Annotated in this window: 45 protein-coding genes; 31 read left to right on the top strand and 14 right to left on the bottom strand. The window is 71.7% G+C overall.

The window, feature by feature from the left end; all coding sequences use genetic code 11:
• Nucleotides 1-458 precede the first annotated feature (458 nt).
• Together GEV07_21515 and GEV07_21510 are read left to right on the top strand one after the other, a co-directional pair.
• On the top strand, nt 459-914 hold the full coding sequence (locus GEV07_21515) for a cupin domain-containing protein (protein MQA05194.1): 456 nt from the start codon (nt 459-461) through the stop codon (nt 912-914).
• A gap of 64 nt (nt 915-978) precedes the next feature.
• Nucleotides 979-2154 carry a PDZ domain-containing protein gene (locus tag GEV07_21510; GenBank protein ID MQA05193.1) on the top strand — a complete coding sequence of 392 codons (1176 nt, stop codon included), beginning with the start codon at nt 979-981 and terminating at the stop codon, nt 2152-2154.
• A gap of 65 nt (nt 2155-2219) precedes the next feature.
• Here the strand turns inward: GEV07_21510 and GEV07_21505 are convergent, their stop codons facing one another.
• Entirely contained in the window at nt 2220-2942 is a 723-nt protein-coding gene (locus GEV07_21505; protein MQA05192.1) for a helix-turn-helix domain-containing protein, read from the bottom strand.
• Nucleotides 2943-3029: 87 nt separating this feature from the next.
• Here GEV07_21505 and leuC point away from each other — a divergent pair, with 87 nt between their 5' ends.
• The 3 genes from leuC to GEV07_21490 all read left to right on the top strand — a co-directional run bounded on the left by leuC (nt 3030) and on the right by GEV07_21490 (nt 5676).
• The gene (leuC, locus tag GEV07_21500) at nt 3030-4433 is read left to right on the top strand and encodes a 3-isopropylmalate dehydratase large subunit (GenBank protein MQA05191.1); all 1404 of its coding nucleotides are present in this window, start codon (nt 3030-3032) and stop codon (nt 4431-4433) included.
• A gap of 2 nt (nt 4434-4435) precedes the next feature.
• Complete coding sequence (gene leuD, locus GEV07_21495; protein MQA05190.1) at nt 4436-5023, top strand: 3-isopropylmalate dehydratase small subunit; 588 nt, start codon at nt 4436-4438, stop codon at nt 5021-5023.
• A gap of 170 nt (nt 5024-5193) precedes the next feature.
• A complete protein-coding gene (locus tag GEV07_21490; protein MQA05189.1) occupies nt 5194-5676 on the top strand; it encodes an HU family DNA-binding protein in 483 nt (160 codons plus the stop codon).
• A 68-nt stretch (nt 5677-5744) separates the two neighbouring features.
• Here GEV07_21490 and GEV07_21485 read toward each other — a convergent pair whose 3' ends face one another.
• Complete coding sequence (locus tag GEV07_21485) at nt 5745-5987, bottom strand: hypothetical protein (protein ID MQA05188.1); 243 nt, start codon at nt 5985-5987, stop codon at nt 5745-5747.
• Nucleotides 5988-6027: 40 nt separating this feature from the next.
• Nucleotides 6028-6777 carry a 2-phospho-L-lactate guanylyltransferase gene (cofC, locus tag GEV07_21480; GenBank protein ID MQA05187.1) on the bottom strand — a complete coding sequence of 250 codons (750 nt, stop codon included), beginning with the start codon at nt 6775-6777 and terminating at the stop codon, nt 6028-6030.
• Between cofC and GEV07_21475 the strand changes: the two genes are divergently transcribed.
• Together GEV07_21475 and GEV07_21470 are read left to right on the top strand one after the other, a co-directional pair.
• Entirely contained in the window at nt 6394-7476 is a 1083-nt protein-coding gene (locus GEV07_21475) for a hypothetical protein (protein ID MQA05186.1), read from the top strand. The two genes, cofC and GEV07_21475, sit on opposite strands and share 384 nt — an antisense overlap.
• Entirely contained in the window at nt 7473-8477 is a 1005-nt protein-coding gene (locus GEV07_21470) for an NAD(P)H-dependent glycerol-3-phosphate dehydrogenase (protein ID MQA05185.1), read from the top strand. Before GEV07_21475 ends, GEV07_21470 begins: the two co-directional genes overlap by 4 nt.
• Before the next feature lie 3 nt (nt 8478-8480).
• On the opposite strand, the gene GEV07_21465 is transcribed toward GEV07_21470, so the two are convergent.
• Entirely contained in the window at nt 8481-9848 is a 1368-nt protein-coding gene (locus GEV07_21465) for a hypothetical protein (protein MQA05184.1), read from the bottom strand.
• 174 nt (nt 9849-10022) lie between these two features.
• Here GEV07_21465 and GEV07_21460 point away from each other — a divergent pair, with 174 nt between their 5' ends.
• Nucleotides 10023-11279, top strand: coding sequence for a glycosyltransferase (locus GEV07_21460; GenBank protein ID MQA05183.1), 1257 nt, complete (start codon nt 10023-10025; stop codon nt 11277-11279).
• Nucleotides 11280-11282: 3 nt separating this feature from the next.
• Here GEV07_21460 and GEV07_21455 read toward each other — a convergent pair whose 3' ends face one another.
• Nucleotides 11283-12410, bottom strand: coding sequence for an aminotransferase class I/II-fold pyridoxal phosphate-dependent enzyme (locus GEV07_21455; GenBank protein ID MQA05182.1), 1128 nt, complete (start codon nt 12408-12410; stop codon nt 11283-11285).
• Nucleotides 12411-12462: 52 nt separating this feature from the next.
• Between GEV07_21455 and GEV07_21450 the strand changes: the two genes are divergently transcribed.
• On the top strand, nt 12463-13581 hold the full coding sequence (locus tag GEV07_21450; GenBank protein MQA05181.1) for a D-alanine--D-alanine ligase: 1119 nt from the start codon (nt 12463-12465) through the stop codon (nt 13579-13581).
• On the opposite strand, the gene GEV07_21445 is transcribed toward GEV07_21450, so the two are convergent.
• Nucleotides 13578-14588, bottom strand: a complete 1011-nt coding sequence (locus tag GEV07_21445; protein ID MQA05180.1) for a hypothetical protein — start codon at nt 14586-14588, stop codon at nt 13578-13580. The two genes, GEV07_21450 and GEV07_21445, sit on opposite strands and share 4 nt — an antisense overlap.
• A gap of 112 nt (nt 14589-14700) precedes the next feature.
• On the opposite strand from GEV07_21445, the gene GEV07_21440 reads away from it, so the two are divergent.
• Nucleotides 14701-15477, top strand: a complete 777-nt coding sequence (locus GEV07_21440) for an enoyl-CoA hydratase (protein MQA05179.1) — start codon at nt 14701-14703, stop codon at nt 15475-15477.
• 12 nt (nt 15478-15489) lie between these two features.
• Here the strand turns inward: GEV07_21440 and GEV07_21435 are convergent, their stop codons facing one another.
• Both GEV07_21435 and GEV07_21430 read right to left on the bottom strand, forming a co-directional pair.
• A complete protein-coding gene (locus GEV07_21435) occupies nt 15490-15951 on the bottom strand; it encodes a DUF3515 family protein (GenBank protein ID MQA05178.1) in 462 nt (153 codons plus the stop codon).
• Nucleotides 15952-15974: 23 nt separating this feature from the next.
• Nucleotides 15975-16208: an Lrp/AsnC family transcriptional regulator gene (locus tag GEV07_21430; GenBank protein MQA05177.1), complete on the bottom strand. Its 234-nt coding sequence runs from the start codon at nt 16206-16208 to the stop codon at nt 15975-15977.
• Between the two features lie 131 nt (nt 16209-16339).
• On the opposite strand from GEV07_21430, the gene GEV07_21425 reads away from it, so the two are divergent.
• A complete protein-coding gene (locus GEV07_21425) occupies nt 16340-17275 on the top strand; it encodes a thiamine-phosphate kinase (GenBank protein ID MQA05176.1) in 936 nt (311 codons plus the stop codon).
• Nucleotides 17276-17361: 86 nt separating this feature from the next.
• Here GEV07_21425 and rpmB read toward each other — a convergent pair whose 3' ends face one another.
• Nucleotides 17362-17547 (bottom strand): 50S ribosomal protein L28, encoded by a 186-nt coding sequence (gene rpmB, locus GEV07_21420; GenBank protein ID MQA05175.1) that lies wholly within the window; start codon nt 17545-17547, stop codon nt 17362-17364.
• Between the two features lie 143 nt (nt 17548-17690).
• A complete protein-coding gene (locus GEV07_21415) occupies nt 17691-18722 on the bottom strand; it encodes a 1-aminocyclopropane-1-carboxylate deaminase (protein MQA05174.1) in 1032 nt (343 codons plus the stop codon).
• Nucleotides 18723-18820: 98 nt separating this feature from the next.
• Between GEV07_21415 and GEV07_21410 the strand changes: the two genes are divergently transcribed.
• Together GEV07_21410 and recG are read left to right on the top strand one after the other, a co-directional pair.
• Nucleotides 18821-20269, top strand: coding sequence for a DAK2 domain-containing protein (locus tag GEV07_21410; GenBank protein MQA05173.1), 1449 nt, complete (start codon nt 18821-18823; stop codon nt 20267-20269).
• A gap of 77 nt (nt 20270-20346) precedes the next feature.
• On the top strand, nt 20347-22542 hold the full coding sequence (recG, locus tag GEV07_21405; GenBank protein MQA05172.1) for an ATP-dependent DNA helicase RecG: 2196 nt from the start codon (nt 20347-20349) through the stop codon (nt 22540-22542).
• A 9-nt stretch (nt 22543-22551) separates the two neighbouring features.
• Here recG and GEV07_21400 read toward each other — a convergent pair whose 3' ends face one another.
• Nucleotides 22552-23376: a dienelactone hydrolase family protein gene (locus tag GEV07_21400; protein MQA05171.1), complete on the bottom strand. Its 825-nt coding sequence runs from the start codon at nt 23374-23376 to the stop codon at nt 22552-22554.
• Here GEV07_21400 and rsmD point away from each other — a divergent pair.
• From rsmD to ftsY, 14 genes are all read left to right on the top strand, one after another.
• Nucleotides 23336-23908 (top strand): 16S rRNA (guanine(966)-N(2))-methyltransferase RsmD, encoded by a 573-nt coding sequence (gene rsmD / locus GEV07_21395; protein ID MQA05170.1) that lies wholly within the window; start codon nt 23336-23338, stop codon nt 23906-23908. The two genes, GEV07_21400 and rsmD, sit on opposite strands and share 41 nt — an antisense overlap.
• A gap of 12 nt (nt 23909-23920) precedes the next feature.
• Nucleotides 23921-24400, top strand: coding sequence for a pantetheine-phosphate adenylyltransferase (gene coaD, locus GEV07_21390; GenBank protein ID MQA05169.1), 480 nt, complete (start codon nt 23921-23923; stop codon nt 24398-24400).
• A 28-nt stretch (nt 24401-24428) separates the two neighbouring features.
• Entirely contained in the window at nt 24429-24920 is a 492-nt protein-coding gene (locus GEV07_21385; protein MQA05168.1) for a hypothetical protein, read from the top strand.
• Between the two features lie 174 nt (nt 24921-25094).
• Complete coding sequence (locus GEV07_21380) at nt 25095-25367, top strand: hypothetical protein (GenBank protein ID MQA05167.1); 273 nt, start codon at nt 25095-25097, stop codon at nt 25365-25367.
• 121 nt (nt 25368-25488) lie between these two features.
• On the top strand, nt 25489-26073 hold the full coding sequence (locus tag GEV07_21375) for a DUF177 domain-containing protein (GenBank protein ID MQA05166.1): 585 nt from the start codon (nt 25489-25491) through the stop codon (nt 26071-26073).
• A gap of 1 nt (nt 26074) precedes the next feature.
• Complete coding sequence (rpmF, locus tag GEV07_21370) at nt 26075-26263, top strand: 50S ribosomal protein L32 (protein MQA05165.1); 189 nt, start codon at nt 26075-26077, stop codon at nt 26261-26263.
• Nucleotides 26220-26666 carry a hypothetical protein gene (locus GEV07_21365; GenBank protein MQA05164.1) on the top strand — a complete coding sequence of 149 codons (447 nt, stop codon included), beginning with the start codon at nt 26220-26222 and terminating at the stop codon, nt 26664-26666. Before rpmF ends, GEV07_21365 begins: the two co-directional genes overlap by 44 nt.
• Nucleotides 26660-27382 carry a ribonuclease III gene (locus tag GEV07_21360; GenBank protein ID MQA05163.1) on the top strand — a complete coding sequence of 241 codons (723 nt, stop codon included), beginning with the start codon at nt 26660-26662 and terminating at the stop codon, nt 27380-27382. The genes GEV07_21365 and GEV07_21360 overlap by 7 nt, the downstream gene beginning before the upstream one ends.
• A 6-nt stretch (nt 27383-27388) precedes the next feature.
• Nucleotides 27389-28252 carry a bifunctional DNA-formamidopyrimidine glycosylase/DNA-(apurinic or apyrimidinic site) lyase gene (mutM, locus tag GEV07_21355; protein MQA05162.1) on the top strand — a complete coding sequence of 288 codons (864 nt, stop codon included), beginning with the start codon at nt 27389-27391 and terminating at the stop codon, nt 28250-28252.
• 156 nt (nt 28253-28408) lie between these two features.
• Nucleotides 28409-28609, top strand: a complete 201-nt coding sequence (locus tag GEV07_21350) for a hypothetical protein (protein ID MQA05161.1) — start codon at nt 28409-28411, stop codon at nt 28607-28609.
• Between the two features lie 229 nt (nt 28610-28838).
• The gene (smc, locus tag GEV07_21345) at nt 28839-32387 is read left to right on the top strand and encodes a chromosome segregation protein SMC (GenBank protein MQA05160.1); all 3549 of its coding nucleotides are present in this window, start codon (nt 28839-28841) and stop codon (nt 32385-32387) included.
• Nucleotides 32388-32390: 3 nt separating this feature from the next.
• Nucleotides 32391-33005, top strand: coding sequence for an HAD-IA family hydrolase (locus GEV07_21340; protein MQA05159.1), 615 nt, complete (start codon nt 32391-32393; stop codon nt 33003-33005).
• A gap of 152 nt (nt 33006-33157) precedes the next feature.
• Entirely contained in the window at nt 33158-33685 is a 528-nt protein-coding gene (locus tag GEV07_21335) for a hypothetical protein (protein ID MQA05158.1), read from the top strand.
• Between the two features lie 68 nt (nt 33686-33753).
• On the top strand, nt 33754-34908 hold the full coding sequence (ftsY, locus tag GEV07_21330) for a signal recognition particle-docking protein FtsY (protein MQA05157.1): 1155 nt from the start codon (nt 33754-33756) through the stop codon (nt 34906-34908).
• 333 nt (nt 34909-35241) lie between these two features.
• On the opposite strand, the gene GEV07_21325 is transcribed toward ftsY, so the two are convergent.
• Together GEV07_21325 and GEV07_21320 are read right to left on the bottom strand one after the other, a co-directional pair.
• Nucleotides 35242-36561, bottom strand: coding sequence for an MFS transporter (locus GEV07_21325; protein ID MQA05156.1), 1320 nt, complete (start codon nt 36559-36561; stop codon nt 35242-35244).
• Nucleotides 36500-36871: a hypothetical protein gene (locus GEV07_21320; GenBank protein MQA05155.1), complete on the bottom strand. Its 372-nt coding sequence runs from the start codon at nt 36869-36871 to the stop codon at nt 36500-36502. Before GEV07_21320 ends, GEV07_21325 begins: the two co-directional genes overlap by 62 nt.
• Nucleotides 36872-37016: 145 nt before the next feature.
• Here GEV07_21320 and GEV07_21315 point away from each other — a divergent pair, with 145 nt between their 5' ends.
• The 4 genes from GEV07_21315 (at nt 37017) to GEV07_21300 (ending at nt 41351) form a co-directional block, all read left to right on the top strand.
• Nucleotides 37017-37703: a MerR family transcriptional regulator gene (locus tag GEV07_21315; GenBank protein MQA05154.1), complete on the top strand. Its 687-nt coding sequence runs from the start codon at nt 37017-37019 to the stop codon at nt 37701-37703.
• Nucleotides 37700-39922: a VWA domain-containing protein gene (locus GEV07_21310; protein MQA05153.1), complete on the top strand. Its 2223-nt coding sequence runs from the start codon at nt 37700-37702 to the stop codon at nt 39920-39922. Before GEV07_21315 ends, GEV07_21310 begins: the two co-directional genes overlap by 4 nt.
• Before the next feature lie 156 nt (nt 39923-40078).
• Nucleotides 40079-40492, top strand: coding sequence for a MarR family transcriptional regulator (locus GEV07_21305; protein MQA05152.1), 414 nt, complete (start codon nt 40079-40081; stop codon nt 40490-40492).
• Complete coding sequence (locus tag GEV07_21300; GenBank protein ID MQA05151.1) at nt 40467-41351, top strand: hypothetical protein; 885 nt, start codon at nt 40467-40469, stop codon at nt 41349-41351. Before GEV07_21305 ends, GEV07_21300 begins: the two co-directional genes overlap by 26 nt.
• On the opposite strand, the gene GEV07_21295 is transcribed toward GEV07_21300, so the two are convergent.
• Nucleotides 41269-41392 (bottom strand): IS110 family transposase (locus GEV07_21295; protein MQA05150.1); only part of this gene is annotated, 124 nt, incomplete at its 5' end. The genes GEV07_21300 and GEV07_21295 overlap by 83 nt on opposite strands.

The raw sequence follows: 41392 nt of genomic DNA, 5'->3' as shown, positions 1-41392 counted from the left end.
GTCGTGCTGGAACCGAGCCCCCGTAGGCCCCCACGTTCCCTGGTCGGGCTGGAACCGAGCCCCCGTAGGCCCCCACGTTCCCTGGTCGGGCTGGAACCGAGCCCCCGTAGGCCCCCACGTTCCCTGGTCGGGCTGGAACCGCGTTCGCTGGCTCGATGGAACCGGTGGACCGGCAAGATCGACAAAGCTCGCGACATGACCGCTCAGTGGCGAGGAGCCGTAGTGCCCAAGAAGCCGAACCGAGGCCCGAACGCACAGACCGTCGGCACGCCGGACGGGCGAACACGCGAGGAGATTCCGGAGGGCCAGCGCCCCAAGGGGAAGCAGCAGCAACGCGGTGACCGGCGCGGTTCGCGCGACAACGGGGCCGGTCGCGGGTAACCCTCCGCGCGTCGCCGGGGGTTGCGGTATGCGCAGCGAGGCGGGACAGTGGATGCCCGGCAGACTGAGGGGGCCTCGTGTCGTACTCGGACGGCTTCGGCGGTGGCTTCGAGACCATCCCCGCCCGCGGGTTCGTGGTCGCAGCGGGGCAGGGCAGCGCGCTGCCGGGTGCCGGCGGCGAGGTGCTGGCGTCGGCCGCGGACACCGGTGGCCTGTTCAGCCTGATCCGCAGCCACACACCCGCCGGGGACGTGGTGCCGCTGCACGTCCACAGCGGTACGGACGAGTGCTTCTTCGTGCTCGAGGGGCGCTACGACATCGTCTGCGGTGACGACAGCTTCCACGCGGAGCCGGGCTCGTTCGTCTACCTGCCGCGCGGTGTGCCGCACCGCTACACTGTCGGCGAGAGCCCGGCGGTCAAGCTGATCCTGTCCGTGCCCGGCGGCATCGAGAGCTACTTCACCGACATGGGCTCAGGTGCCGACGCCGAGGAGCTGACCCACAGGCACGGCGTGACCTTCCTCGCCGGCTGAGTTCTGCGCGTCCGTTCACGAAGCTTTCAGCGGTTCTCCAGGCTGGCGGCTCACGCTGGGCGGCATGAGTACACCGACACCGTTCCCACCGCCGCAGTACCACGAGCCACCACCGCCACCGCCGCCACCGCCGCCGGCGCAGCCGAAGCGTCGGGGCGCGCTCGCGTTCGTCGCGATCGCCGCCGTCGCCGGCCTGGTCGGCGGCGGCGTGGGCGCCGGCACCGTGTACCTGGTCGACCCGGGCACGCAGGCGGTCGTCAGCGGGCTCCCGGGCAAGGACGACGACGCGCAGGCACCGACCGGCGACGCGACGAAGGCCGCCGAGCGGGTGCTGCCGAGCGTGGTCTCGATCACCGCGAGCGGCGGCACGAGCGCAAGCGAGGGGTCGGGCTTCGTGATCAGCTCTACCGGTCACATCCTCACCAACAACCACGTCGTGGCGGGCGCTGAGCAGGGCGGCGAGCTCACCGTGACGCTGCGGTCGGGGAAGCAAGTCGCGGCGAAGGTCGTCGGCACCGACCCGACGACCGACCTCGCGGTGATCAAGGTCGACGGCGTGGAGAACCTGAAGCCGGTGGCACTCGGCGACTCCACGTCGCTTGCGGTCGGCGCACCGGTCGTCGCGATCGGCTCGCCGCTGCGGCTGTCCGGCACCGTCACGTCGGGCATCGTGAGCGCGCTCGACCGACCGGTGCGTACCAGCGGGTCAGGCGACAGCCCGTTCGGCGGCGTGGAGCGCGACAGTGCCGTGCTGGACGCCATCCAGACCGACGCGGCCGTCAACCCGGGGAACTCGGGCGGGCCGCTGGTGGACGGCAACGGACGTGTCGTCGGCATCAACTCGGCGATCGCCACCGTCGGCGGCGACCAGGCGTCCAGCCAGTCGGGGAACATCGGCGTCGGCTTCGCCATTCCGATCGGCGAGGCGTGGCCGATCGCCAAGGAGCTGATGGCCGACGGCACTGCGAGCCACGCACAGCTCGGCGTGCAGGTGTCGGACGCCCAGGAGGGCGACGCCGCAGGCGGTCACATCGCGACGGTCGCCGACGGTGGCGCGGCCGAGAAGGCGGGGCTGCGTGCCGGCGACGTGGTCACGAAGGTGGGCGAGCGCAGGATCGACAGCGCGGACGCGTTGATCGCGGCGATCCGTGCCCACCGGCCGGGCGACGAGGTGACCATCACCTACCGCAGGGGCGGCGACATGCACACAGCAACCGTCACCCTCGACAGCGACGACTGACCGCCTGACGCACCACGCGAAGGAGCGCTCCCCGGGGGGAAGCGCTCCTTCGCGGGGCCCGGCGGTCAGTTGCCGCCGCGGCGCAGCACCTCGGTGACCCGGTCGGCGGCGCGTACGACGGCTTCCGCGTAGAGCCGGCCGGGGGCGCGGCCGAGCCGGTCGATCGGCCCGGAGACGGAGATCGCGGCCACCACGCGGTTTCCCGGCCCGCGGACGGGCGCCGAGACGCTCGTGACACCGCGCTCGCGCTCGCCGACGCTCTGCGCCCAGCCCCTGCGGCGCACCTGGGCCAGCGATGTCGCGGTGAACTTCGCGTTGCGCAGCCCCCGGTGCAGGCGCTCGGGTTCCTCCCAGGCGAGCAGGATCTGCGCCGCCGACCCGGCGGTCATCGGGAGCGCACTGCCGACCGGCACCACGTCGCGCAGCCCGCCGCTGAGCCGTTCCGCGGACGCGACGCAGACGCGGCTGTCGCCCTGCCGGCGGAACAGTTGCGTGCTCTCGCCGGTCTGGTCGCGCAGTTGCGCGAGAATGGGTCCAGCCGTGGCCAACAGCCGGTCCTCACCGGCCGCCGTGGCGAGCTCGCCGAGGCGGGGCCCGAGGACGAACCGTCCCTGCGCGTCTCTGGTGACGAGGCGGTGGTGCTCGAGTGCCACGGCGAGCCGGTGAGCAGTGGGACGGGCCAGACCCGTCGAGGCGACGAGGGAGGCAAGCGACGACGGTCCGCTCTCCAGAGCGGAAAGAATGCGTACGGCTTTGTCGAGAACGCCGACACCGCTAGAGTTGTCCATGTCTCGATACTTCCATCTCATGATCCGAGACACAAGACTTACAAGTCACACCCCGATGTGACAAGCGTCAAACCAAGGAGCGCAGTGATGGGCCGTACATTAGCGGAGAAGGTCTGGGACGCGCATGTCGTCCGGCAAGCCGACAATGAGCCGGATCTGCTCTACATCGACCTCCACCTGATCCACGAAGTGACGAGCCCGCAGGCCTTCGACGGGCTTCGGCTCGCGGACCGTACGGTGCGCCGTCCCGACCTCACCATCGCCACCGAGGACCACAACGTCCCGACCACCGACCTCGGCCTGCCGATCGCCGACCCGGTCTCGCGCACCCAGGTCGAGACACTGCGTAAGAACTGCGCCGAGTTCGGGGTCCGGCTGTACCCGATGGGTGACGCCGCGCAGGGCATCGTGCACGTGATCGGCCCGCAGCTGGGGCTCACCCAGCCGGGCACGACGGTCGTCTGCGGTGACAGCCACACGGCAACGCACGGGGCGTTCGGCGCCATCGCGTTCGGCATCGGCACCAGCGAGGTCGAGCACGTACTCGCGACGCAGACGCTCTCGCAGGCGAAGCCGAAGATGATGGCCGTGAACGCGACCGGCGAACTGCCGTACGGGAGCACGGCGAAGGACCTCGTGCTGGCGCTGATCGCTCAGGTCGGCACGGGGCACGGCCAGGGGCACATCGTCGAGTACCGCGGCGAGGCCTTCAGGAAGCTGTCCATGGAAGGCCGCATGACGGTCTGCAACATGTCCATCGAGTGGGGCGCGAAGGCCGGCATGATCGCGCCCGACGAGACGACGTTCGCGTACGTCGAGGGCCGCGAGAGTGCCCCGAAGGGCGCGGAGTGGGAGAAGGCGCTCGACTACTGGCGTTCGCTGCCCAGCGACCCGGACGCGGTCTTCGACACCGAGGTGCACCTGGACGCGTCCGAGGTGCAGCCGTTCGTCACCTGGGGCACGAACCCCGGCCAGGGCGCGCCGCTTTCTGCGTCGGTGCCCGACCCGGACTCGTTCGACGACCCGGGCGCGCGGGTGTCGGCGCAGAAGGCGCTGGAGTACATGGACCTGCGTCCGGGAATGGCGCTGCGCGACGTCAACGTGAACACGGTGTTCGTCGGTTCCTGCACCAACGGCCGGATCGAGGACCTGCGGGCCGCTGCGGACGTCATCCGCGGTCGGCGGGTGTCTTCGGACGTCCGGATGCTCGTCGTGCCCGGCTCGGTCGCCGTGCGGGCACAGGCGGAGCAGGAGGGACTGGACAAGGTGTTCAGCGACGCCGGGGCGGAGTGGCGCGGCGCCGGCTGCTCGATGTGCCTGGGCATGAACCCGGACCAGCTTGCGCCCGGCGAGCGCAGTGCGTCGACGTCGAACAGGAACTTCGAGGGACGCCAGGGGCGCGGCGGGCGCACGCACCTGGTCTCGCCGCCCGTCGCGGCCGCAACCGCGATCACCGGCCACCTCAGCTCACCGGCGGACCTGGAGGTATGACGATGGAACCGTTCACCACACTCACCAGCCGCGCGGTGCCGCTGCGGCGCAGCAACGTCGACACCGACCAGATCATCCCGGCGTCGTATCTGAAGCGCGTGACCCGTACCGGCTTCGAGGACGGGCTGTTCGCCTCCTGGCGGCAGGACCCGTCGTTCGTGCTGAACGACGAGCGCTACGCAGGCGCCCAGATCCTGGTCGCCGGCCCGGACTTCGGCATCGGCTCGTCGCGTGAGCACGCGGTGTGGGCGCTGCAGAACTACGGCTTCCGGGTCGTGATCGCGCCGCGGTTCGCCGACATCTTCCGCGGCAACTCCGCGAAGAACGGCCTGCTCGTGGTGCCGTTGGCGGCAGAGAGCGTGGAGCAGTTGCAGCAGCTCGCCGAGGACGACCCGACGACCGAGGTCACGGTGGATCTGACGAACAACAAGATCCTCGCACCCGGCGTCGAGGCGGCAATCGAGATCGACGAGTACACGCGCTGGCGGCTGCTCGAAGGGCTCGACGACATCGCTCTGACGCTGCGAAACGTGGACGATGTGACCGCTTTCGAGGAGAAGCGGGCGAGCTGGTTGCCTGTCACCGGCTGACGTTCTCGGGCCCGAAGTAGCCTCTGTGGGGCCCGCAGAGGACGGAAACCGTTGCGACACAAGAAAAAAGTGTCGCTCGGTCGTTGTGTCTTGGCCATTTGCGCCTTAGTCTCGCCGCGAGTCGGGTCGGTAATGACCCGGCGATTAAGTGTCTGCACGGAGGGGAAGTAGTGAACAAGGCACAACTGGTCGAGAAGCTCACCGTCCACTTCGATGGGAACAAGCGGCAGGCGGGTCAGGCACTCGAGTCCGTCCTCGACACGATCACCCTTGCGGTTGCCAAGGGCGAGAAGGTCTCGATCACCGGATTCGGCGTCTTCGAGAAGGTCGTGCGTGGTGCGCGCACCGCGCGTAACCCGCGGACCGGCGAGAAGGTGCGGGTGAAGAAGACCTCGGCTCCGAAGTTCCGGCCTGGTGCGGACTTCAAGGCTTACGTCTCTGGTGCGAAGAAGCCGGCCAAGAAGGCGGCTGCGTCCACGAAGAAGACTGCGGCCAAGAAGTCGACCGCCGCCAAGAAGACCACCGCCAAGAAGGCGGCGCCGGCGAAGAAGACCGCTGCCAAGAAGGCTGCACCGGCGAAGAAGGCCGCCGCCAAGAAGACGACGGCCAAGAAGACGACTGCCAAGAAGGCTGCGGCGAAGAGGTCGCGCTAGCACGGCGTCATCAAGGCCGAAGGCGGCCGTACGCTCGATGCGTGCGGCCGCCTTCGTCGTGTCCTGACCTAGCTACGTTCCCATGGCGGTACGGGCAGCGGGGGCAGGTCGAAGGTCGCCAGCGTGATGATCGTCACCCGGCCGTGCTTCGTCTCGTCGGTGGTGCGCAGCCGGACCCGTTGTCCTAGCCGCAGATGGCGTAGGCCGCCCGCGTCGAAGGCGTTCGCGTCGAAGGCGAGCTCGGTGCCGTCGTCGAGGTAGACCGCACCGGTGCGGGTCTCCGGGTCGAAGGTCTTCACCGTTGCCTGCATGGCTTCGTCCCTCCCTGCGCCGAACGCCGTGCGCCAGACGTTACTCGATACGAAGCTCGCGCAGCAGGTCGCGGGTGTGCGCGCCGACGCCGAGCTGCACCGCGGCGAGCAGGTCCGCGCCGGTGTCGACGTCGCGCCGCACCGACGCTGCGTCCGGCAGCCCTAGTTCCACAGCGCCTGCCCGGCGGTGCTCGCGCGCCGAGTGCTCGCCGAAGAGCGGGTCGAACGCGGTGTCCGCGGTGGTCGTGTACAACGTGGTCCCGGTGCTTGCCATGTCGGGCAGGAACGCGACCGGGTGTTGTGCGGCCTCACCGAGCACCGCCGACAACGGCTCCGGCCGCAGCGCCGGCAGGTCGGCGGAGAGCGCACCGACCGCCGTTGCGTACCCGCGTGCCGCCGACGCACCGTGGCGCAGCGCCGGGTTGAGGCCGGCGTCCGGCTCGTCGCCGACGACGACGGCGCCGAGCCGGCCGAGCAGCTCGGCCGCCCTCGGGTCGTCGGTGACGGCGATCACGGTTGCGACGGCGGGCGCGCTGAGCGCGGCCTGCACGGTGTCCGCCGCCATCGCGAGCGCAAGGTCGCTGCGGCGGTCACGAGCGACGTCGGCCAGCCGCGACTTCGCGACCGGCAACGGCTTCACGGGTACGACCAGTGCCCACGAGGCCACGAGCTGATCCTCTCGTCCAGTGTCTTCGTTGGCCAGTATGCCCACAACCGGCTGCCGGCTGATGGGCTGCTCGACACGACGGAAGACGCAGGACAGACTGTGCCGGTGTCCAGTGCAGAACATCGCGGCCCGTTGCGGCGGTTCGCCGCGGCCGTCGTCGTGCCGCCGTCGAGCGCTCTGACGCGCCGGGTGTGGTTGGGGCACGAGCACATCCCGTCCACGGGCGGCGTCGTGATCGCCTGCAACCACCTGTCCGAGGCGGACCCCGTGGTGATCGCCCACTACCTCTACGGCGCCGGGCGCTTCCCTTGCTTCCTCGCCAAGGACGGTGTGTTCAAGGCGCCGGTGATCGGCTGGCTGCTGCGCCGGCTGGGCCAGATCCCCGTGTACCGGAACTCCCGCCGTTCGGTGGAGGCACTCCGGGCGGCGATCGACGCCGCACGCGCCGGCGCCTGCGTCGTGGTGTACCCCGAGGCCACCATCACCGCGGATCCCGACCTGTGGCCGATGGCGGGGAAGAGCGGTGCCGTACGGATCGCGCTCGAGGCGGACGTTCCGCTGGTGCCGCTCGCCAACTGGGGCGCACAGGCGATGCTGCCGTACCACCGCGCGCCGCGTCCGTTCCCGCCGAAGCGGGTGCGGGTGCTCGCGGGGGAGCCGCTGGACCTGACCGCGTACCGCGGCAGGAGCGCCGACCCGGCGGCCATGACGGAGGCCACCGAAGTCGTGATGCGGCGGATCGCCGACCTGGTGGGCGAGCTGCGCGGCGAGCGGCCGCCTGCCGTGCTGCACGACGGAGGACGAAGGGAAGCTGGGCAGTGACGCGGATCGCGGTGTTCGGTAGTGGTTCGTGGGGGACGACGTTCGCGCAGGTGCTCTGTGACGCCGGTGGCGACGTACGGCTGTGGGGCCGCAGGGCCGAGATCGTGGAAGCGATCAACGCCACCAGGGAGAACCCCGCACACCTGCCAGGGCGGCGGCTGCCGGAGAGCCTCTACGCGACGACCGACGTCGCCGAGGCGTCCGAAGGGGCGGAGATCGTGGTCTTCGCGGTGCCGTCGCAGAGCTTCCGCGAGAACCTGACGAAGTGGGCGGCGGTGCTCGACCCCGGTGCCGTGCTCGTGAGCCTGATGAAGGGTATCGAGCTGGGCTCGTGCAAGCGGATGAGCGAGGTCATCGGCGAGATGACCGGTGCCGCGGCCGACCAGGTGGTCATCGTCAGCGGACCCAACCTGGCGAAGGAGATCGCCGCGCGGCAGCCCGCCGCGACGGTCGTCGCGAGCTCGGCCGCCGCGACCGCGCAACGGGTGCAGGACGCCTGCCACACCGGGTACTTCCGCGCGTACACCGGCACCGACGTGGTGGGCGCCGAGCTGTGCGGCGCGACGAAGAACGTCATCGCGCTTGCCGTCGGCATCTCCATCGGAATGGGGTTCGGGGACAACACCACGTCGATGCTCACCACCCGCGGGCTCGCCGAGAACGTCCGGCTCGGCGTCGCGCTCGGCGCGGACATCCAGACGTTCGCCGGCCTGGCCGGCCTCGGCGACCTGGTCGCAACCTGTGGCTCACCGCTGTCGCGCAACCGCACGTTCGGAGAACGGCTCGGCAGGGGCGAGTCGCTGGCCGAGGTGCTCGCCGACACCCGCGAGGTGGCCGAGGGCGTGAAGTCGTGCCAGTCGGTGCTCGAGCTGGCGACCCGCAGCGGCGTGGAGATGCCGATCACCCAGACCGTCGTCGACGTCGTACACGGCGACGTGGACCCGCCGGACGCCGTGCGCAACCTGATGGGCCGCAGCGCAAAGCCGGAGTGGTACGGCTGACCGTCAGCGCTGCCTCCTGGCGGTCAGCCACGAGGTGACGCCGAGCGCGCCGCCCAACGGCAGCAGGACGATCGCGGGCAGCTGGTAGCGCCAGGAGAACTCGACGAATGCGGGCGTGAGGATCAGCCCGAGCCCGGCCACGGTCACTGCCAGCGCGGCCGGACTGCGTACGGCGCGGCGGCGGACGAGGCCTGCGAGCAGCCCGCAGCCGGCCGCCACCGCGAGCAGTGGGCCCCTGGTGTACATCACGGCCTGGTAGTCGCGGAGGAAGCCGCCGAGGGCAGTGTTCACCCGCGGCTGCTCGCTGTCGTAGTGCGCGGCCGCGTGGTACGGGTTGCCCTGCGCGTACACCGGGTACCTGAGCTGGAACCGCCAGCGTTCCAGCGGTACGTCGCCTGGCGCGGTCGTGCGTACCGGGGCGAAGCCCTTGGCGAAGTCGACCGTGACCGCCTGAGCGAACGCGACGGGTTGGTTCACGATCACCGTACGCGCGAACGTCCGCAGCGCGGCGTTCGCCGCCGCGCCCGTCAGGCCCGTCTGGTTCGCCGGTGACGAGTCGGCGTGGATGTAGTGGTCCTCCCCGCGCCGGTGCTCGGGTGGCTCGCTCGGGCACAGCTCCCGGATCCGGCGCGGTTCGCCGGCCAGCTGGGTGCAGTCGGCGAACGGCGCCACCCGTCCGTACAGCACTTTGCCCTGGTACGGGTTCGGCTCCGGGCCGCCGGCGGCGGTCAGGTACCAGGCGCCGTACACCACCAACGGCAGCGCGAACGTGGCCACCACCGCGCCGGCCGTGGTCAGTCGGCGCCGGAGGTCCTGGCCCACCAGCAGCGCGTAACCGAGCACCACGCCGATGAGCAGCAGCCCGACCGGCCGGACGGTCACCGCGAGGCCGAGCAGCAGGCCGACCGCCGCCGCGGCGGTGGGGTGCGGCTCCCGCCGCCACAGCAAGGTGGCGAACGCGGCCAGGACCAGCGCCTGGAACAGCGTGTCGGTCATGATGTTCTGCTCGATCTGCAGCTGGTAGCCGTCGAGCAGGATCGGTGCCGCCGCCAGTGTCGCCAGCCACCGCGGCGCCTGCCGGCGGAGGAGCAGCGCGTAGATCAGTGCTCCCATGGCTACGCCGAGTAGGTGCTGCACCGTGGTGATGAGAGACAAGTCACGCAGTGGCAGCAGCCAGCCAAGCAGGAGCGCGCTGTAGCCGATCGGCCTGGCCCGGCTCGGGTCCGGGTCACTGTCCGCGGCGGTGGCCAGGTAGCTGAACGAGTCGATGTACAGGATGGCCGGCTCGTATGCGACCTGCACGAGGACGCGGAGCACGCTGCCGCCAAGGGCGACGGCGAGGAAGATCCAGTGCCGACGGGTGAACGCCACCGACACCGAAAAGCAGTGCCGCCACTTTACCGTTTGCATACCTGCTGTCGCCCAGATCGCTTACTGGCCGCCGGTACGCTGGAAAGTGCGACGGTGTCACGGTGCATCCCGACGAAAATACCGTCGCTGCCCCGACGCGCAAACTACGGCACCACGGTGAGGTGACACACCGCGATGCGGATAACGGTTGTCGCGATCGGCTCCCGAGGCGACGTCGAGCCGCTGGTCGCACTTGCCGGCGCGCTCGACCGCGCCGGCCATCGGGTGCGGATCGGCACGGCGCCCGACTTCGCCGGCATGGTGGAGGGCGCCGGGCTCGACTTCGTGCGCGTCGGGCCGTCCGCGCGCGAGGTGCTGAGCGACTCCGAGGGTCGCAAGATGATCAGCGGTGCCGGCGGTGTGGGTGCGCAGGCGATCCGGCTGCGCCGGCTGCTCGAACCCGTCGCCGAGGGGCTGGCGAACGATCTGTGCAACGCGGTCGACGACGCCGAGGCGCTGCTCTTCACGCCGCTGGTGAACGTGGGCGACGTCACGGAGCAGCTCGGGGTGCCGAGCATGCTGGTGTCGCTGTGGCCGAAGAACCGCACGAGCGCGTTCCCCGCGGTCGGGTTCCCCGAGGCACCGCTGCTCGGCGGGCCGTACAACCGGCTCACCCACGTGTTGCTCGAACAGCTGGCCTGGCGACCGTTCCAGCGGCAGGGCAACCGGATCAGGCACACGTTCGGGCAGCTACCGCTGCGCTGGAACACCCCGCTCGGCTACGCGCACAAGCGGCGCCAGTCCGTGTTGTACGGGTTCAGCGAGTCGGTCGTGCCGCGGCCGCCGGACTGGGGTCCGTGGTTGCACATGGCCGGCTACTGGTTCAACGAGCCGGCGCCGAGCTGGTCGCCGCCGGCGGACCTGGTGCGGTTCCTCGACGCGGGCGAACCGCCGGTCGTGATCACGTTCGGCAGCATGGCGTCCTGGGACCCGACCCGGCTGGCGCGGGTGGCGAGCGAGGCGCTCGCGCGCAGCGGCAGGCGGGGCGTGCTCGTCGGCGGCTTCGACCGCGCCGAGCTGGACGACGACCGGATCTGCTACGTGCCGGAGATCCCGTACCACTGGCTGCTGCCCAGGGCGGCGGCCGTCGTGCACCACGGCGGCGCGGGCACCACCGCGGCGACGCTGCGCGCAGGCGTGCCGAGCGTGATCGTGCCGTTCTTCGGCGACCAGCCGTTCTGGGCCCGCCGGGTGGTGGAGCTCGGCGCGGGGACGAAACCGATCCGTGGGCTGTCCGCGGCGAAGCTCACCGCGGCGATCCGGCAGGCGACGTCCGACCCGGGGATCGCCGCCAACGCGGCACGCGTGGGCCGGCGGCTGCGTGCCGAGGACGGTCTCTCGCACGCGGTGAACGTGGTCGAACGCCACTTCGAGCAGTTCGCGTACTCCTGACCGTCAGGTCGCTACCGCGTCCAGGGCCTGGGCGAGGTCGGCCCACAGGTCGTCGACGTTCTCCACGCCGACGGACAGCCGCAGCAGGCCCTCGGGGATGGTCGTCGGCTCGCCCGGCCAGCGCCGCCGCCGCTCCAGCGTCGACTCCACGCCGCCGAGGCTGGTGGAGTTGACCCACAGCCTGAGGTGCTTGCACATGGCGTCGGCGGTCTCCGCGTCCGCGAGCTCGATGCAGACGATGGCGCCGTAGCCGGCCATCTGCTCGGTTGCGCGCGCGTGGCCGGGGTCGTCCGGCAGGCCCGGGTAGCGCACCCGCTGCACCGCCTGGTGGCCGGCGAGCCGCTGCGCCAGCACGCCGGCGTTCTCCTGCGCCCGCTCGACGCGCAGGTGCAGCGTGCGGATGCCACGCAGCGCCAGCCACGTCTCGAACGGGCCGGGGATGGCGCCGGCGGCACGCCGGTGCGCGTCCAGCCGGTCGTAGAGCGCGTCGTTGCGGGTCACGATCGCGCCGAGCTGCACGTCGCTGTGGCCGGCGAGGAACTTCGTCGCGGAGTGCAGCACGGCGTCGGCGCCGAGGTCGAGCGGCCGCTGGAGCAGCGGGGTGGCGAACGTGTTGTCCACCACGGCGACCGCGCCGTGCTCGTGCGCGACGGCGCACGCGGCCGAGAGGTCCGCGACCTCGAGCGCCGGGTTGGTGGGCGACTCCAGCCAGACCATCGCGGCGTTCGGTGCGGTTGCCCGGATGGTGTCGGTATCGGCGACCTCGAGCGTGCGGGCCTCCACCCGCCCGCGCTGCCGTGCCTGCTCGACCAGGGCGAGCACGCCCAGATAGGCGTGCCTTGGCGCGGCGATCGCGGCGCCGTCGGGGACGGTGTCGAGCAGGGCGTTCGCCGCGGCCATGCCGGACGCGAAGACGAGCGCCCGGCCGCCTTCCAGCTCGCCGAGCACCTCCTCGAAGGCCTGCCAGACGGGGTTGCCGTACCGGCCGTACTCCAGGTCGCCGCCGGCGGCGTAGGTGGCGGCGAGGACGAGCGGTGGGTTAAGCGGGGCGTCGGGGGTGTGCGGTGGCCGTCCTGCGGTGACGGCGATCGTGTCGGGCGCGGTGTGGCGAGGTGCGGACGCATCGTTCATGCGCCCATGCTGACAGGCGCCGGTCCGGTCATGAGGAGTATGGTCGCTCGGAATGAGTGAGCAGCCCGACAAGATCCGCGTCGCCGTCGTCTTCGGCGGACGCAGCAGCGAGCACGCGATCTCGTGCTCGACCGCCGGCAGCGTGATGCAGGCGATGGACCCGGAGAAGTACGAGATCGTGCCGATCGGCATCGCGCACGACGGCCGGTGGGTGCTGAGCTCGGCCGAGCCGGAACGCCTCGCCATCGAGAACGGCAAGCTGCCCGAGGTCGACCCGACCGGCGCCGAGGTGGTGGTGCCCTCGGACGGGGCCAGCCGCGGGCTGGTGGTCGTCGAGCAGGACGAGGTGCCGCGTGAGCTGGGCGCCGTCGACGTGGTGCTGCCGCTGCTGCACGGCCCGTACGGCGAGGACGGCACCATCCAGGGCCTGTTCGAGATGGCCGGCATCAGGTACGTCGGTTCCGGGGTGCTGGCGTCCGCCGCGTCGATGGACAAGCACTACACGAAGGTCGTGCTGCAGGGGCACGGCATCGAGGTGGGTCCGTACGTGGTGGTGCGCGACCGGGACTGGCGGCAGCACCGCGACCGGGTGCTCGCGCAGGTCGCGGAGCTCGGCTTCCCGGTGTTCGTGAAGCCCGCACGGGCCGGGTCGAGCATGGGCGTGTCGAAGGCGACCGACGTCGCCAGCCTCGTCGAGGCGGTCGAGACCGCGCGCGAGCACGACCCGAAGGTGCTCGTCGAGGCGATGGTCGACGGCCGGGAGATCGAGTGTGCGGTGCTCGAGGGCCTCGGTGACGACCCGCCTGAGGCGACCCCGCCGGGGGAGATCGGGTACGGCAGCGACCACGAGTTCTACGACTTCGAGGCCAAGTACCTCGACGAGGAGCACCTCGACCTGCACATCCCCGCCGACGTGCCGGCCGCGGTCGCGCAGCGCGCCCGGGAGCTGGCCGTGCAGGTGTTCGAGGCCATGTCGTGCGAGGGCCTGGCCCGGGTGGACTTCTTCTACACCACCGACGGCCGGGTGCTGGTGAACGAGCTGAACACGATGCCGGGCTTCACCCCGATGTCGATGTTCCCGCAGCTGTGGGCCGCCCACGGCCTGGACTACCCGGCTCTGGTGGACCGCCTGATCCAGCTGGCGGCGCAACGCCGGGTGGGTCTGCGCTAGACCCCGGGCGCGGCGTGGTGGCCGCCCGCGTGCCGGCCCTCGTGGGTGCGGGTGCGTCGGGCCAGCAGGAGCGCCGCCACCACGAGCAGCACGCCGATCGCGAGCAGCACCGCTGCCGCCAGCCGGCCGTCGGCCCAGATCTGCGCGACCGCCGTGGTCGGCACCAGGAGGGCGCCGAGCACGCCGACCGCCGCGTACCACCAGCGCCTGGTGAACCGGAACAGCACGAACATCCCGGCCACCGCGACCACACCGAGGACGAGCCCCAGCCAGCCGTGCGCCTCGGTGGCCAACATCTCGGCGCTGCCGACCGCGAGCAGCCCGCCGAGCACGCCGGGCACGTGCGGGTTGCGCAGCAGCCGGCCGGCCGCGGCCCACGCGGCGCCGTAGCCGAAGATCACCAGCTCGTACCGCAGGACCTGCTCGTCGAACGCGAGGTCGAGCGCGCTGACGGTGGTGAACAGGCCGCCGACGAACATGACGCACACGGCGGGGGCGCCCCGCCAGGCGACGTACGTACCGACCCCGACGAGCGTGGCGACGGCACTGGCGGCGATGTCCGTGCCCGTAACGACGTCGAGTACCTCGGCGACCAGGTCGGTGGTGATCGCCGCGCCGATCGACGCGAGGCTGGCGAGCACCGAGGCCACGGTGTGCCTGCGCATCAGGAAGACGGAGCTACGCCACCTGCTCACCAGCACGGCGAGCCCGAGCAGCACCGCGGTGATCGACGCGCAGACGGCGATCTGCCCGGCGCGGCCGAGCTCCGACCAGGACAGGCCGACGACCAGCACGAGCGCGCCGATGGTGAGGGCGGCACCGAGGTAGGTCAGCACCTCCGCGGCCGACACCGCGCCGTCGCGCCGTGCCGGTGGCCGCTCGGCAGTCACACCGGCGGCGCGCAACGCGGCGTCGAGGCGTTGCGCCTGCGCGTCGGAGAGGGTGCCGTCGCGGACGAGTCCGGACAGCACGGTGACCAACGGATCGGGCGTGCCAGGGTTCGTCATCACGTCACCCCCGTGCGGTCGTGGAAGTGCCGAGGTTACCCGCGTCCGGTCACGTTCCGGCCGAGTCGCAGGATCTCTTTCACCGACCGGCATAGTGCGCGAGACTGGCGCCATGGGTTACGAGTACGTGCTGGTCGACCGGTCGGGCGATTTCGCCACCATCACCATGGACATCCCGAAGCGTAGGAACGCCTTGTCCACCGCGCACATGCGTGAGCTGCGGGCCGCGTTCGAAGAGCTCGCCGACTCCGACGCTCTCGGCATCGTGCTCGCCGGCAACGGCCCGGTGTTCAGCGCCGGGCACGACTTCGCCGACGTCGCGGCGGGCGACCTGGACGGCGTCAGGGACATGCTCGACGTGTGCACCGACCTGATGAATGCGATCCAGTCGGTGCCACAGCCGGTCGTGGCGCGCGTGCACGGCCTCGCCACCGCGGCGGGCTGCCAGCTGGTCGCGACCTGCGACCTGGCGGTGGCGGCGGAGTCCGCCGGCTTCGCGGCACCAGGCGGCAAGGGCGGCTGGTTCTGCCACACCCCGATGGTCGCGATCGGGCGCAACGTGGGCCGCAAGCGGGCCATGGAGCTGGCGCTCAGCGGCGACACCATCGACGCCGCGACCGCGCTCGACTGGGGGCTGGTCAACTCGGTGGTGCCAGACGACCAGCTCGACGACGCGGTGCACGAGCTGCTCACCCGGGTCACCCGCGGCAGCGCACGGAGCAAGGCGGTCGGCAAGCGCACGCTCTACGCGCAGCTCGGCCTCGACCAGCCGCAGGCGTACGAGCACGCGGTGCAGGTGATGGCGGCCACCAGCCAGCTCCCGGACGCGAAGGAAGGCATGCAGGCGTTCCTGGAGAAGCGCAAGCCGCAGTGGCAACACGAGCAGTGACTGCGGCGGACCCTACGGACCGGCGTCAGGGTCCTTCGGGACGGTGGCCTTGATCGCCTTGCCGAGGTCGACCAGTGCGTCCGCGGCCGGCTGCTGTTCCTCTGGCACGGTCAGCTCGATGTACGCCGTGCGCTCGACCGCGTAGAACGCGGTCGGGATCTCCGCGCCCGGCGGCACCGGCAGCCACGCGACGCCGTTCACCGTGAACAGCTGCGAGGTCTTCGTGTACGCCCGCGGTTTCCCGACACCACAGCGCAACGTGATCTCCGGGTCGCCCCACGCCGCCGTCAGCTTGCTCCGCGGCTCGGCCTCGCGCCTGTCCTCGCCGGCGACCCGGTCCGGCAGCTGCTGCTGCAGCCGCAGGCAGGCGTCCTTCACGGGCTTCGCCGGCTCGGGCGGCGTCACCTCGACGGTGCCCGTACAACCGACGAGGACGAGGCACAACAGCCCGGCGGTGAGGCCGTGTCGCAGCATCGTGTGGTTCTCGACCTGGCTGGCTAGATGTGCACCACCGGACAGGTCAGCGTCCTGGCGATGCCCTCGATCTGCTGGATTCGCGCCACGACCAGCTTGCCCAACTCGTCGTCGCTCTTCGCTTCGGCCCTGACGATCACGTCGTAGGGACCGATGACGTCCTCGGCGAGCGTCACGCCGTTCAGCGCGGCGATCTCACGTGCGACGTCGGCAGCTTTGCCCACGTCGGTCTGGATGAGGATGTACGCCTGGACCATGAAGCGCGCTCCTTCGCCTGGTCGGGTGCCTGACAACCGTAGCGCCACCGTCAACGCACCGCAGGCTCAGGTGGCGTACGACACGACACCCGCAACAATGGTGCCGACGGGTACGACCGGAGGAGGCCGCCATCACCATCGGAGAGCTCGGTGAGTTCGGATTCATCGCACGGGTGATCGCCGGGTTGGGCGACGCGCCGGACATCGTGGTGGGGCCGGGGGACGACGCCGCGGTCGTACGCGCCCCCGACGGCAGGGTCGTCGTGACGACGGACATGTACGTCGAAGGTCGGCATTTCCGGCGGGACTGGTCCACCGCGCACGAGATCGGCCGGCGGGTCGTGGCGGCCGGCCTGGCCGACATCGCCGCGATGGGCGCCAACGCGACGAGCGTGCTCGTCGCGCTCGGTGCGTCACCGGACCTGCCGACCGAGTGGGCGGACGAGCTGACCGCGGGCCTGCGTGACGAGTGCGCCGAGGTGGGTGCGGTGGTGGTCGGCGGTGACGTCGTCCGCAGCGACCCGATGGTCCTCACCGTGACCGCGCTCGGCGATCTCGGCGGCCGCGAGCCGGTGACACGTGCCGGGGCGCGGCCGGGCGACGTCGTCGCGGTCCGTGGTCGGTTGGGCTGGTCGGCGGCCGGGCTCGCGGTGTTGAGCCGTGGGTTCCGCACGCCGCGGGTGCTGGTGGAGGCACACCGCAGGCCGACGCCGCCGTACGCGGCCGGCCCGCAGGCGGCGGACGCCGGCGCGACGGCCATGTGCGACGTCAGCGACGGCCTGGTGCAGGACCTCGGGCACATCGCCGCGGGCAGCGGCGTCGCCATCGACGTGATGTCGGCGGCGTTCGAGGTGCCGGCGCCGTTCGAGCAGGTCGCCGCGGCGCTCGGCGGCGCTGACCCGCTGCAGTGGGTGCTGGCCGGTGGCGAGGACCACGCGCTCGCCGCCACCTTCGGCGATGGTGACGTGCCGGACGGCTGGCAGGTGGTCGGCCGGGTGGCCGAGGGGACAGGCGTCACGGTGGACGGTGAGCCGTACGAGATCCCGAGCTGGGACAGCTTCAGGTAAAGACACGTGCTGGGTGGCCGAAGCCACCCAGCACGTGTGGTGCACGCAGTTCTGCCGCGGGAGGCGGAACGCGAGTGCGTCTAGGACTAGCGCGATACCTTGCCGCGCTTGATGCACGAGGTGCAGACGTTCATCCGCTTCCTCGTGCCGCTCACCATCGCCCGCACCGTCTGGATGTTCGGGTCGAACCGACGCCGAGTGCGCCGGTGCGAGTGCGAGATGTTGTTGCCGAACATCGGGCCCTTGCCACAGATGTCGCACACGGCAGCCACGGTCAACTCCAGCTGAGGTCGGAAGGCACATCGGAACGCGGTCGGTGAGACCGACAGCCAGAGAAGAATACCCGACCGGCCTGCACGGCTGCCAATCCGGGCGCAGGCCTGGCCGCAATGCACGATATGCCTGTTTTGTCAGTCTAGTGCTGGTCGAACAGAGTGCTGTAGCCGTTGAGGGCGGGCTGGCCGCCGAGATGCGCGTAGAGCACGGTCGAGTCGTTGGCGATCTCGCCGGTCGCGACCAGGTCGACAAGGCCAGCCATCGACTTACCCTCGTACACCGGGTCGGTGATCATCCCTTCGGTGCGCGCGGCCAGCCGGATGGCAGCCACGACGGAGTCGTCGGCGAGGCCGTAGGTCCCTGCGTGGTAACGCTCGTCCAGGATGATCTCGTCGTCGCCGAGCGCACGCGGGACGCCGATGAGCTCCGCGGTGCCGCGGGCGATCCTGGCCACCTGCTCCCACGTCTGCTTCGGTTTGGCCGAGCCGTCGATGCCGATGATCCGCCGCGGTCTGCCGCCGAGTGCGGCGAACCCGGCGATCATGCCCGCCTGCGTGCTGCCGGTCACGGAGCAGACGACGATGGTGTCGAAGAACACGCCGAGCTCGCGTTCCTGTTCCGCGACCTCGAACGCCCACCCGGCGAAGCCGAGGCCGCCGAGCGGGTGGTCGGAGGCCCCGGCGGGGATGGCGTACGGCTTGCCGCCGGCGTCCTCGACATCCTTGATGGCCTGCCGCCAGCTGTCCTTGAACCCGATGCCGAAGCCCGACTCGACCAACCGCACATCGGCGCCGGTCAGGCGCGACAGCAGGATGTTGCCCACCTTGTCGTAGCCGGGGTCCGGCCAGTCGACCCAGCTCTCCTGCACGAGCACGCAACCAAGTCCCAGCCGGGCCGCGACCGCCGCAACCTGGCGGGTGTGGTTCGACTGGACACCGCCGATCGACACCAACGTGTCGCAACCTTGCGCCAGCGCGTCCGCGACGAGGTACTCCAGCTTGCGTGTCTTGTTGCCACCGAAGGCGATCCCTGAGTTGCAGTCGTCCCGTTTGGCCCACAGCTGGGCGCCGCCGAGGTGTGCGGTGAGCCGCTCCAGCCGGTGTACTGGCGAGGGGCCGAACAACAGCGGGTGGCGGGCGAACGTGCCGAGGGCCGACGGGGTCTGGGACAACGGGTTCTCCTCGCTGGTGGTGATCCTCCAGTGTGCTGCGCCGCGGCTGTAGGCACAACGCCGGACGCGGCGGCTACGCTGCGACGGTGCATGAGGTGATGCTCGACGCGGCCGCGGTCCGGCGCTGGTGCCGCGCGGCGGCGGACGACCTGCACCAGGTGCGCGCGGCGATCGACGCGCTCAACGTGTTCCCCGTGCCGGACGCCGACACCGGCACCAACCTGCACCTCACCATGGTGGCCGCGGCGGACGCCGCCGCCACCGCGGAACCTGACGCCACCTGGTCCGCGCTCGCCCGGGCGGCGATGCTCGGTGCCCACGGCAACTCCGGGGTCATCCTCAGCCAGCTGCTGCGTGGCGTCGCCGAGCACGCACCAACCGACGGTGCGTCGCTGGCGATTGCGCTCGACCACGCCGCTGCGGTGGCGTACGCGGCGGTCGGGGACCCGGTCGAGGGCACCATGCTCACCGTCGCCCAGGCCGCGGCGGCCGCGGCGACCGGCACGGACGTCGCGACGGTCGTGGCCGCGGCCGCCGACGGTGCGTGGCAGGCGTTGCTGGCGACCCCGGGTCAGCTGCCCACGCTGGCCGAGGCCGGTGTCGTGGACGCCGGCGGCGCCGGTCTCGTGGTGGTGCTCGACGCCCTGGCCAGGGTGTGCAGCGGCGCGACGCCGACCGCCGAGCACCGGCCACGGGTCCCCGCGCCCGAGCACGGCGTGCCGACCGGCGTCGCCGCGCCGCGCGGCTGCGCGTACGAGGTGATGTACCTGCTCGACGCCGACGACGGTGCGGTCGCCGCACTGCGGGAGCGGCTGGCGGAGCTCGGCGACTCGCTGGTCGTCGTCGGCGGCGACGACGTGTGGAACGTGCACGTGCACGTCGACGACGTCGGCGCGGCGGTGGAGGCAGCGTTCGCCGCGGGCCGGCCGCACCGAGTGCGGGTCACGTACCTGCCGGACGCGCACCAGCCGCGGCCCGGCGGCCGGTGTGTGGTGGCCGTCGCGGCGACGGCGCGGCTGGCGGAGCTGTACGGCCGCTGCGGCGCCGTGCCGGTGATGCGCAGCGAGGCATCGCCGGACGTGGCGGACGTGTGTACGGCGGTGGGCGGCGCGGCCGAGGTCGTGCTGGTGCCCGATGCCGCGCCCTCGGCGGTCGTGCTCGACAGCGCCGCGGAGCGGTTGCGTGCCGACGGCCTGCGGGTTGCCGTGCTGCCGGTGCGCGCCGCCGTGCAGGCTCTCGCCGCGCTCGCCGTGCACCAGCCGGAGCGGCCGTACGACGACGACCTGGTGGCGATGACCACGGCCGCGGTCGGCACGGCGTACGCGGAGGCCGGCGGACCGGACGCGCGCCGGCAGGCCGTCGAGGAGGTGCGCCGGCTGCTGGCCGGCGGCGACCGCGAGCTGGTCACCGTGCTCGGCGGGTGCGACGCGCCCGCCGGCCTGCTCGAAGGTGTCACCGCGGACCTCGCCGCTACCTGGCCCGAGGTCGAGGCGGTCGGGTACGAGCACGCGGTGCCAGGCGGGTCGCTGCTCATCGGAGTGGAGTGACGCCCGCTGACGGTACGGCGTGGCACGGTAGGTAAGGAGACGTCCGGCAGTGCGAGACAGGGAGCTGAGGGTACGCGGTGGCGGCGCTTGACGCGGAGCTGAAGACCGTCGCGGGTGGCCGTACTGCCACGGCCCTGGCGAACGAGCTGGAGCTGCGCACCGTCGCCGACCTGCTGCGCCACTACCCGCGCCGCTACGCCAAGCGCGGCGAGCTGACCGACCTCGCCAGCCTGTCGGAGGGGGAGCACGTCACCGTGCTGGCCAGGGTCGAGCAGTCCGTGACGAAGAACGTCGCGCCGCGCGGCGGCCGGGCAGGCGGCGGCCGGCGGCCGCGCAACCTGGTCGAGGTCACCGTCACCGACGGGCAGGGCCGGCTGTACCTGACGTTCTTCAACCAGCAGTGGCGGGCCAAGCAGCTGCACGCGGGTGTGGTGGGGCTGTTCTCCGGCAAGGTGTCCACGTTCAAGGGCAAGCGGCAGCTGAGCCACCCGGACTGCCACCTGTTCGACGGCACGGACACGTCCCTCGACCAGGTGGAGGAGATCGCGAACGCGATCATCCCCGTGTACCCGGCCACCGCGAAGCTGCCGTCGTGGAAGGTGCAGGGCAGCGTGCAGCTGGTGCTCGGCCACCTCGACGTCGGCGCAGACCCGCTGCCGGAGGACGTCCGCCGCAGACAGGGCCTGGTCGGCCTGGCGGACGCGCTGCGCGGCATCCACCAGCCCGCCGACTGGACCGAGCTAGGCCGCGCGCGGGCGCGGCTGAAGTGGGACGAGGCGTTCGTCCTCGAGGTCGAGCTGTCCCGCCGCAGGCGGGCGCAGGAGGCGCTGCCTGCCGCGCCCCGCAAGCCGGTGGCCGACGGGTTGCTGGCCGCGTTCGACGCCGCGCTGCCGTTCGAGCTGACCGCCGGGCAGCAGGACGTCGGCGACGCCATCCTCGCCGACATCGCCCGCAGCCACCCGATGCACCGGCTGCTGCAGGGCGAGGTGGGCAGCGGCAAGACCGTCTGCGCCGTACGGGCGATGCTCGCCGTCGTCGACGCCGGCGGCCAGGCCGCCCTGCTCGCGCCGACCGAGGTGCTCGCGCAGCAGCACTACCGGTCCATCGTCGACCTGCTCGGCCCGCTGGCGACCGCCGGCCAGCTCGGCGGCGACGAGCGCGGCACGGGGGTCGAGCTGCTCACCGGTTCGATGGGGCAGCGAGAGCGCCGGCGGGTACTGCTCGAGGCGGCGTCCGGGCAGGCCGGCATCGTCGTCGGCACCCACGCGCTGCTGCAGGACCAGGTGCAGTTCGCCGACCTCGGCCTGGTCGTCGTCGACGAGCAGCACCGGTTCGGCGTCGAGCAACGCGACGCACTGCGCGCGAAGAACACCGCGCCGCCGCACGTGCTCGTGATGACCGCGACGCCGATCCCGCGTACGGTCGCGATGACCGTGTACGGCGACCTCGACGTGTCCACGCTGCGCCAGCTGCCCGCCGGCCGGTCGGCGATCGCCAGCCACGTGGTGCCCGCGACGGAGAAGCCGGCGCACCTCGCGCGGTGCTGGGAACGCATCCGCGAGGAGGTGGGGAAGGGGCACCAGGCGTACGTGGTGTGCCCGCGCATCGGCGACGAGAAGCCGGGTGACGCCGACGACGCGGCCGACGAGGCCGACCTGCCGCAGCGTCCCGCTCTCGCCGTGCTCGACGTCGCACCCATGCTCGAGGAGGGCCCACTGTCCGGGCTCCGGCTCGGCGTGCTGCACGGCCGGTTGCCGGCGGAGGAGAAGGAGTCCGTCATGCGCCGGTTCGCCGCCGGCGAGTACGACGTGCTCGTCGCGACGACGGTCATCGAGGTCGGTGTGGACGTGCCGAACGCCACCGTCATGGCCGTGCTCGACGCCGAGCGGTTCGGTGTCGCGCAGCTGCACCAGCTGCGCGGCCGGGTCGGCCGGGGCAGCGCGCCCGGGCTGTGCCTGCTCGTCACCGACGCGCCTGCGGACGCGCCGGCGCGGGAGCGGCTCGCGGCGGTGGCAGGCACGGTCGACGGCTTCGAGCTGTCGCGCCTCGACCTGGCGCAGCGCAAGGAGGGCACGATCCTCTCCGACCGGCAGCACGGCCGCACCGACCTGAAGCTGCTCACCCTGCTGCACGACGAGGACATCATCAAGGCCGCGCGCGACGAGGCCATCGGGCTGGTGCGTGCCGACCCCGACCTCACCGAGCACCCGCAGCTGGCCAAGGAGATCGAGGCACTGCTCGGCGAGGACGCCGACTACCTGGAGAAGGGCTGACCCGCGGTCTCAGTGATGGCCGACGGGGAGGGTGCGGCCGAGGAACTCGGTCGTCCGCTGCCAGGCCTGCGCGGCCTGCTCCGGGCGGGAGAAGACCGGCGACCGGTCGTTGTCGAACGCGTGCGACGCACCGGGGTAGACGTAGCTCTCCACGTCGTCGCGCTGCGCGAACGCTCCGGTGATGCGCTCCCTGGTCTCCTCCGGGATGTAGTCGTCGTCGCCGCCCCAGTGGAAGAGCACCGGGCACCTGACGTGCACGGCCCGGCCGAGCTGGCCGGGGATGTCCGAGCCGTAGTAGAGCACCGCGCTCGCGGGACCGGCGTGCGTCGCGACGCCGAAACCGATGCCCGCGCCGAGGCAGAAGCCGAGCACGCCGCTGCGCCTGAAGATGCCCGGCATCGACCGCAGGTGCTCGAACACCGTCACCGCGTCGTCGATGGCCACCGGCAGCTGCAGCTGCCGCCGGTACGCCAGCCCGCGTTCGAGCGCGTCGCCGTCGGCCTCGTCGATCTCGATGCCGCGGCCGATCCGCCAGTACAGCTCGGGCGCCACGACGACGTACCCCAGGGCCGCCAGCTGCTCGGCCCGGCGCCGGATGTGGCCGTTGACGCCGAAGATCCCCTGCAGCAGCAGGATGCCTGGACCCGAGCCGGACGGTGGTTCCGCGACGAAAGCCGGGATGGCGCCTGCGGCGTGCGCGGGGACGGCGATCGTGTGGGTGGTGACTGTCATGGAGACCCTTCCGCGAGTCGGCAGCGACCAGGAACTAGCCCCCACCGTGCAGGATAGACGCATGACGAGGATCGTCGCCGGCACCGCTGGCGGGCGCCGCATCGCCGTGCCCAAGTCGTTCCGTGGCCGCCCGACGGCCGAGCGGGCCAGGGAGGCGCTGTTCGCCAGCCTCACCGTGATGCTCGGCTCACTGGACGGGCTGGCCGTGCTCGACGGCTACGCCGGCACGGGTGCCGTCGGCATCGAGGCGCTGTCCAGGGGTGCGGCGCGCTCGCTGTTCGTCGAGTCCGACCGGGCCGCGGCCCGGGCCATCGGCGACAACCTGCGGACGCTGGGACTCGCCGGCGGCACCGTGCTCGCGCGACCGATGGAGCAGGTCGCCGCCACCGCGCCGCCGGGCCGGCAGCCGTTCGACGTGGTGTTCCTCGACCCGCCGTACCCGACGCCCGCCGCCGAGGTACACGACGTCGTCGCCGCCCTGTGGGACCACGGCTGGCTGGCCGCACCCGCCGTGCTCGTCGTGGAGCGCCCGTCCCGCGAGGACGCGTTCCCGTGGCCGGACCGGATCACGCCCGACCGGTCGCGTCGCTACGGGGAGGCGACGCTTTGGTACGGTCACGCGCAGGCTGGTTAGGGGAGGCGACTGGTGCTTCGGGTGGTGTGTCCTGGGTCGTTCGACCCGATGACGAATGGGCACCTGGACATCGTGGAACGGGCGGCAGCCCTGTTCGACGAGGTCATCGTGGCGGTTCTCATCAACAAATCGAAACAGGGGCTGTTCAGCGTCGAGGAACGCATGGACATGCTCACCGAGGTGACCAAGGGTCTGCCGAACGTCTCGGTCGAGTCGTTCCACGGGCTGATGGTGGACTTCTGCTCCGCGCGTGGCGCCAAGGCCACGGTGAAGGGCCTCCGGGCGGTCAGCGACTTCGACTACGAGCTGCAGATGGCGCAGATGAATGTGCGACTTGCCGGCGTGGAGACGATGTTCGTGGCCACGAACCCACTTTACTCGTTCTTGTCGTCGAGCCTGGTCAAGGAGATCGCGGCGTACGGCGGCGACGTGACCGGCCTGGTGCCGGACCTGGTGCGGGAACGGTTGGTCGAACGGTTGGCGGAGCGGTAGCGAGGCGCCACGAAGGACGGAGCAGGCAGTGGATGTCTACGACAAGATCGACGAGATCGTCAGCATGGTCGAGTCGGCGAGGTCGGTGCCGATGTCCGCGTCCTGCATGATCAACCGGGGCCAGCTGCTCGACCTGCTCGACGAGCTCAGGCAGGCGTTCCCTGAGGACGTGAAGCGTGCCGAGCTGTTGCTGCGCGACCGGGAGGCGGTGATCGAGGAGGGCCGCGAGGAGGCCGTCCGGATCGTGGAGCGCGGCAAGGCAGAGCGGGAACGCCTGGTGACCGAGAGCGATGTCGTCCGGGATGCCAGGGACGAGGCGGCGCGGGTCCTCGGCGCCGCGGACACCGAGATCAGGCAGCAACGCGCCGAGCTCGACGACTACTGCGACGCCAAGCTGGCCAGCTTCGAGGTGACGCTGGAGAAGACGCTTGCCGCCGTGCGGCGCGGCCGGGACCGGCTGGGCGACCCGCACGGCTTCGGCCGGCTGACCGAGGAGATGGACGGGCAGGATTCTGCTTGACCGGAGTTTTACCCACGCCCACATCCATGGGACCGTGGTGTCATCGCAGTGCGCCCCGCAGACCCGATGTTGCTAACCGCCTGGAAGGTGGCTACAAATGTGTGACCACGCCACCGTAGGCGGGTGTCAGCCCGTCGCCACGGTGCCCGTACGACGTCTTTGGGAGGCCGTCTCGTGACCGAGGCCCCTTACCACGCCCTCCTGGAGATCGTCGTGGATCTCGCCGTGCTGCTGGAGGCGGGAGCGGACGAGCAAGGTCTGCCGCCGGCGACCTGCGCCGACTCGCTCGAGCGGCTCTACGGCGCCTTCGACGAGCTACCGTCCGAGGGCAGGCGCGAGGTGCTCGGCATGGTCGCCAGGCTGAGCCTGGACGAACGCCGCGGCCCCAACCGCAGCGACCGGCTGGCGGCACTGGACGGCATCAGGTCGACGCTCACCAGCAGCTGACGTCCGGCACGGTGTGGTTGGCTGCCGCCCACGTGCCCGGGCGGCGGTGGCGTCGGGTACCCTGGCAGGCGGCCTTTCGTGGCCGGAAGTTGCCGTGCCCAGAACCGCTACCTCAATCATGATGCCTGGACGAACCGCTGCAGCAGAAGAAGATCAGCAGGGCCCACAGGGTCCCCTGGTCTTCGACATGCGAACCCTCGTGGGGCGTCCCGGTAGCTCGCACGAGGTGGCGCGTACTGTGCCGGCACCTGCCGACCTCGAACTGCCGCTCGTCGGCGTTCCCGAAGGCAGCGACATCGAGCTTGATCTCATGTTCGAGTCGGTGGTGGAGGGCGTCTACGTGTCCGGTGTGGCACAGACCGAGTTCACCGGGGAGTGCGCGCGGTGCCTGGAACCAATCTCGGCCTCGGTCGAGGTGGGGCTGCAGGAGCTGTTCGCCCACCCCGGGGACGACGTCGGCGAGGACGAGGCCCTGCTCGAGGCCGACATGGTCGACCTCGAGCCGACGCTGCGCGACGCGGTGCTGCTCGAGCTACCGCTGAGCCCGGTGTGCCGGGACGACTGTCCAGGGTTGTGTGCCGAGTGCGGAGTTCGCCTGGCGGAGGCCGGGCCGGAACACCGTCACGAGACCACCGACCCGCGGTGGGCGGAGCTCGCGGGCCTGTACGAGCGGATGACGGACCAGAAGGACGACAGGGAGAGCTAAGGTGGCCGTTCCCAAGCGGAAGATGTCGCGCAGCAACACCAGGAGCCGTAGGTCGCAGTGGAAGGGCAAGGCGCCCGCACTGGTGACCTGCCCGCAGTGCCGCGACGCCAAGCTCCCGCACCAGGCGTGCCAGACTTGCGGTACCTATGGCACCCGTGGCAACCGTCGGCAGGTCATCGAGCCGGCGTGACGTGCGGCGGCGCTCGATGAGCGCCTGCACAGCAGCCATGGTGCCCGCTGATCAGACCAGGGACGTCGTCGAGCCATCGGCGGACGACGTCTTCGACTGTGTCCGCACGGCGATCAGCAGGGTCATGGAGGTCGATCCGGAGACGGTGACGCCGGTGCTCCGTCTCGCCGACCAGCTCGGGGCCGACTCGCTGGCCATCATCGAGATGGTCGAGCTGATGGAGGACGAGGTGGCGCGGCGGTACCGGTTGCGGGTGCACGTCGACGACGTCGCCCTGATGCGGACGCGGGAGGTGGCCGGACTGGCCACCGAGCTGCAGCGTGCCCTGACCGCGCTGGGCGGATCGCGCACGGTCCCCCCGCCACTGTTGCGTATGGAGGGGGCGAAGGGGGAGCAATGGTGAAAGAGCAGCCCGCGGTGAGCGTCGACAAGCTCAAGGAGGCTCTCGACGTCGCTGTCGACGCCGAGCTGCTCGAGCTCGCGCTCGTGCATCGCTCGTACGCGTACGAGCACGGGGGGCTGCCGACCAACGAGCGGCTGGAGTTCCTCGGCGACGCCGTGCTCGGCATCATCGTCACGGACACGCTCTACCGCTCCTTCCCCGAGCTGCCCGAGGGTCAGCTGGCCAAGCTGCGCGCCGCCGTGGTCAACATGCGTGCGCTCGCCGGGGTGAGCCGCTCGCTCGACATCGGCTCGCACCTGAAGCTCGGCCGCGGCGAGGAGAACACCGGCGGACGCGACAAGTCGTCGATCCTCGCCGACGCGCTCGAGGCGCTGATCGGCGCGGTCTACCTCTCCGGTGGCATGGAGCTCGCGCGCTCGTTCGTGCACCGGCTGTTCGACCCGCTCATCGCCGAGTCGGCCACCCTCGGCGCTGGGCTGGACTGGAAGACGTCACTGCAGGAGCTGACCGCGCAGCAGATGCTCGGCGTGCCCGAGTACGTCGTCGAGGAGGACGGCCCGGACCACTGCAAGTCGTTCAAGGCGACGGCGATGGTCGGCGGCACGCCGCTGGGCTCCGGCGAGGGCAAGAGCAAGAAGGAAGCCGAGCAGCAGGCGGCCGAGGTGGCCTGGCAGGCGTTGCGCGAGAACGCGGAGACGTCCGCCACCGACGGATAGCCGCCGATGCCCGAGCTCCCCGAGGTCGAGGTCGTCAGGGCCGGCCTCGAGAAGTGGATCAGTGGCCGCGTACTCGGCCGGGTCGAGGTGTTGCACCCGCGCGCCGTCCGGCGGCACGAGGCGGGCCCGGGCGACCTGGTCGCCCGGTTGTCCGGCCGCACCGTCACGGCCGTGCGCAGGCGCGGCAAGTACCTGTGGCTGCCGCTGGACGCCCCCGACGTCCTCGTCACGCACCTAGGCATGAGCGGCCAGCTGCTCGTCGTCGCGCCGGACACGCCGCCCGGCCCGCACCTGCGGGTGCGGCTGCCGTTCGCCGACGGCAGGGACGAGCTCAGGTTCGTCGACCAGCGCACGTTCGGCGGCATGTTCGTCGCCGAAGCGGCCGCCGTTGCGGACACGCCGCCGGCCGAGATCGCGCACATCGCCACCGACCCCCTCGACGGCGACTTCGACGAGGATGCGGTCTTCCGACGCCTGCGTAAACGGCGCACGAACATCAAGCGCGCACTCCTCGACCAGTCGTTCATCAGCGGGGTGGGCAACATCTACGCCGACGAGGCGCTCTGGCGGGCGCGCCTGCACTGGGCGCGGGGGACCGACGGGCTCACCAGGGCCGAGGTGCACCGGGTGGTCGCCGGCGTGCGGGACGTGATGCTCGCGGCGCTGCGGGCCGGCGGCACGTCGTTCGACTCGCTCTACGTCAACGTGAACGGCGAGAGCGGGTACTTCGACCGGGCGTTGTGCGTCTACGGCAGGGAGGGGGAGCCGTGCGACCGCTGCGGTACGCCGATCAAGCGGGAGCCGTTCATGAACCGCTCCGCGTACACCTGCCCGAGCTGCCAGCCCCGGCCCCGCCGCGCACGGCCGTGACCAGGAAGATCATCCGGGAATACGCGTCGAGTGCCCCAACTTGACCCCGCTCCGTACCAAGTGGGACCCTGGATTTGGATATCTGTGCGCCGGGACATTCGTCCCCATGGCGCGGTGTCCGCGTCACCCTTTTTGCTGACGAGGTGTGGAGGTCTGATGGCGAAGGCGCTTTACGGTCATGTGGGTGGGCCGGACCCCCGCATGGTGTCCGAGGTGCGCCGCCTGCAGCGACGAGTACGCGACCTGGAAGACGAGCTGATCCGCGTGAAGCGGGAGAACGACGAGCTCGTCGCAGCCGTGTCGCACGAGGAGCTGCTGACGTTAACCGAGCAACATGTCGAGCCCGCGCTGACCTAGGGGCGCGTGCGAACGGGGCACTCACCATCGACGAGGGGACGCGAGAGGCGTCCCCTCTGGCATGTCCGGGGCGTGACCAGGTCGTCCATGCTCGTCAGCGCCCTATCGGCGCGGCGCGGCGAGGGCCGCGCCGCCGACCGCTATCCTTGGTTGCCAGCTTCCCCGCTGCACGACATGACACCGGGCCGGCGTCCCAGCCGGCGATTCCCTACGCCTGGGGAGCGATGCGTTGTACCTGAAGAGCCTGACGCTCCGTGGTTTCAAGTCTTTCGCCTCGTCGACGACGTTGCAGCTCGAGCCCGGCATCACCTGCGTGGTGGGGCCGAACGGTTCGGGCAAGTCGAACGTCGTCGACGCGTTGGCCTGGGTCATGGGCGAACAGGGTGCGAAGTCGCTGCGCGGCGGCAAGATGGAGGATGTCATCTTCGCCGGCACCGCCGGCCGCCCGCCGCTCGGCCGTGCCGAGGTCATGCTCACCATCGACAACACCGACGGCGCCCTGCCGATCGAGTACGCCGAGGTGACGATCAGCCGGCTGATGTTCAGGTCCGGCCAGAGCGAGTACTCGATCAACGGCAACCCGGCCAGGCTGCTCGACGTACAGGAGCTGCTCTCCGACTCCGGTATCGGCCGCGAGATGCACGTCATCGTCGGCCAGGGACAGCTCGACCAGGTCGTGCTCGCCACCCCTGAGGACCGGCGCGGTTTCATCGAGGAAGCCGCCGGCGTGCTCAAGCACCGCAAGCGCAAGGAGAAGGCGCTGCGCAAGCTCGACGCGATGCAGGCCAACCTGACCAGGGTCTCCGACCTGACCGCGGAGATCAGGCGCCAGCTCAAGCCGCTCGGCAAGCAGGCGGAGGTGGCGCGCAAGGCGGCGGCGATCCAGGCGGACGTCAGGGACGCGAAGCTGCGCCTGCTCGCCGACGACCTGGTGACGTTGCGCACGCAGCTGGAGCAGGAGGTCGCGGACGAGGCAGCGACCAAGCAGCGCAGGCAGACCGTCGAGGCCCAGCTCGGCGCCGCGCAGCGCCGTGAGGCGGAGCTGGAGGAGCAGGAGCGCGAGGCCGCGCCGTACCTGAACCGGACGCAGGAGGTCTGGTACCGGCTGACCTCGCTGCGGGAGCGGTTCCGCGGCACCGCAGGGCTGGCCGCGGAGCGGGTGCGGCACCTGGCCGAGGAGCCGGAGGAAGAGGGCTCCGGCCAGGACCCCGACGCGCTCGAGGCCGAGGCCCGTGAGGTACGTGAGCGCGAGGCCGGCCTGCACGCGGAGCTGGAGACCGCCCAGGAGGCGCTGGCGGACGCGGTGGACCGCCGCGCCGCGACCGAGTCGTCCCTGGACGAGGAGGAGAAGCGGGTGGCCGGCGCGCAGCGGGCCGCGGCCGACCGCCGCGAGGGTCTGGTGAAGCTGCGCGGCGAGGTGCAGGCGATGCGCAGCCGTGCGTCCGCGGCGGCCGCCGAGATCGGCCGGCTGAGCACCTCGCTGGAGGACGCTAAGCACCGTGCCGAGCAGGCCAGGCAGGAGTACGCGGCCATCGAGGGCACCGTGGTGGGGCTCGACGAGGGCGAGGTCGACCTCGACGCACAGCACGAGCAGGCCGTCCTCGCGCACGAGGCCGCGCAGCAGCGCGTGCAGGAGCTGCAGCAGGAGGTGCAGGAGGCCGAGCGCGACCGCGCGGCACACACCGCCCGCAAGGAGGCGCTCGAGCTCGGGTTGGCCAGGAAGGACGGCGCAGGCGCACTGCTCGCCGCGTCCGACGAGGTGTCCGGGTTGCTCGGCACGGTGGCCGCGCTCGTGACCGTGCGGGCCGGTGCGGAGACCGCGGTGGCGGCGGCGCTCGGCGCCGCGGCGGACGCGGTGGCCGTCGACTCGGTGGCGTCGGCGTCCGCGGCACTCAGCTGGCTGAAGGACGGCGACGCCGGCCGCGCCGACGTCCTCGTGGGGTCCGGCGAGGGCGCCGCGCGCAGCGGCTGGCCGGAGCCGCCCGCCGGCGCGCAGTACGCGTACGACCTGGTGGACTGCCCGGACACCATGCGTCCGGCGCTCGCCGGGGTGCTCGACCGGGTCGTCGTGGTCGACGACCTCGCGAGCGCGAGACAGCTGGTCGAGGCCGGCGCCGTGGTCGACGCGGTCACCCGGTCAGGCGACCTGCTCGGTCGGCACCGCGCCCGCGGTGGCTCGGAGAGCACGCAGAGCCTGATCGAGGTGCAGGCCGCGGTCGACGAGGCGACCGAGCAGCTGCACGAGGCGCAGCACCGGGGCGAGCGGGCGACGTTCGCGCTGACCTCCGCGCGCGAGGAGCTGACCGCCACGGAGCGGGCGGTGGAGGAGGCGCTCGACCGGCTGCACGAGTCGGACGCGCAGCTGTCCGCCGTCACCGAGCAGCTGGCGCAGCTGGGTTCTTCGGCGCGTGCGGCGACCGCGGAGGCGGAGCGGCTGGAGCGGTCGATCGAGACCGCGGAAGAGGCGCGTGACCACGACCTGTCCGGCCTCGCCGAGCTGGAGGAGCGGCTCACGGCGGCCGAGGAGCTGCCGGACGAGGACGACGAGCTCGACACCGGCTACCGCGACCGGCTGCGTACCACGGTCGAGACCGCCCGCTCGGCGGAGATGGAGGCGCGGCTCGCCGTCCGTACCGCCGAGGAACGGGTGCGGGCGCTGCGCGGGCGTGCGGACCAGCTGGAGCGGGCCGCTGTCGCGGAGCGCGCGGCGCGTGAGCGCGCGGTACGCAGGCGCGAGCGCAGGCGGCAGGAGGCCGCCGTCGCCGAGGCGGTCGAGCACGGCGCGAACTACGCGTTGGCGTGCATCGAGCTGTCGCTGGCACGCGCGGCCGAGGAACGCGAGGCGGCGGAACGCGCACGCACCGCACGCGAGGGCGAGTTCAAGGCGCTGCGGGCGACGATCAGGGACCTGACCGGTGAGCTGGACAAGCTGACCGACGTGATGCACGGCACCGAGCTGGCCAGGACCGAGCAGCGCGCCAGGATCGAGCAGCTGGAGCAGAAGGCGCTCGACGAGCTCGGCATCGAGGTCGGCGCGCTCGTCTCCGAGTACGGCCCGGACTGCCCGGTGCCGCAGGTCGACGAGAACGGCGAGCAGGCCGAGCCGATCATGTACGACCGCAAGGCGCAGGAGAAGCGACTCAAGGCGGCCGAGCGCCAGCTGTCGCTGCTCGGCAAGGTGAACCCGCTGGCGCTCGAGGAGTACGCGGCGCTGGAGGAACGGCACCAGTTCCTCAGCGAGCAGCTGGAGGACCTGAAGGCCACCCGCCGCGACCTGTTGACCGTCGTGCAGGAGGTCGACGAGCGGATCGAGCAGGTGTTCCGCAGCGCGTACGAGGACACCGAGCGGGAGTTCCAGAACGTGTTCTCCCGGCTCTTCCCTGGCGGCGAGGGTCGGCTGGTGCTGACCGAGCCGAACGACATGCTGACGACCGGCGTCGAGGTCGAGGCGCGGCCGCCGGGCAAGAAGGTGAAGCGGCTCTCGCTGCTGTCCGGTGGCGAGCGGTCGCTGGTGGCGATCGCCATGCTGGTGGCCATCTTCAAGGCGCGCCCCAGCCCGTTCTACATCCTCGACGAGGTCGAGGCCGCGCTCGACGACACGAACTTGCGGCGGCTGCTCGGCATCCTCGAGGAGCTGCGGGAGTCGAGCCAGCTGGTGGTGATCACGCACCAGAAGCCGACCATGGAGATCGCCGACAGCCTCTACGGCGTCAGCATGCGCGGCGACGGCGTCACGTCGTTGATCAGCCAGCGGATGCGCGAAGCCGAGGCGGTCTAGCCGATGGCGGACGAGCGGGCGTTCGACGCCGTGCTCTGTGACTTCGACGGCGTACTCCGTCGGCACGACGATGCGGCGGTGGAGCAGCTGGAGGGGAAGTACGGCGTACCGCCTGGCACGCTGCTCGCGACGGCCATGGCCGAGGAGCTCCTCCGGCCGGCGATCCTCGGCGAGGTCAGCGACGACGAGTGGCGGCGCAACGTCGCCGTGCAGCTGCTGCCGGAGTACTGCATCGAGGTCGCGACCGACCTCGTCGCCGACTGGAGCGGCCTGGTCGGCGCCGTCGACCCGCAGGTGCGCGCGTTGCTCGCCGAGGTGCGCGCGGCCGGCGTGCGCGTGGTGTTGATGAGCAACGCGACCACGCGGCTGGAGGACGAGCTCGAGGTGCTCGGCATCGCGGGCGACATCGACATCGTGGTGAGCTCCGCCCGGCTGGGGGTCGCGAAGCCCGAGCCGGCCGCCTACTTCGCGGCCGCGCAGCTCGCCGAGGCGGACGTGACGCGCTGCCTGTTCGTGGACGACGCGGCCATCAACGTCGAGGTCGCACAGGCGGTCGGGATGCAGGGCCACGTCTACACCGGTGCAGACGAGCTCCGCACCGCGCTCGAGCTGTCCTAGCCCCGACCACGCGGTGAGACGTATGCCACACGGCCCGGTGTGTGCCGCCTGCCCGGTTCGCCGGATTGTTGTCAATCGATGCGGTAAACGAGATCATGGAGCCTGGCGTCTGGCTGGTGTGATGCAATAATAGGTGCGGGGGTAAGAACCAGATGCTCGTGATGTTCATCGTCCTGCTCGTTCTCCTGGTGCCAGCACTCATAGTCCTGGCCTTCGCTGCGTATCCGCGGCAGGGTCATCGGCTGCCACCGGGTCTCGACCCGTACCCGCGGGTCGAGCGCGCGCAGGAGCGGCTGCGTCCGCACGCCAAGCGGTTCCGCCCGGTGGCGGACCGGGTGGCGTCCGCGGCGGAGCGCGCCACCCCGGCCGTGGACAAGGTGCGCACGGCGGTCGAGCACACCGATGCGCGGCTGCAGTATCTGGTGGGGGAGGGCCCGACCCGTAAGTCACCACCACCGCCCGCGACGCCGGCAAGGCCGGCCCAGGTAGCGGGTGCTGCGTTCGAACCGGTGGCGCCCCGGCCCAGCGAGGCGCAGGGGGCGAAGCTGATGCGCGCGACGCCGCCGCCACCGATGCCCGCGCTGCCACCGCGCCCGATGGTGGCCAAGGCACCCGCGAAGCCCAAAACGAAGATCCTCGCCAAGTCGGCGGCGAAGGCAGGGACGAGGGCGCCGCACTGACCGGCGACCTGCCCTCCTGCCGGGGGCTGTCGCAGACTCGGGGTGCTGGTACCCACCGTTGAGCCGTAATGAAAGACTCCGTGTCCGTGGCTGAATACCTTCCCCTCGTCATCGCGATCGGCGTCCTCGCTCTGCTCGTAGTCGTCGTCGGTCTCGTCGTCGGTGCGCGCCGGCGGTCGGGTACGTTCGCGCCCGGCTCGACCGCGGTGGAGGCCGAGGAGGACACCGCCGCGCAGCCGGCGGCCGACGCCGCGGCACCCGCCACGGCGGAGCCGGTCACCGAAGAGGTCGAGGTGCCCGCGCTCGCAGCCGGCCGGCTGGTGCGGCTGCGGGCCAGGCTCGCGCGTTCGCAGAACACCCTTGGGCGTGGCCTGCTGACCCTGCTGTCGCGCGACACCCTCGACGACGACACCTGGGACGAGGTCGAGGAGAACCTCATCGCCGCGGACGTCGGCGTGGCCGCGACCCGGCAGATCGTGGACAACCTGCGCACCAGGGTGCGGGTGCTCGGCACCCGTACGCCGGACCAGCTGCGCGCGCTGGTGCGCGAGGAGCTGCTGTACCAGCTGGGCGACTTCGACCGCACCGTGCATGCGGTGCGCCACGACGGCAAGCCTGCGGTGGTGCTCGTCGTCGGCGTGAACGGCACCGGCAAGACGACCACGGTCGGCAAGCTCGGCCGGGTGCTGATCGCCGACGGCCGGCAGGTGCTGCTGGGTGCGGCGGACACCTTCAGGGCAGCGGCCGCCGACCAGCTGGAGACCTGGGGCCGCCGGGTGGGGGCGGAGACCGTCCGCGGCGACGAAGGTGCCGACCCGGCGAGCGTCGCGTTCGAGGCGGTACGCGACGGCGCCGAGCGCGAGGTCGACGCGGTGCTCGTGGACACCGCCGGCCGGCTCCATACAAAGCAGGGCCTGATGGACGAGCTCGGCAAGGTGAAGCGCGTCGTGGAGAAGCAGGCAGCCGTCGACGACGTCCTGCTGGTGCTCGACGCGACGACCGGTCAGAACGGGCTCACCCAGGCGCGGGTGTTCGCCGAGGTGGTGGACGTCACCGGTCTCGTGCTGACCAAGCTGGACGGTACGGCGAAGGGCGGCATCGTCATCGCGGTGCAGCGGGAGCTAGGCGTGCCGGTGAAGCTGGTGGGGCTGGGCGAGGGGCCCGACGACCTGGCGCCGTTCGTGGCGGAGGAGTTCGTCGACGCCCTGCTCGCCGAGGACTGACCGGCAGGGGGCACAAGAAAGGGGCCCGGTCGGGAGAGCCCTCACTTCACCCGACCGGACCCCGTGTGAGGTTGCCACGTAACCCCCCGAGAGCTACGTGGTCATTTACATAGGCAACGGTGGCAGTTCGATACCCAGCGAGCCCAACAGCGTAGTTACGGCGCCAAGCAAACCGGACAGCAGACCCATAGCTCCCCCTCTCACACGTAAGACCAACTATCACTGGCTGTGATACTTGATTGCTCTGTGTGATCACCATAGGGAACATGTCTCCGCTTGGGAACCCTCTCGGGAAAATTGTTGATCTTGCCCCCGCCTCACGGCAGGCCCAGGTCAGCGGGCCGCCGGCCGTTCCTCGGCGGTGTCCGCGGCGGCCGCGCGGCGGCGTCGGCGCAGGCCGAGGCACAACACGGCGGACACGGCGATGACGGCGATCGGCAGCGCCAACGTGACGTGCATGGCGTCCACGAAGCCGTGCGTGTAGACGGCGTGCGCGAGCCGGCCGAGCTGCTCGGCCAACGGTTCCGGCAGCCCCTTGGGGATCGGTAGCTTGCCGCTGTCGTGCCCGCCGACCTCGAGCCCGCCGGCGCCCGCGTCGTCGAAGCCGGCGACGAATCGTGCGCGGGTCCCGGGCGGGAGCTGGTCGGCCCGCGCCTGCGCCTGCTCGTGCATCGCGTCCGCGAGCCGGTTCTGCAGCACGGCGCCGACCGCGGCGCCGCCGACCACGCCGCCGAGCTGCCTGATGGTGTTCTGTACGCCCGCGGCGGCCCCGGCCAGACGCGGCGGGATGTTGCGCATGGCCACCGTCTGCAGCGGAGCGAAGATGCCGCCCATGCCGAAGCCCGCGATGATCAGGCCGGCGAGGAAGTCCCAGCGATCGGGGTCGGGTTCTGTGCTCGCGACCACCAGACCGATCCCCGTGGCGAACAGCACGAAGCTGGCGATGAGGATGTACTTCCCGCCGATACGGTCGGCCAGCCGCCCGGTGAACGGGGCAAGCACCATGGCCATGAGCGACATCGGGGCGATGGTGAGCCCGGCTGCGAGTGCCGACATGCCGAGCACGGACTGCAGGTACAGCGTCAGCGGCAGGAAGACCCCCAGCAAGCCGAAGGTGAGCGTGCCCGCGGCGACGCTGGTGATGGTGAAGTTGCGATCGCGGAACACCTCGAAGGGGAGCAGTGGCTCGCTCTTCTGCAGCGTTGCCAGACGAGGAACCCGACGAGCAGCACGGCGCCGACGCCGAGCACCAGCGGGATGCTGACGACCCCGCGGATCGTGCCCCACCCGTACCGTTCGCCTTCGAGCAGGCCGAAGGTGATGGCCGTGAGGCCGGCAGAGGCGAGCAGTACGCCGAACAGGTCCAGCCGGTGCTTGCGTCCGGGACGCAGGTCGGGCACCACGAGCAGCGACATCACCATCGCGACTACGCCCACCGGGAGGTTGACGAAGAAGATCCACCGCCAGTCCCAGGTCGTCACCAGGTAGCCGCCAAGCGTCGGCCCGGCCACCGTGGCCACCCCCGCGACACCGCCCCAGGTGCCGAACGCGGCGCCGCGGCGGTCCGGCGGGAAGATCGTGGTGAGGATGGTCAGCGTCTGCGGTGTGATCGCGGCGCCGCCGATGCCCCTGCACTACGCGGGCGGCGATCAACTCGCCGGGGCTGCGCGCGAGGCCGCAGGCGGCCGAGGCGAGTATGAACAGGACGAGTCCGCCGAGGAACATCGTGCGCGGCCCCGGCGATGTCACCCAACCGGCCGGCCGTGATGAGCAGCACCGCGTAGACGAGGACGTACGCGTTGACCACCCACATGGCCTCGTCCAGCGACGTGCCGACCTTGTCGATGATGTCCGGCAGCACGACGTTAACGATCGTCGTGTCGAGCAGGATCATGAAGAAGCCGAGACACAGGGCGACGAGCACGAGCCACGGGTTCCGCTCGCGGCCGTTCTCCGTGGTCATCGGCGGCTGGCCTCTTCCGTCTCGTTGCGGGTGTCGCACGCCCTGGGGCTTCCATGATGGCGAGCCTCGGCAGGCCACGGTCACGCAGGCCGCGAATTGAGGCTTGACAAACTGACAGTGTCATAGTGACAGTGTCAGTATGGAGATGTACACGCTTGCCGAGCTGACCGAACGTGCGGGGCGCGCCCTCGACGCGCTCGGCGTACGTGCCGGCAACCGCCGGGTCCGGCAGCGGCCGGACGCCCGGACGGTGCGCTACTACACCCAGCACGGGCTGGTCGACCGGCCGCTGCCGGTCGGGGGTCGCGAGGCGCGCTACGGCGGCCGCCACCTGGCGCAGGTCGTCGCGGTGAAGCGGCTGCAGGCGGCGGGGGTGAGCCTCGCCGACATCCAGCGCCGGCTCGCTGGCGCGTCGTGGCGCGAGCTGCTTGCCGCGATCGGTACGGGCGCCGAGCGGGCGCTCGACGTGGCCGCGTCGATACGGCCACCGCTGACCTGCGGCAGTGGGCTGCGCGTCGACGACCGGCCGGCCGATCGGGCGCGGGATGCCGCCGAGCCCACGCAGGACGGTGCGACACCGGCGGGCGGCAGCTTCTGGCGTACCCACCCGGCCGTCGCAGAGCCGGACACCATGCCACTCGAGGCCGGTCGGGCCCGTACGGCGGTGGTGCTGCCGCTCGCGGACGGCGTCGAGGTCAGCGTCGAGGTCGGCGCCGGCGCTGAGGTCGCCGACGTGGACCTCGAGCTGCTCCGCTCCGCCGCCCGCCCGTTGCTCGACCAGCTCCACCGGCTCGGCCTGCCCACGCATCGCGAAGAAGGGACATCCGCATGACAGTGACCGAAGGCGCCGCCCCACAGGTCTGTGGCCGGTTGGGTGACGAGCACGGCTCGTTGCCGCTGGTGGCCGTGGCGATCGAAGGCGACATCCGCGACCTGGTCGCGACGACCGTGGTAAAGCAGACCTTCCGCAACACGAGGACCACGGGGATCGAGGCGACGTACGTCTTCCCGCTGCCCGATCGCGCGGGGGTCACGTCGTTCGTCGCCGACCTCGCCGGCCGGGTCGTGGAGGGCCGGCTGGACGAGCGCGGCAAGGCGCGCGAGGAGTACGACCAGGCGCTGGCCGCGGGCCACCGCGCGGCGATCGCCGAGGAGGACCGGCCTGGCGTCTTCACCATCCGGGTGGGCAACCTGCAGCCGGGCGAGGAGGCGGTCGTCACGCTGACCCTGACAGGTCCGCTGCCGGTGGAGGACCAGGCGGCCGAGTACCGGTTCCCGCTCGTCGTCGCCCCGCGCTATGTCGCGGGTACGCCGATCGACGGGCCAGGTGTCGGTGGCGGGGTCGTCTCTGACACCGACCGGGTGCCGGACGCCAGCCGGGTCACCCCGCCGGTGCTGCTGCCCGGGCAGGAAGGCCCGGTGCGGCTGTCGCTGCGGGCGACCCTGCGGGTGGCCGGGCTGCGCGCGGACCAGCTGACGTCGACGTTGCACGACGCCGACGTGACGGCGGTCGACGACGGCATCGAGGTCGCGTTGCGGCCGGGGGAGCGGCTCGACCGCGACGTCGTGCTGCGCTGGCCGATCGCGGCCGACCGGGTGCGTACGTCCGGGCTGCTCGCCGCGGACGACGGTGGTCCCGGCGGGACCTGGCAGGTGACCGTGGTGCCCCCGGAGCTGCCTGCCGCGCAGCGACCGCGGGACGTGGTGGTCGTGCTCGACCGGTCGGGCAGCATGGGCGGCTGGAAGATCGTGGCGGCCAGGCGGGCGGCGGCGCGGATCGTCGACTCGCTCGGCACGGCGGATCGCTTCGCCGTCCTCGCGTTCGACAACGAGGTGGTGCAGCCGCCCGGTGAGCCAGGGTTGCGGGCGGGCACCGACCGGCAGCGGTGGGCGGCCGTCTCCTGGCTGGGCGAGCTCGAGGCGCGCGGCGGTACCGAGATGCTCGCCCCGCTGCGCGAAGCCGTCCGCGTGCTCGGCACCGAGCCGGCGGGGGAGCGGGAGCGGTACGTCGTGCTGGTGACCGACGGACAAGTCGCCGGCGAGGACGAGGTGCTGCGCGTACTGGCGCCGGCGGCGGGGACGACGCGGGTGTTCACCCTCGGGATCGACCGGGCGGTGAACGCCGGCTTCCTGCGCCGGATCGCGGCCATCGGTGCGGGGCGGTGCGACCTGGTCGACTCCGAGGACCGGCTCGACAACGTGCTGGCGGGGCTGCACCGCAGGATCTGCCCGCCGTTGGCGACCGGCCTCACCGTCACCGCCGACGGGGTGGCGCTGCTGCCAGAAGAGACCACGCCTGGCCGTGCGCCCGACCTGTTCCCCGGGGTGCCGATCACGCTCGCCGGCCGGGTGGCCGCGATGCCCGCCGGCGAGGTGCGGCTGACCGTGCGTGGTGCCGGTATGGCCGACGAGACCGTGCCGGCCGTCCCGACGGCGAACGTGGCGGTACGCACGGGGTGGGCCCGCGCGCGGGTGCGCGACCTGGAGGACGCCTACGCCGCGCACCGCGGCGACGACGCGCTCGCGGAGCGGATCGTCGCGACGTCGCTCGACCACCGGGTGCTCAGCAGGTTCACCGCGTTCGTGGCGGTCGACCGGTCGCGGGTGACCGAGTCGGGCGCGCAGCCGGTCGTGCAGCCGGTGGAGCTGCCCAGCGGGTGGCAGCAGCCCGGCGGGCCGCAGCCGATGGCCGCAGCCCTGGCCGCGCCGATGGCGGCGGCCGGGCCGGCGGGTGCCGTCCCTCGCTCGGTGCGAGCGGGGTCGCGTAAGGCGGAGTCGGTCGAGCCGCCGCTGGACGCGTACCAGGACCGGTTGACGCGACTGCTGGACCGCCTCGCGGCGGGCGAGTCCTCCGCGAGCCTGCTCGCGGAGCTCGACGAGCTGCTCGACGACCTGGCCAGTATCGGAGCACCGGAAACCTGGCTGGCGCCACTGCGCGAACTGGCCGCGGCCCTGCGCTCAGGCGAGCGGGTCGAGCCGGCGATCACGAGTGTCCGCGAGCTGACACGGACGCACCGACCCCAGCGGCGCGCGGCGTTCTGGCGCAGCTGACGCCGCCGGGCCGGCCGTCCGGGGCTCCGGACGGCCGGCGGCGTGGACAGCCGGCAGCCACCGGAATATAGTTGCTAAAGCGCAACTAATGCGGAACGGCAACTACCGGAGGTCGGCGTGGACTACCGCGGGCGGCTGCTCGACCAGTTCCGCGCCATGCAGAGCGAGATGCTGCCGAGCGTCCTGCGGGTGTTCGACAACGACGACCACCGGTTGATCCACAGCGCGATGCTGGCCGCCATCGACGGCAGCGACGCGCTGACCGTCAACCAGCTGGCGCACCGCATCGGTCGGTCGGTGTCGCGTACCAGCCGGGTGGTCGAGCAGCTGGTGTCGCGCGGTCTCGTGGAACGCGTCGTCGACGCCGACGACCGCCGGGTGCGGCGGGTCCGCCTCACCGCGGACGGCACGGCGCTGCTGCGTCGCGTGCAGCAGCTGCGCGTGACCGCGCTGGAGGAGCTGGTGGATCACCTCACCGACGTCGAGCGCAAACAGGTGGTCGAGGCGATGGACCTGTTGGTCGTCGCGGCGAGGAGGTACGGGGATGGTGCACGTGCGGGCAACGGCTGACCAGTGGGTCGCGGGCCTTGCCGAGCTGTCCGGCCAGGCGGCCGAGCAGGTCGGCGGCAAGGCGGCCAACCTGGCGCGGATGCGGACCACTGGCCACGCCGTGCCGGACGGCTTCTGTGTCGCCGCCGAGGCGTACCGGGACGCACTCGCCGACGACCCGCGGATGCGCGCGGTGGTCGACGAGCTCGACCTGGTCACCGCCGAGGAGCCGGTGCGGCTGGCCGGCCTGGCCGAGCGCGCGCGGGCCGTCGTGCTCGACGCCGGGCTGCCGCAGCGGCTGCGTGCGGACATCGTCGCGTCGTACCACCGGCTGGGCGACGTCCCCGTCGCCGTACGGTCGTCGGCCACCGCGGAGGACCTGCCGCACGCGAGCTTCGCCGGCCTGCAGGACACTTACCTCGGCGTCACAGGTGCGGACGAGGTGGTGCTTGCCGTCCGGCGCTGCTGGGCGTCGCTGTGGACGGAACGTGCGGTGAGCTACCGGGTCACCAACGGCATCGACCACCGGACGGTGGCGATCGCCGTCGTCGTGCAGGTGATGCTCGACGCGACGGTCTCCGGTGTGCTGTTCACCGCGAACCCGGTGACCGGCAACCGGGCGGAGCTGGTGGTCGACGCGGCACCCGGTCTCGGCGAGGCGGTGGTCTCCGGCAGCGTCGTGACCGACCACTACCTGCTGCCCGCGGACGGCGCGGCCGCGGAGCAGGAGCACGGCTGCCTCGACGCGGCACGCCTCGCCGAGCTGCGCGACATCGGCGCGATGCTTCTATGTCGTGTCAAGCCGCTGACGCGGCGAGTTCGGGTGCACGGTGTGCGGCTGCCAGGGTGCGGAAGATCTGGCGGCTGGTGTAGCGCTTGAGGCAGCGGCGGATCTCTCTGGTCGTCTTGCCTTCGGCCAGG

The sequence above is a fragment of the Streptosporangiales bacterium genome (assembly GCA_009379825.1).
Classification (GTDB): Bacteria; Actinomycetota; Actinomycetes; order Streptosporangiales; family WHST01; genus WHST01.
This window is presented reverse-complemented; position numbering and strand designations above follow the sequence as displayed.

Bases quoted from the DNA above. Each gene is read 5' to 3' on its own strand.
- GEV07_21460 (MQA05183.1), top strand. From the start codon at position 10,023: ATGCGGATAACGGTTGTCGCGATCGGCTCCCGAGGCGACGTCGAGCCG.
- GEV07_21375 (MQA05166.1), top strand. From the start codon at position 25,489: ATGCCTGGACGAACCGCTGCAGCAGAAGAAGATCAGCAGGGCCCACAG.
- GEV07_21410 (MQA05173.1), top strand. From the start codon at position 18,821: ATGCTCGACGCGGCCGCGGTCCGGCGCTGGTGCCGCGCGGCGGCGGAC.
- GEV07_21440 (MQA05179.1), top strand. From the start codon at position 14,701: ATGGGTTACGAGTACGTGCTGGTCGACCGGTCGGGCGATTTCGCCACC.
- GEV07_21310 (MQA05153.1), top strand. From the start codon at position 37,700: ATGACAGTGACCGAAGGCGCCGCCCCACAGGTCTGTGGCCGGTTGGGT.
- leuC (MQA05191.1), top strand. From the start codon at position 3,030: ATGGGCCGTACATTAGCGGAGAAGGTCTGGGACGCGCATGTCGTCCGG.
- mutM (MQA05162.1), top strand. From the start codon at position 27,389: ATGCCCGAGCTCCCCGAGGTCGAGGTCGTCAGGGCCGGCCTCGAGAAG.
- GEV07_21305 (MQA05152.1), top strand. From the start codon at position 40,079: ATGCAGAGCGAGATGCTGCCGAGCGTCCTGCGGGTGTTCGACAACGAC.
- GEV07_21300 (MQA05151.1), top strand. From the start codon at position 40,467: ATGGTGCACGTGCGGGCAACGGCTGACCAGTGGGTCGCGGGCCTTGCC.
- GEV07_21315 (MQA05154.1), top strand. From the start codon at position 37,017: ATGTACACGCTTGCCGAGCTGACCGAACGTGCGGGGCGCGCCCTCGAC.
- GEV07_21485 (MQA05188.1), bottom strand. From the start codon at position 5,987: ATGCAGGCAACGGTGAAGACCTTCGACCCGGAGACCCGCACCGGTGCG.
- GEV07_21455 (MQA05182.1), bottom strand. From the start codon at position 12,410: ATGAACGATGCGTCCGCACCTCGCCACACCGCGCCCGACACGATCGCC.
- GEV07_21320 (MQA05155.1), bottom strand. From the start codon at position 36,871: ATGACCACGGAGAACGGCCGCGAGCGGAACCCGTGGCTCGTGCTCGTC.
- GEV07_21365 (MQA05164.1), top strand. From the start codon at position 26,220: ATGGCACCCGTGGCAACCGTCGGCAGGTCATCGAGCCGGCGTGACGTG.
- GEV07_21450 (MQA05181.1), top strand. From the start codon at position 12,463: ATGAGTGAGCAGCCCGACAAGATCCGCGTCGCCGTCGTCTTCGGCGGA.
- leuD (MQA05190.1), top strand. From the start codon at position 4,436: ATGGAACCGTTCACCACACTCACCAGCCGCGCGGTGCCGCTGCGGCGC.
- ftsY (MQA05157.1), top strand. From the start codon at position 33,754: ATGAAAGACTCCGTGTCCGTGGCTGAATACCTTCCCCTCGTCATCGCG.
- GEV07_21400 (MQA05171.1), bottom strand. From the start codon at position 23,376: ATGCGGCGCCCGCCAGCGGTGCCGGCGACGATCCTCGTCATGCGTCTA.
- GEV07_21350 (MQA05161.1), top strand. From the start codon at position 28,409: ATGGCGAAGGCGCTTTACGGTCATGTGGGTGGGCCGGACCCCCGCATG.
- GEV07_21360 (MQA05163.1), top strand. From the start codon at position 26,660: ATGGTGAAAGAGCAGCCCGCGGTGAGCGTCGACAAGCTCAAGGAGGCT.
- GEV07_21505 (MQA05192.1), bottom strand. From the start codon at position 2,942: ATGGACAACTCTAGCGGTGTCGGCGTTCTCGACAAAGCCGTACGCATT.
- GEV07_21340 (MQA05159.1), top strand. From the start codon at position 32,391: ATGGCGGACGAGCGGGCGTTCGACGCCGTGCTCTGTGACTTCGACGGC.
- GEV07_21430 (MQA05177.1), bottom strand. From the start codon at position 16,208: ATGGTCCAGGCGTACATCCTCATCCAGACCGACGTGGGCAAAGCTGCC.
- GEV07_21335 (MQA05158.1), top strand. From the start codon at position 33,158: ATGCTCGTGATGTTCATCGTCCTGCTCGTTCTCCTGGTGCCAGCACTC.
- GEV07_21445 (MQA05180.1), bottom strand. From the start codon at position 14,588: ATGACGAACCCTGGCACGCCCGATCCGTTGGTCACCGTGCTGTCCGGA.
- cofC (MQA05187.1), bottom strand. From the start codon at position 6,777: ATGTTCTGCACTGGACACCGGCACAGTCTGTCCTGCGTCTTCCGTCGT.
- rsmD (MQA05170.1), top strand. From the start codon at position 23,336: ATGACGAGGATCGTCGCCGGCACCGCTGGCGGGCGCCGCATCGCCGTG.
- GEV07_21510 (MQA05193.1), top strand. From the start codon at position 979: ATGAGTACACCGACACCGTTCCCACCGCCGCAGTACCACGAGCCACCA.
- GEV07_21435 (MQA05178.1), bottom strand. From the start codon at position 15,951: ATGCTGCGACACGGCCTCACCGCCGGGCTGTTGTGCCTCGTCCTCGTC.